This window comes from Serratia proteamaculans (assembly GCF_004684015.1).
GTDB lineage: Bacteria > Pseudomonadota > Gammaproteobacteria > Enterobacterales > Enterobacteriaceae > Serratia > Serratia proteamaculans_F.
On sequence record NZ_SRIA01000015.1, the window covers coordinates 56,915 to 112,646 of the forward strand.

The following is a 55,732-nucleotide window of genomic DNA, read 5'->3' on the forward strand; positions in this document are numbered from 1 at the left end:
TAATTCCGTCATGTTAGCCTGACATAATTGCGTACAGAAGGCTGGGCTTGCATACCTCGGGCTTCTGCTGAATCGCCAACCTTATTCGGTTGGCGATTCATTTTCCATCTTTCAGCATGTTGATCGCGGCACCAATCAGGATCCGTCGTTCAATATCGTGACAGTCGGCCAGTTGCCGCGCCAGGTGTTTCGCCAACGTTTCTACCGATAAGACCTCGCCGCGATGGCGTAACTGCATCACGCTGTCGCCGATCAAGCGAGCCACTTCATCCCACACCGGTTTTATCTCCTGCTCCGAGAACATCATCGCTTACCTCGGCTGGCTGATTTTTGGTCAATGTAGCAGTTGGGCCAGGGGTTCGCCACCGCACCGATCGCACAATATTAAAACAGGAAGCATAAAAAACAAGCCATCAGTATTTCTTCTGGTTTTTTCACTCAATACTGACAGTGTTGAATCTGTGGAGGGTGAATGATGAAACTGATCGAGCAACTGGCTGAGTACCATCGCCGGAGCCAGCCGGCAGAAGTGCCACAGTGGCTGTGTCGTCTGTGGTTGCCGCAAGGGGAAGCGAGGATTGCCTATTTGCGCGAGCTGCTGGAGCCGGAAACCAAACAACCCGCAGAGCGGGAGCGGGGATAAAGTGGTGTGAGCCAGTGTTCGGCCGAACTGGCATTACTCAAGAATATCTTCGATCTCTTCGAGTACCTGATGACCCAGCTCAGTGGTGATCATCAATATACCGCAGACCAAAATCACCAGCGCCAGTAGCAGTAAGGCGATCTGTACCCCGTTGCCGTTTCGTTTTGCCATCTTTTTTGCTCCCTGCCATTAGCCAAAGACTATCGCCGCCCAGCGCAATAACAGCAGGGCGAGACAGATCAGCAACAGTATCAAAAACATCTTCCAGTGTTTGGTTCTCATGCGTTTGGTTGCCAATGTGACCTCCTGTTTTACCGATCAGCTGAAATACCAGAAGGCGATAATAAAGATAACAATCACCACCACTGCCAGTACCTTTAACAAGGCGCTGAAAGTGTCATCGGAATTTTGGTCGTCATACTTCATTTTGCCGCCTGGCCGATAGCCATGGAGTGAATTGCGTTCACAGTATGCCTGTTGTCCAGGTGCAGGCACAGGGATTTACCGTAAATAGCCTGTAAAGCTGTGGGATTAGAGGATTGAGGATGAATTCGGCAGGTGCAGGCAGCGGGGAATACGTTGTACTATTCTGTCTGCACAATGATTCATTCAATAAGGTATGGCAATGGCGAACGAAATTCCGAAGAAATACGAAAACACCGAACGTTGGGCGTTTGGCAACACTGAGCAGCAGGCTGATGAGGTGGTCAAACTGATCCTCAACGGGACCAAGACGGCCACCTGCGCCAATCTTGACGGTGAAGGCATCCCGTTGGCTGGCGATGTGTTTGTGGTGGTTGATGGTAAAGGCAACCCGGTGTGTGCGGTAGAGCTGACGTCGGTCGAGATGAAAACCTACGATCAGGTTGATGAAGCCCATGCTTTTGCTGAAGGTGAGGGTGACCGTTCCCTGGCCTACTGGCGCAAAGAGCTGCAGAGCTTCTTCGAAGAATATGAGCTGTTCTCACCGGATATGACGCTGGTGCTGATGAATTTCAAAGTGGCAGAGACTTTCTGATTTGACCTCCTCTGTCCCTTACGTCTGTCAATGGGCGACGCCCGAGCTGGCGGCAGCATTGATTGCCGGTCGAGCGACGCTGGCGGATGACCCCAACTGGGCGCTCAGTGGCGCACGCGATCGGGCGGAATATATCGAGTGGGCCAATCACGTCTGTGGCATGGCCTGCCTGAAAATGGTGCTGACCCATCGCGACGGGGATGCGCCGTCACTGCTGGAACTGGCTCGCCGCAGCCTGCCGTACGGCGCTTACGTACGGGAAGGTGAGCGTATCAAGGGGCTGATTTACGCGCCATTTGTCGACTATGTGCGTGAGCAGTTTGCACTGGAGGCCGAGGTGCGGGTCGGTGTTGAGGCAGAAGCATTGCCACAGTTACTGGCGCAGCGGCGTTATTTTATCGCCTCGGTGCATCCCGGCATTCGCCGGCCCGAGCAGACGCCGCCGCAGCGGGGGGGCCATCTGGTGTTGGTTACCGCCGTTGAGGGCGATGGTGTGACCTTTCACAATCCTTCCGGTGACAGCCCGGCTACGCGCCAACAGGTGACCTTGCCGCTGGGCAGTTTTGGCCGTTTCTTCGCCGGCCGCGGTATTGCTATCGCATAAAAAAACGCGCCGTGCTCCTGAGGGGACACCGCGCGTTCTTCAGTTTTTCATCGTTCATTCTAAACGCATCACCCAGGCATCGCTTTGCCGATCGTAATGTTGCTTATACAACAGCGATTGCTTGCCATCGAGTATCGCCGGAATGCTGGTGTGCTCATCCCAACCGTCTAACTGCATGCACAGATCGGGATCCGACTTGCATGGGATCGCCAGCGTACTGGCCTGCTCGGGCGAGGAGGACAAATGCGCATCATCGACTTCGAAACTGCCTATTTTTACCACGGTTTTGCCCATTGGAACTCCTAGTTTGATGTTCTGGTATGAGGTGTGACCAGTTGAAGCCGTCATCATCAGCATAGTCAAATGAGCAAAAAATGCCACATAAAAAATACAAACTGGAAACATTGACGATCCGTGGCTAGCGGCCGGGCTTAATACTCAACCACAAAACTGATGTTGTCCTGATAGGTGCCGACCGGTACTTCGGTTTGCGCCGGGTTGATTTGCGCCAGGTAAGGGATGCTTTGTGCCAGTCCGGTACCCGCTCCGGCTTGCTTGTTGGTGCTGTTCCACACCGTGGTGCTGTTGGGCAGGTAAATTTGGTACTGCATATAGTTACTGGTGCCGTTTTTCATGCGCCGCCAGCCGGTCACCGGGTTATTGCCGTCGGTAAAGTAGGTGTTGTAGCCTTCGGTTTTGGTGCAGGTGAGGGTGATGCTCTGGTTCACCGGGTTAAACTGCCCGACCAGCGCCATGCTGCCAAAGTTGACGTTTTGCGCGGTGCCGAACAGGCAGTCTTTGGTGAGCGTCAGGCTAATCGTCACGGTACTGGGTTTATTGGTGCCATCCCACCAAATGCACAACCCAATCAAGCCCAGGCCGCAAATATGGTAGTTCCATACCAGATTGACCGTATCGGTATAGGTACCGGAGCGGACGTTGGCCCCGGCGGTGGTCTTGATATACAGCGGAAAGTTGACGTTGGGCGAGATAAGGATCAGCGTCAGCAGGTTCAACGAACTGTAGTCGATGGTTTGCCCGACGCTGTAGGGATATTGGTAATTGGCATCGGGGTAAATCAGATAAGGAATGGTATCGCCGGAACCGTCGGTGTTGGCCAGCGCCATATTGTGTGTGGTTGAGTTAATTTTTACCGTCACGGTATTTTGCGTCAGCAATGACAGACCAAGGCCGCTGCAGTTGAGTCCGGCAGTGCCCTGCGCGCTGAGTGAGCCATTATAAACCGCGAAAGTACTGCTGCCTGGCAAGGTGACGCTGCCGTTGGCGGTAACGCAGTCGGCCAACGCCTGTCGGCCGATGAGCAGCAGCAGCGCCAGTAATAACGCTTTGGATCCATGAATCATATTTTTCTCCATCATCAATTACTGGCAAACAATGGGCCCGATACTTTGGACACCCTGGGTTTTGGTCAGGCTAAATTGTGCCTGACAGGGGGCGCTGCCGTCGGCCGGAATGACGCTCAGCCGGTTTTGCCGTTGTACCGGATCTACATAGACCATGCCATCCCAGCCGACATAGCTTTGCTGGTCGCTACCGATAACCGCCACTTCGCTGCCGTTGGCCAGCGGTTTCCCCTGGGAGTCGACCAGTTTGACATCGGCAGCGGAGATTTGCTGAACAGGAAAATCGACCAGGAAGCCGCTGTGATCGCGGATCGCCACGGTTTTCTCCACGTTGGGAACTGCGACGTCCGCCGGCAGATTAAGCGGATCGATTTGGAATTTGGCGTGGTAATAGGAGGTGACGGTCGGCACCAGCAGATAGCCTTTGGCGTTGGTCACGCCGATTAACTGATTTTCATAGCGCACCGGAATGTCCGGGTAGCCGTCGGTAGAGATCAGCGCAAAAGCATCGTTGATGGTGTTGGTGGCGTACAGATCGCCTTGCATCGCCACCAGTGAACCGCTCACTTCGCCCCAGCGGGTGTAATCATTGCTGTTGCCGTACATCCCGCCGCGGGCTTCGAGCAGGCGGGTGCGCCAGGTGATATCGGCCTGGCTGTAGCTTTCACTGCTTTGCCCGTCGGCATAGGCCAGGTTCCAGCCTAAACCGCCGTCGGTCGGTGCGGCGCGGCTGTAGCTGACGCGTTGGTTCCAGCGGTTATTATTGTCACGTGAGGCGCTGACGCTGGCGGTACCCCAACTGTCGAACGGGATAGACAGTTGCAGTTGGGCGCTGTAGCCGCTGCTGCCAATTTCACGGTTCACTGACGCATACAGGCTGGTATTGCGCCACAGTGAAATGCTGTAAGAGAAGTTAACCAGGCGAGTGCGCAGGCCAATGGCATCACGTACATCGAAATACCCCGCGCCGATGCTCCCGAATCGGTTCAGACCAAGACTGCCGGTCAGTTGATCGGTACGGCGGCTCAGGCGATAGTCGCTTTTATACACCGAAATATCGCCAAAACCTGCACTGCGCAGGATACGCTGGGCATTCAGGCTGTAATAGCGATTGCTGTAGGTGTAGCCGATGCTGCTCTGATCGCCATGGTTGGTGCTGTACTGATAAACCGGCTGCGGATCGGGTTGCGCAATAGGTTGACCGGTCAGCGGATCGTAGTAGTTGCGTTGCTGCGAAGGCTGATAATCGTTAAAGGCATGGTCGCCGGCCTGACTGTAGCTGTAAGAGGCATTGAATACCCCCCACTGGCCAACACGAATATTGGCCCCTGCGCCGCCCACGGCCAACTCTGCGGCACCTTCGGCACGGCCTTCCAGGGTTAACCAATCCGTGACGCCGTAACGCCCGCTACCACTGGCCACCCATTGTCCATAATCGGCTGAATTAATACCATAATTGCGCCGTAGCGCTCCGCTGGACAGGCTGAAATCGCTCATACCGGCCTGCAACAGATTACTGGCCACATAAAACGGCACTACGGTGCTGACTTGCCGGCCCAGCGCGTCGGTAGTCACCACCGTGGCCTGCCCGGCGCCGTTAATGTAGGGCACGGTATTGAGGGTGAAGGGGCCGGGGTTAACGCTGGTGCTGCTGTTTTTATAGCTGTTGATATACAGATCGACGCTGCTGGGCAGTGCCGCCTGGCCGGAAAACTGTGGCAGCGGATAGGTAATCAGATCCGGGCGTGAGGCAAAATTTCGCGCCAACTGGACGCCGCCGATGCGCACCGAGCTGCTCCAGGTTAACGCGCCGGTGGCGAGATCGCCGGCGGTATAGCTGAGCAGGCGTTCGTCATCGTTATAGCGCCACTGGCTGTCGTAGCGGATATAGCGGTTGTCCTGGTCACTGTTGGCAGTGGTGTTAAAGCTGCCGCGAAAAATACCGGTATTGGACACTACGCCAAAGCCGTCGAACAGTCGCTGTTCACTCCAGGCGGAAAGATAGCCAGGCTGGCCGTCGGCGCTGCTTTGACTGGCGTAAAGATCGTAATTGAACAACAGACCGAGGCTGCTTTGTGCCGGTAGACGATCCAGCGGGTTTTGAGCGTTGAATTTCTGATTGGGTAGCCAGTCGTTGGGGACGTTGATCATCAGTTGCTGGGTGTCGCCACTGTAGGTGACGTCCACTTTCTCTAATTGGTCGACCGCAATTTCTTTCGCCTGTTTATCCGCTACCGGCAGGCCTGCATCGAGCAACTGCTGCGGCGTAAGGTAATAGTGGCCGCCTCGGTAGTTCACCGGCACCACTTTGCCGGTCTGACGACCATTGATCACCGGCTCCAGATACAAGGTGGTGTCCGGCATGCTGATGGCGCTGGGTGGGGGCGGTAAATCATCGGCGCAGGCGTACGGTGACCACGGCGTGGCCACTGCACAGAGTACGGCGAAGGCTAACGGTTTGAGCCCGAACCCGTTACGCCTGGGTGACGGTATCCTGGTTTGCACCTGACCCTCAGTAAGCAGGCAGGGTTATTGGCTGTTTATTGTCGTTGACCGTGGCTTGCAGTTGACCGCTGCTGAAGCTGCCAGAGGCCGGTACGGCAAAGCGCATCTGCGAGCCGGGCAACACGTAACCCATCAGGCCGGCATTGAGCGTCTTCCCCTGCATTGTCACTTTGGATATGCGTGCGTGTACCGTGCCCTGGTTGCGCACCTCCAGCCAGCGCTGGCTGCTTTGCTGCAACAGTCGGTAGCTGAGTTGCGGTTGGCTGGCGGTGGCATAATCGCGCGGCTTCTCTGAGTCCTGCTTGGTCCAGACGCCTTTGCCGCTGACAAACAGCGGTACCGAATAGCGCATCTGGAATTTCAACCCCATTTGTGCGCCGTTTGGTGTGGATTGGCTGCCTGAATCTTTCACCGGGACTTCATCAATCAGAATACGGTAGGCACGCTCCTGGCCGGCAGGCGGCGGGGTTTGCTTAACCAGGCGGATCAGTTGGCGTTTGCCTGGGGCAATAGAGGCTACCGGCGGGCTGGCGATCACTTCGCTCTGGTTGCTGTAATCGTCTTTGCCGGCGGTTTGTTTCCAGCCGAGTACGCGAACTTGCATATAGACAGGTTTAGTGTCGCGGTTTTCCAGCCACAGCGCCGTTGCAGGCTGTTGATCTTCAATGACCGGGTCAATGGGCCAAATCAGGATCGAGGCGGCGGCCAGCGCCTGTTGCTGGCCGACAATCAGCAGTGCTGCCGTCAATGGCAGTCGGAAGGGTATACGCATGGCTAAATCCTTATTTCAAAATACTAATAAGTGACCGTCAGTAAGACCGTATCGCTGTAAGTGCCACTGGTGGGCAGGGTACTGGTCGAGAACAAACGGGCATAAACTTTTATTTCCTGGGTGCTGCCGGTGGCAGCAACGATCTCAGTGCTGCCGCCGTTGGTGCCATCGCCCCAAATAGTAGAATAGTTACTGTCCTGATAGAGTTGATAAATCAGGGTTTCTGGGGTCAGAGTGTTTTTTAATTTGCGTCCGGCGGAGATGGAGCCGGTGACGTTGTTGCCGATGCCAAGCGCCAGCGTGACGCTCAGACCAGGATTACAGCGAAACAGCACGGAACCGGCCCCGGCGCTGGAAACAATGCTGATGTTGCTGGCTAATGAAGAGACCTGACCAAAGCTGAGGTTGCCGAAAGTGGTGACGTCGCTGCTGCCGCTACCCAGAATGCAGCCTTTAACCACCGTCGCGTTGACGGTCATTGCCTGGGTCTTTTGCTGATCGTTGACGCCGGTGTCGCCCAGTACTGGCGGCGTTATCATCCAGAGCAGTAAACCACCGCTTAAAATACGCATTGCCATTACCAATTGATGGTGACCTGCACGGTATCGGTGTAGCTGCCGATCGGCGGGGTGGATTGCACCGGGATCATGCCGTACACCGGCAACCAGTTATCCTGACCGTTGGCGGTTTGCGACACCCCGGTCAGGTTATCCCAGATGGTGCTGTGCGAACTGTTGGTATACAGGTTGTAGTTCACCTGCTGGCCGGCGGCACTTTTCAGATAGCGGGCAGCGGTGTTGCCGCTTTGTCCCCCGTTAAGCAGGACATTGTAGCTGGTACCATTGTTGCACTTGACGCGAATGGCCCCCGCGTTTTGCTGGCCGGCTACGCTGACACTGGTCGTGAGGAAATAGACCGTACCGAAGTCCAGTGAGCCAAAGCTGACATTACCCCCCGAGCTGCTGCCGGCTTCACATGCCTTCAACAAGGTGGCGCTGACGCCAATCGTGGCGGTTTTGCTATCGGCATTTACCGCCAGACTTAACGCCAGCAATCCACAGCCCAAAACAACACCCTGCCGCACTGTTACCAGGTTACCGTCATGGTCACCGTATCGTTGTAGGTATCAGGATCTGGCGTGGTAGCTGCCGCCGGGACACGTCCATAGACAATCAATGGAACCGCTGCGCCGGTACCGGTGCCGGTCAGGGCGTTGGCACCGGTGGACCAGGCGGTAGCGCGGGCCTGATCCTGGTAGAGGTTGTACTTGATCAAGGCACCCGCCGTACTGGCCATTTGGCGCTGGTTACCGGCACCTACGTGCAACCCGTTGTTTAACGCTACGGTGTAGGCAGTGCCCGTGGTACAGGTCAGTGACAGGGTACCTGCACCGCCGGAACCGGTTGCGCTGGCGTCGATAATGTTGGACAGGGAAGAGTAGGTGCCGAAGCTAATGGCGCCAAAGTCGTTGACGCTACCCGCGCTGTCACCGCCGCCGACTACGCAGCCTGCGCCAATGGTTAAGGTCACACCCAGGTTACCCTGAATAGTGCCCGCTGCGTTGGCTGCGCCACTAGCGCACAGCAAGGTGGCTGCCGAGGTCAATGCCATCAGAATTTTTTTCATGTCTTTTTCCTTGCCGTGTTAAAGGTGAGCCCCAAAAGACGTCATCCAGAAAAGGATAAACGCATTAATTTATTTACAGTTTAATTAATAGAGTAAGAAGTCGGAATTGTCTTGGTGAAAGGCTGAAAATTTTCTTTATTTTGAAAGGCGTCGTTATCTTCTCAAGGGAAGGGACGAGAATACCCAGCGGGTAAAATGATTAGAATAATAATATTCTCCTGTCGGAATATTATTAGCGGTATTAACTGGCCGGGATTTTCCGGCCAGTGACAGAGGATTACTGATGAAAATCCAATACGCCGTCACGAACCAGTTCGCGCGGCAGGTTGTTTTTGATCCGGCTGCCAATGCGTTTGGCGATGCCCAACGGTTGTTGCTGGTAGGTGACAATACACTCATCGGTCTGCGGCGGTGGCTCCGGGTACAGATCACGGCCGTGGAACCATTCTTGCGCCAGTGTGGCATCCAGTTCAAAACGTTGTTTGCCGTCGGCCACCGCCAGTGCGATAACTGCCTCGTGCTGCCAACGGTAACCTTTGGTGAAACGTTCGGCCAGTTTAAGCCCGATACGCGAGAAACGTATTTTATTAACCAGCGCTTCCAGTTCGGCAGGGAACAGCCAGATTTCTTTATCGCGTGCCCACAGGCGGCTGGTTTCATCCCAGACCAGGCCGGAAGCCGCTGCGGCCTGAGCTACCTCGGCCGAATCCTTGCCAGATAGTGGGGTGAACGGGAATTTGCCCAGCTTATAGCTCGGTTTCGCCAGTGGGGCGACGGAGTGGTGCTTGCGCAAGCGTGCCACGAAGAAGCCTTCGCTGTCATAGATTTGCGGGAACACATGCAGAAAGCCTTCGGCCGTTAACGCCTGTTTAGCGCCGGGGAACAAGTCACCCAGCGGTTCAATGCTGACCGCATCGCCGTAGGTTGCCAGCAGTCCGTTGACGATTTGCTGGTTTTCCTGCGCGTTGAGCGTGCAGGTGGAGTAGACCAGCACGCCACCCGGGGCCAAAGCATGGAAGGCGCTGTCGATCAGTTCGCGTTGGGTTTCGGCAATGGCGATGACGCTTTCCGGCGACCAGTTGCTCATGGCGTCCGGATCTTTTCGCACTACGCCTTCACCGGAACAGGGGGCATCGAGCAAAATGGCGTCGAAGCTTTCCGGCAACGCCGCACCGAATACCCGGCCGTCAAAATGGGCCAGGGCCACATTTTTCACGCCACAGCGGCTGATGTTGGCGTGCAACACCTTGACCCGACTGGCAGAGTATTCATTGGCGACAATGCCCCCCTGGTTGTTCATCAATGCTGCAATCTGGGTGGTTTTGGAACCCGGCGCCGCAGCGACGTCCAGCACCCGGCGCGGCATTTCCGTATCGGCGAACAAGGCACTCACCGGCAGCATCGAGCTGGCTTCCTGAATGTAGAACAGCCCGCTCAGGTGCTCCGCCGCACTGCCCAGCCGCAGTTCTTCGTCCTCACGTTCGATCCAAAAACCTTCCGCACACCAGGGGATAGGATCCAACTGCCAGCCATAGTCCTGTACCAGCGTTTGAAAATCGGCAACGCTGATCTTCAGGGTATTAACCCGCAGGCTGCGGCGCAGTGGGCGTTGGCAGGCGGCAATGAAATCGTCCATCGACAGGTCGGCGGGCATGATGGCGCGCGTCGCGTCAAGAAAGGCGGGCGGCAAAAAAACGCAGGCAGGTTTGGCCACGGGGTGAGCTCTCTGGCAGCAATCAAAATAAATAAGGGCAGGAGTTTACCATAAACCGAAAAAAGTAGGGGCCCGGCATTGCCGGGCCCCTCAGATTGCTGACATAGACCTTTATGGTTAAAAGTTTTGAACCGTGAGTTAATAAAACAAAGGATGATGTCTTCTGATTTACCCTAAACACCCGAAAACCACGTTTTTCGGGTGTTTGTCATCAACAGCAGGGGCCCGGCATTGCCGGGCCCCTGAGAGGGTAAGGAATTTACTCTTTAGGGATGGCGGTACCCCATTCACGCCAGTCTTTTGGCTCTTCCGCATTCAGCATAAAGTGTTTTTGCGGTGTCGCCTTCGGTGCCAGCGGGATGCTAGGCGGGGTGGCGAAGGCAATACCGCCGCGAATGAACTGCTGGAAGGTACCGGTCTTGATCACCCCACCGGTCAGGCCGAACTGCAGGTTGTAGCCGGAAGCCAGCCAGAACACGCTGTTGTTGCGTACCAGGTACTGGTACTTTTTGCTGATGCGCAGCGCAACATGGATTCGATCGGACATGGCACCCAGGTAGAAACCGGTGATGGTGCCCACTTCTACTCCGCGGAACAGCACCGGGGTACCAATCTGCAGCGAGCCGGTTTCGGCGGCGTCGAGGATCACGCTCAGCCCGTCCTGGTAGCGTGAGTCGGTGATGCTGGCTTCCTGCAGCTCAAAGCTGCGCAGCTCACGACCCCGGCCCGGTTCCACGTTAATGTAGGGTTGCAGCAGGGTGTCGAGGTTGCTGACCCCGGCGGCGGAAATCTCCGGCGATACTATGGAGAAACGGCTACCCAAACGTGCGAAAGTTTGCACATATTCAGGATATAACACCGCTTTGACCTGCACTTCGTTACGCTCTGGCGCCAATTTTAGCGAATCTACCTGGCCGATATCGATACCGAGATAACGCAGTGGCATACCTGGCGATAGCTTGCTGGCGTCGTAGGTCTTCAGGATTATCTGGCTGCCCACCGCGCGGGCGGCGGTTTCGGTGGCGTACAGCACGCGTTTGGCACCTTTGCTCAGCGTCACGCCCTGCAAGTTATCGAAACTGATGGCCCCCTTCAGCGCCCGATTGAGCGGGGAAGCCTGAACGGTCAGGCCGTTGCCGTTGAGTTGCACCTTGGCACCGCCCTCGGCCCAGAAGATGCTTTCATTGGTCAGCAGCTTGCGGTATTCCGGGCTGATATAAACATCAACTTCAAATTCGTTGGCCTTTGGACGAACGTTAACAATCTCGCCCACCTGGAATTTACGGTACAGCACCACCGAACCGGCCTGCACGTCCGGCAGGCTGGCGGCGGTCAGCGTCAGGGTTGGCGTTGGCGTGTTGCCGACAACGCCGGCCTCGGCCTTTTCACTATTGCCATACAACGGATACTGGCCGACAGGTTCGCCCTTGCTGCCGGGGATGATACGCACGCCACCGTCCAGCCACTCCTGCGCGCTGGCTCCCAGCACTTCCATACCGTCCAGGCCCAGTTTGACGTCGACGCGGCTGTTGACCACGAACTTGCTGTCTTTGTGCAGCAGGCGGCGATATTGAGCGTCGACGGCGGCGGTAAAGACCACGCCGTTGTCCGTCAGGGTGCGACTCATCACCTGACCGACCTTAACGCCGTGCACCACCAGCGGCTGACCAACGTCGATTCCGTAGCTTTGCGGTGCGTTCAGCGTCACGGTCAGCACGCCCGGCTGTTGCAGCAGGGTTTCGCTGCTGTCCAGCACGTTGAAATGCTGTTGCGGTTCACCTTCGCCCGGTACCAGTTCCAGCGTATTGCCGGTTAGCAATTGGCTGAGTTTGGCGTCGTTAAGGCTCAGGCGTGGGGTGCGCATCACAATCCGCGTGCCGCTGCGCATTAAATCTACCACCGACGGGTCGATGGTCAGTTCACCGGTGACCTTACTGTCCTGCTGCAGTGTCAGTTTGGTCAGTGTGCCCACCTGCAATCCCTGATAGATCAGTGGCGTGCGGTTTTCACTCAGGTTATTGCCACTCGGCAGATCCAGGGTTATGTTCACGCCGCGTTGGCTGTGTGCCAGATCCGGATACAGGGTATAGCTTTGATCGGCCTTGGCCTGCTGACCGTCAAGCGGTGAGTCAAAGGCAATGGCACCGTTGACCAGAGCGGCCAGGCTCTCCATCTGCACCGAGGCACCCGCCAGGCTGAAATCACCCTTGAAGCCCGAGACGTTCCAAAAACGGCTGCTGCCCTTCACCAGATTGGCAAAGCGGCGGTCAATCAGGACGTCGATGGTGACGCCTTTATTGCCTTCGGCGATGGTGTAGTCATACACCTTGCCGACAGGGATCTTGCGGTAATACACCAGTGAACCGGTGTTGAGCGAGCCGAGATCGTCAGCGTGCAGATGAATCATCAGCTCACCGGTATTGAGTCGGTATTTGGGTTGGGTATCAAGTGCGGTGAAATGGTTTTTTGGCTGCCCGCTGCCCGGCATCATACCGATATAGTTGCCGCCCACCAGCGCATCCAGGCCGGACACGCCCGCCAGCGAGGCTTTTGGCGTCACCAGCCAAAATTGGGTGCCGTCGCGCAGCGAGTCTTCCAGGTCGCTCTTGATGCTGACTTCGACCACAATGCTGCGCAGATCCTTGCTCAGGCTGATGCTCTGTACGGTGCCCACTTCCACCCCCTGATAGCGTACCGGAGTACGCCCGGCGACAATGCCCGCCGCGGACTGGAAATCAATGGTCACCGTGGTACCGCGTTCCTGGAAATTGTTATAGACCAGCCACCCGGCGATCAGCAGGGCAATAAACGGCAGTAACCAGAATGGCGAAATACGGCGCTTGTTTTTGACCCGCGCTTCAGTCGGTGTATTCGGCGTTTCCTGTTGCATGTGCATCCCAAATCAATCGGCTATCCAGCCACTCTACGGCAAGAATAGTTAAAATAACCGCAGACCCAAAATAAAAGGCTGCCGGCCCCATAGTAAAAGATAACAATTGGTCGCGATTCACCAGCGACATCATTAACGAAATAACAAACAGATCGAGCATCGACCAACGGCCGATCCAGGTGACCAGGCGCAGCAGGCGAATACGCGTTCTCAGGCTGTGCGAGGTCTTGAAATGGATGCTGAACAGTAAGGTAATCAGCACAATGACCTTGGTAAAGGGCACCAGTACGCTGGCAATGAACACGATGGCGGCGATCGGCACATTGCCGGAAGTTGCCAGCGAGACCACGCCAGAGAAGATGGTGTCTTCCATTCGCGCGCCATTGGCGTAAATGATGGAGATCGGCATCAGGTTGGCCGGGATCAGTAAAATCATCGCCGCAATCAGCGCCGCCCAGGTTTTTTGCAGGCTATAGGGCTGCCGGTGACACATGGGAATATGGCAGCGCGGACAGCGGCCACGTTGGTCAGGATAGCCGGTGAAATGGCAGGACAGGCAGATATGCAGTGCCGTTGGCAGGCCTTTCGGTTGTTCCTGCGGATAATAGCGTTCCCACAGCTGCTCCAGGTTGACGTGGATCAGAGTCAGGATACTGAGCAGGGTGAGCGCCAGGTAAGCGATCAGCGCGCTGCCGGCCTGGATATCGGCATATTCTTTCACTTTGATGGTCGCCACCGCCATGCCGATCAGGTAAATATCGAGCATCACCCACTCTTTCAACCGATCGAGCATCAGCAGTACCGGGCGCAGGTTCATGCCCAGTGCGTGGCCGAAACGCAGATACAGCAGCGACAACGCCAGCGTCAACGGGGCGCCAATAGTGCAAAACGCCACCATGCTGGCGGTGAGAGGATCCCCCTGGTGGCTCATCTGCCAGATGCCTTCCAGCAGGCTGGCGTCGATACGCACCCCCAGCAGGCGGATGCTGATCAGCGGCTGGCTGAAAGCAAAGGGCATCAACAGCAGCATGGTGACCGCTATGGCGGTCAGCCGGGTCATCGACCAGTCACGGCCACTGACCACCTTGGCATCGCAGCGCGGGCAGTAGGCCGCCTGTTTGTTGCTCAGTGGCGGCAACACAAACAGCAGGTCGCATTCGCAACAGCGCTGGTGGCGGGCTTTGGATAGCGGGCCGGTGATCGCGTGTATTTTCATCATGACAAAAAACTGCCCCAGAGCTCGCCGTATCAGTTAGCGTAGCTGAAAAATAAATCTGTCCGTGCCTTATAGGGCCAAGCACCGGGCGGCGAAACAGGGTTTCTGAGCGGCAAACATACCTTGCCCGGTAGGGTTTTGTGAAGCAACAGATGATTAACCTTGTGGCTATACGCATTTAATGCTTATTTTATAGGGCTTAAGACTTGGGCTAGTGGCCTTCTACACTGTATTAATGGTTAACACATGACAAAAGAACAATTCTACGCGGAATTAAAACGTGATTTGTGCGCGCTGCTCGACGGGGAAAACAACTTTATCGCCGCGCTGTCCAACGCCAGTGCGCTGATCAATGAGCGCCTTGATGACGTCAACTGGGTCGGTTTTTACCTGGTGGACGGCGCACAACTGGTGCTGGGTCCATTCCAGGGGAAAATCGCCTGTGTACGCATTCCGGTTGGCAAAGGAGTGTGTGGCAGCGCAGTGGCGGAAAACCGCGTGCAGCGCGTTGGCGATGTCCATGAGTTCCCTGGTCACATCGCCTGTGACGCAGCCAGTAATGCAGAAATTGTGCTGCCGCTCAAGGTTGGCGGTCAGATTATCGGCGTTCTCGATATCGACAGCACAGTTTATCAACGTTTCGACGAACAGGACGAAAGGGGCCTGGAAGCAGTGGTGGCGGGGCTTTGCGCGCAGCTGGAACAGTGTGATAGTGCGAAATATGTCACTGTAACGGCAAGTTGATCTACGGTTAACGTGGCATTTACCGATGGCGTCATTATAATGACGCCTGTTCATGCCTGCGCTGGTTGGCAAACCCGTTGTAATCAGGAAATTTCATGGAAAATCAACCTAAGTTGAACTCTAGTAAAGAAGTCATTGCTTTTCTTGCCGAGCGTTTTCCGCTCTGCTTTAGCGCCGAGGGCGAAGCTCGCCCGTTGAAAATCGGTATTTTTCAGGATCTGGTCGAGCGTGTTCAGGGGGAAGAAAACCTAAGCAAAACGCAATTGCGTTCTGCACTGCGCCTGTACACCTCAAGCTGGCGTTACCTGTACGGCGTCAAAGTTGGCGCTCAACGCGTTGATTTGGACGGCAACCCGTGCGGTGAGCTGGAACAGCAGCATGTCGATCATGCCCGTCAACAGCTTGAAGAAGCAAAAGCGCGAGTTCAGGCACAGCGTGCCGAGCAAAACGCCAAAAAACGTGAAGCTGCCGGTGAATCAGCCGCTGCGGAACCTCGTCGTCCACGTCCAGCCGGTAAAAAACCTGCTGCACGTCGTGAAGGCGGAGCCGCTCCGGAGAACCGCAAGCCGCGCCCACAAACTCGCCCACAGCCCGCTCGCCAACCTCGTGAAGTCAAAGAGGAAAGCCAGCAGCGTCGTGTGCCAGTCACGGATATCTCTAAACTGCAAATTGGCCAAGAAATCAAAGTCAGAGCAGGCCAGAGTGCGATGGATGCAACCGTACTTGAAATCGCCAAAGATGGCGTACGTGTGCAGCTCTCTTCCGGTCTGGCGATGATTGTGCGCGCAGAACACTTGCAGTTCTGATACGGAGGCCAACCAAGGCATGAACAAATTTGTCAGATTAACAGCAGTCGCGGGTCTGTTGTGGGCGGGTGTCAGTTACGGAGCGGAACCAGCCAACATCCGCATCGATCAACTGCCTCAGCTGCAGCAGGAACCGCAACATGCAACGGTGAGTGAGCGCGTCACTTCGCGCTTCACTCGCTCTCATTACCGTCAGTTTACCCTCGACGCGGACTTTTCAGGCAAGATCTTCGATCGTTACCTGAATATGCTGGACTACAGCCATAACGTGCTGCTGGCTTCCGACGTGGCGCAATTCGCCAACAAGCGTAATCAGCTGGGCGAAGAACTGAAAAGCGGTAAGCTGGAAACACCCTACGCGCTGTACAATCTGGCGCAGAAACGCCGTTTTGAGCGTTACACTTATGCATTGTCGCTGCTGGAAAAGCCAATGAGCTTCACCGGCAACGACACTATCGATCTCGACCGCAGCAAAGCGCCGTGGCCGAAAGACAAGGCCGAACTGGACAGCCTGTGGAATGCGAAAGTCAAATATGACGAGCTGAACCTCAAGCTGACCGGCAAGACCGACAAGGAAATCCGTGAAACGCTGACCAAGCGCTATCAGTTCGCCATCAAGCGCCTGACGCAAAGCAACAGCGAGGACGTTTTCCAACTGGCGATGAATGCCTTTGCGCATGAAATCGACCCGCATACCAACTATCTCTCCCCACGTAACACCGAACAGTTCAACACCGAGATGAGCCTGTCCCTGGAAGGTATCGGTGCGGTGCTGCAGATGGATGATGATTACACCCTGATCAACTCCATGGTGCCAGGTGGCCCGGCGGCGAAGAGCAAGGCGATCACCGTGGGTGACCGCATTGTCGGCGTTGGTCAGTCGGGCAAGCCGATGGTCGATGTCATTGGCTGGCGTTTGGACGACGTGGTTTCCCTGATTAAAGGGCCGAAGGGCAGCAAGGTACGCCTGGAGATCCTGCCGGCCGGCAAGGGCACCAAAACCCGAGTGGTCACCTTGACCCGTGAGCGTATCCGTCTGGAAGACCGCGCGGTGAAAATGACCATCAAGACCGTCGGTAAAGAGAAAGTCGCGGTGATGGACATTCCGGGCTTCTACGTGGGCCTGACCGATGATGTGAAAGTTCAGTTGCAGAAGATGGCCAAGCAGAACGTCAAGAGCCTGATCATCGACCTGCGCACTAACGGCGGCGGCGCACTGACTGAAGCGGTATCGCTGTCCGGTCTGTTCATTCCGAGCGGCCCGGTAGTGCAGGTGCGTGACAACAACGGTAAAGTGCGTGAAGACGCGGACACCGACGGCGTGACCTATTACAAGGGGCCGCTGGTGGTACTGGTTGACCGTTTCAGCGCCTCGGCTTCCGAGATCTTTGCCGCGGCAATGCAGGACTACGGTCGCGCGCTGATCGTCGGTGAACCGACCTTCGGTAAAGGTACCGTGCAACAGTACCGCTCGCTGAACCGCATTTACGATCAGATGCTGCGTCCGGAATGGCCGGCGTTGGGTTCGGTGCAATACACCATTCAGAAGTTCTACCGCGTTAACGGCGGCAGTACCCAACGCAAGGGGGTTACCCCGGATATCCTGATGCCGAGCGGTGTCGATCCGGCAGAAACCGGTGAAGCGTTTGAAGATAACGCCATGCCGTGGGACAGCATCAATGCAGCGACCTACACCAAAACCGGTGATATGAAGCCGTTTGAACCTGAACTGCTCAAGGATCATGAACAGCGTATCGCCAAGGATCCTGAGTTCCAGTACATCGCGCAGGATATCGCGCATTACAAGGCGCTGAAGGACAAGCGTAACATCGTCTCACTCAACCTGGTTCAGCGCGAGAAAGAGAACCACGATGATGACGCTACCCGTCTGCAACGTGTTAATGATCGTCTGCAGCGCGCCGGTAAAAAGCCGCTGAAGGCCCTGGAAGACTTGCCGAAGGATTACCAGGAACCTGACCCATATTTGGATGAAACCGTGCATATCGCACTGGATCTGGCGCACCTTGATCAGGCGCAGCCGGCGGCGGCGAAATAACGCAGCCGAGTACCAGCAAATGAAAAGCGCACCTTCGGGTGCGTTTTTTTATGGGCGCTCCTCAGGGCACTGAATAACCCACATCGTTAATTTTACGCAAAAAATACCCACCGTTTTGCGCAACAATCGTTTACAATTTGAAAAGTATTGCTCGCGCCCCGTTTTTGTAAAGTTTCGTATTTTTAGTAGGTTAATGGCGCGCAACTCTTGAAACTGTGACGAATGCCCATACCATCTAGGGTATCCGAGGCAGCGTTTTGTTAACATTTATGAGGAAGTAAACATTTTATGATGCGTATAGCTCTGTTCCTGCTCACCAACCTGGCGGTGATGTTGGTTTTCGGGCTGGTGCTCAGCCTGACAGGAATCCAATCCAGTAGCGTTCAGGGCCTGATGATCATGGCCGGTCTGTTTGGTTTCGGCGGTTCGTTTGTCTCACTGCTGATGTCCAAATGGATGGCGCTGCGCTCCGTCGGCGGGGAAGTGATTGAACAACCGCGTAACGAGACCGAAAACTGGCTGCTGGAAACGGTACGCCGTCAGTCGCAGCAGGCAGGCATTGCCATGCCGCAGGTGGCTATTTATCACGCACCGGACATTAACGCCTTCGCCACCGGTGCGCGCCGTAATGCGTCACTGGTTGCCGTCAGCACCGGCCTGCTGCAAAGCATGAGCCGTGATGAGGCGGAAGCGGTTATTGCTCACGAAATCAGCCACGTTGCCAATGGTGATATGGTCACCATGACGTTGATTCAGGGCATCGTGAACACCTTCGTGATTTTCATCTCACGTCTGATCGCACAGGCCGCCGCCGGCTTCCTGGGCAACCGTGACGGCGAAGGGGAAGGTAACGGCAACCCGATGATCTATTTCGGCGTGTCGATGGTGCTGGAGCTGGTATTCGGCATCCTGGCCAGCATTATCACCATGTGGTTCTCACGCCACCGTGAGTTCTATGCCGACGCAGGCTCCGCCAAACTGGTGGGCCGCGAGAAGATGATCGCCGCACTGCAACGGCTGAAAACCAGCTATGAGCCGCAGGAAGCGGGCAACATGATGGCGTTCTGCATCAACGGCAAGTCCAAGTCGTTCAGCGAACTGTTCATGTCGCACCCGCCGCTCGATAAACGTATCGAAGCGCTGCGTTCAGGTCAGTATCTGAAGTAACCTTCAGAAAATAAAAAGCCCCGGCTCGCCGGGGTTTTTTTATGTCCGTTATTTGGCTTGCTGACTGCTTGGCTCCGCTTGCGCGCGCGGTTGGGTAATGCGCAGGCTGCTGACCGCTGCCGCCAATGTGGCAAAGGTTCCGGCCAGGATCAACGAGGCATGGGTGCCGGAAGTGGGGAACAGGTTGAACATCAGCGCCACCAGCGCAGCTCCCGAGGTTTGCCCCAACAGCCGGGCGGTGCCGAGCATGCCGCTGGCACCCCCGCTGCGGTTGCGCGGGGCGGCGGAAATAATGGTGTGGTTATTCGGGGACTGAAATAGCCCAAAACCGGCACCGCACAGCACCATGCGCCAGATGATATCCAGGTCTGAAGGGTTTTGCGGCAACAGCGCCAACAGAAACAGGCCCAGTGCAAACACCGCCAGACCGATACAGCCTAACAACCCGGCATGAATGCGCTCGACCAGACGTCCTGCAAGCGGCGCCATGACGATAATCGCCAAAGGCCAGGGTGTCAGCAGTAACCCGGTGGCGACCTCGTCGCGGCCCAAGGTGCTTTGCAGGAAGAACGGCAACGAAACCATCGCCAGCATCTGCGCGGCGAATGAACAAATCGAAGTGCCCATCGACAGTGCAAAAATAGGGATGCGCAGCAAGTCTACCGGCAGTAGTGGGAACTCCTGACGCAGTTGGCGGCGAACAAAGAAGAAGCCAATCACCAGCAGCGCGGCGATTTCACTGAATATCAGCGTCAGGCTTTGGCCCTGGGCAAAGCCGCTGATGGCGGTGATCAGCAGTCCGAAGGTCAGGGCGTTCATCACCGCGCTGGTCGGATCAAAGCGTTGGTTAGTGCTTTTTTGGCTGTTGCCGGGCAGGTACTTCATGCCCAGTAACAGCGCGATAATACCAATCGGCAGGTTAATCGCGAACAGCCATTGCCAGGAGGCCACCGACAATATTGCCGCCGCTACCGTTGGCCCGGCCGCCGAGGAAAAGGCGACAATCAATGAGTTAATGCCCATGCCACGGCCGAGAAACCGCTGCGGATAGATAATGCGTATTAACGCCGTGTTGACGCTCATGATAGCGGCGGCGCCAAAGCCTTGCAGCACGCGGGCAATGGTCAGCGTCGTCAGCGAGTCGGACAGGGCGCAGAACAGCGAGGTAATGCTGAACACCAACAGACCGGCCTGATAGATGCGACGATAGCCAATCAGGTCACCGAGCGAGGCCAGCGACAGTAGCGAAATGGTGATCGCCAACTGGTAGGCGTTAACCACCCAGATAGAGCTGGCCGGGCTGGCATTCAGATCGCGGGCGATGGTTGGCAGGGCCACGTTGGCAATCGCGCCGTCGAGCACCGAAACGGTGATGCCCAGGGCAATGGCGAGGATTGCCCCATAGCGTTGCGGGACGGGGAGGCCGTCAGTACAAGAACGCATGTTGATCTCGAAGGTATTTATTCGGGGGAGTATTACCATGCTAATCATATTCGTCTGCGATTGCATCCACAGTTTCCCGCTCAATTGTAATAACCGATGAGAGCTGAGCGCTCAATTCGTTCCTTCTCAGGCATTTATCCCCAGGGCTAATTGCGTGCTCTCCGAAGTCCCGCGTATACTGAAACTCGTGTTCAAATTTCTTAAAACAGAAAATGCCGGATAGGATATTGACTATGGTTAACGCAGACTCAGATAAACAACCGGATGCGGTTTCATCCGTGCTGAAGGTATTCGGTATCTTGCAGGCGCTGGGCGAAGAACGCGAGATTGGCATCACTGAGCTTTCCCAACGGGTGATGATGTCCAAGAGCACCGTTTACCGTTTTCTGCAAACCATGAAGGCATTGGGCTATGTATCGCAGGAGGGCGAGTCGGAGAAATACGCGCTCACGCTCAAGCTGTTTGAACTGGGTGCCAAATCGCTGCAAAGCGTCGATCTGATCCGCAGTGCCGATATCCAAATGCGTGAACTGTCGAACCACACCCGTGAAGCTATTCACCTTGGGGCGCTGGATGAAGACAGTATTGTCTATATCCATAAAATCGACGCGATGTATAACCTGCGTATGTATTCGCGCATTGGTCGTCGCAACCCGCTGCACAGCACGGCGATTGGTAAAGTATTGCTGGCCTGGCGCGACCGGGAAGAAGTGGCGCAAATCCTGTCAAAGATTGAATTCACCCGCAGCACGCCAAATACCCTGACCGACGCCGCAGCATTGATGTCGCTGTTGGAGCAGGTGCGTGAGCAAGGCGTGGGGGAAGACATTGAAGAGCAGGAAGCAGGGCTGCGCTGCATCGCGGTGCCGGTGTTTGACCGCTTTGGCGTGGTAACCGCCGGTCTGAGCATTTCGTTCCCGTCCATTCGCTACTCGGAAGAGGCCAAAGCGGATTACGTTAAACGTCTGCACAGCGCTGCGCGCACTATTTCCGGGCAAATGGGTTACCACGACTATCCTTTCTGACCGCTCCGATGCAGATAAAAAGGCGCTGCCGTCCGTCGGTCGCGCCTGATAACGTCACTGGCCGTTGCGTACCGGCAGCAACCGCCGCGAAAGCCCTTCCAGCAATAGCATCAACACTAGCGTTACCGCCACCAGGATCATGGTCAATGTCGCACCACCGGCAATGTTGCCACGGTCGGTCAGGCTGAAAATTGTCACCGGCAGGGTTGCCCAACTTGGTGGGTAAATCATGACCGTCGCGCCAAGCTCACCCATTGATAACGACAAACTGAGTGCAAAGGCGGAGATCATGTAAGGGGCAATCATCGGCAGCGTCACATGGCGCAAGCGGAACAGCGGTGAAGCGCCCAGACTGGCAGCCACATTCTCATAATCGTTGGCCAGGCGCGCGAGCCCCGCAGTGACATTGCCGAAGGTAAAGGCCGAAACCAGCACAAAATGCGCGATGGGGACGATAAGAAATGTTCCGTTCAGTTGCAGTGGCTGCTGGCTGAAGGCCACCAAAATACCCAAACCAACCGATACCGAAGGCACTGCGCTGGGGATAAAAAACAACGTACCGAGCAAACGTTGCGTTTTCCCCTGATACTGGCGTAATGCCAGCGCTGCCCAAACCCCGCACAGCAGGGCAAATCCACTGGCGGCAACCCCGATCAGCAGGCTGGCTGTCAGTGCATCCCATGACGCACCGCGCAAGGCCTGGCGGTAATGTTCGAGGGTAAAGCCGCTCGGCAACACGCCGTTCCATTGCTCGCTCAGGCTCGACATCAGTATCACTGCCAATGGCAGGCAGAAAAACAACACGAACAGGGCAATTGCCAGGCTGTAAGCCGTATAACGACCGGAGCGCGACCAGATCAACATCATTCAGTTCCTTACCCCGGCACGCGCCGCAGCATAGCGATACAGAGAAAATAGCCCCAGAGACAATGCAATGTTCACCACGGCAATCATGCAGGCGGCGGTGTAATCGGCTTCTAAAATTGCTTTGGTGTAGACCATTAGCGGCAGTGTGGTGACGCCTTTGGCTCCGATAAACAGCACAATGCCGAACTCGTTGGTCGTCAACAGCAGGCACAGACTGCCGCCGGCCAGCAGTGCAGGCAGCGTGGCGGGCAGGACCACCTGACGGATCACCCGGCCCGGCCGTGCGCCGAGAATGCTGGCAGCCTCCAGCTGGCTGCGATCAATCGTCGACAGTGCCGCCATGAGTGGGCGCATCACCAGCGGGGTGAACACGGTGATCTCTGCCAGGATCACCCCCCAGATTGAGTAGAGAAAATCCACTGGCGGCAGGGTAAAGCCGAAAATAGCCATCAGGCTGCCATTTAGCAGGCCGGCAGAACCGTAGATAAAAGTGAAGGCCAGTGTTACCAGAAAGGTGGGCATGGCGATAAACGTGTCAATCAACCTGGCGATCGCGGTGCTGCCGGGAAAAGGTGTAAACACCAAAATCAGCGACAGTAAAGTACCGAGCACCAGGCAGCCCAGCGTAGCCAGCAGCGCGATTTGCAGCGTATTGAACAGAGCGCCGATAAAGCGCTTCGACTCAAACAGTTGTGTCAGCGCAGCGCTGCTGAAAGCGCCCTGATCGTGGGTAAATGCTTGTTTGACGATCAGCAGCAACGGGTAGAAGAACAGTGTCGCCAGCACCAACAGCGGCAACAGGATCCACAGGCGACGCGGCGGCCGCAGCCGACGGGCCGGTTGAGTGAGAGTGGAGTCGGTCATGTCATTCCTCGATCAATACAGCGTCATCAGGATCGAAATACAGTGGCAGATGTGTGCCTATCTGCGGCATTTGGCTGCGGTGGGTGGTGACTACGCGCAGCGCATGGCCATCGGCCTCAAACCGCAAATGGGTCAGCTCACCTTGCCAATGAACCTCACACAGCTTGCCGATAATGCAATTGCTGCGCTGTGGCGTTGGGTCGAGCGCGATATGCTGCGGACGAATGCACAGTAATTTGTTAAAGCCGCGCTGCGCCCCATAGGTAAAGCAGCCAATGACTTTGCCGGCGCAGCTCACTGTGGTCATGCCCGGTTGTGCGCAGTTTTCCAACGCGGTGGCGGGCAACAGATTGGCGCGGCCGAGGAATTCGGCGGCAAAACGGTTTGGCGGATGGTGGTACAGCGTGCGGGTTTCGCCGTGGGCAATCAAATGACCGTCACGCATGATGCCTATCTTGTCTGCCAACGTCAGAGCTTCACCCTGGTCGTGGGTGACATACAAAATGGTCAGTTCGGGCAACTCACGGTGCAGGCGGGCAAGTTCTTCCACCATGCTGTGACGGATTTGCGCATCCAGCGCCGAGAGTGGTTCATCCAACAGCAATACTTTGGGCTTGACCGCAATAGCGCGGGCGATGGCCACCCGCTGTTGCTGTCCACCGGAAAGCTGGCTGGGGAAGCGTCTTGCGTAAGCCGTCATGCCGACAATACTCAGCGCTTCTTCCACTCTTTCGGCTATCAGGCCGCGTGCCTTGCCCTGTGCGCGCAAGCCAAATGCCACGTTGTCTTCCACGCGCATATGGGGGAACAGGGCGTAATTTTGCACCACCATTCCCAGGCCGCGTTCATAGGGCGGCATTTCGGTCGCATCGACATCGCCAATAGTGATGCGTCCACCCGCGGGCTTCACAAAACCGGCAATCGCCCGCAGCACGGTGGTTTTACCTGAACCGGAAGGGCCAATCAGCGCCAGCACTTCACCGGGGGTGATTTGCAGCGTCAGCGGTTTCAGCACTTCGGTGCCACGGTAAGACACACTCAGACGGTCGAGCTGAATGCCGGTTGGCTTGTTGACGTCTGCGTCATTTTCCCGCACAGCCGTGCGGGGAATGTTGGAGGGCATTAACAGAGTCATTCGTTGTCGGTCACTTTATGCCAGCGGGTAATGTCGGCGGACAGGCTGCCAACCACCTGGTTCCAGTCGGGTGCCCAAATGTCGACACCCTGAAGTAGTTGCTGTGAAAGCTTAAAGTTGTCGTCTTTTGGCGTAACGTCTTTACGCACCGGCATGCCGTAGGATATGGCGCTAACCGTGCTTTGTGCCTCTTTGGTCAGCAAAAAGTTGATCAGCTTTTTGCCGTTATCACTCTGTGGCGCACCCTGAACCAAACCGATGTAATACGGCAACTTCAGCGTGCTGCGTTTGCCGTCCGGCCCGGCTGGCCAGAACACGTTGACGTTAGGATTACGCTGCATTTGTGCCAGGTTCATTTGCAGATCGCCGTTAGCGACCAACAGTTCTCCCTTATTAACCAGCGCGGTGAGTTTACCGGTGGAGGCGGAGGGGCCGACGTTATTGCTTTGCAATTTGCCGAGATAATCAAAACCGGCGTCTTTGCCGCCAAAACTGTGGAATGCCTGCAGCATCACCGCCGTGCCATCGCCGGCCTGGCCTGGCGTGGAGTACTGCAGTTTGTTGCGGAACTGCGCGTCCAGCAGTTGTTGATAGCTGGCAGGTGCCTGCGGCAGCAGTTTGGCATTGTAGATAAAGCTCAGGTAGTTATTCACCATAGGGACGAACTGCGGTTGTACGTCCGCAATTTGCGCAGCGGCGGCGGGGGTGAAGTCTTGCAGCAGTTTTTCCGTGGCGGCACGCTGGATAAACGGCGGAATGGTGACCAACACATCTGCCTGTGGGTTACTGCGCTCCTTGGACAAACGTTCAACAATCGCGCCGGAACCCCCTTCAACGTATTGCACTTTAATGCCGGTAGCCTGTGTAAATGCTTCGAACTGCATTTGGTACCAACTGTGGTCTCCATCATGCAGACCATCGGCGGAATAGAGGGTGACCACTGTCGAATCGGCCCAGACCGGTGCCGAGCCGAGTGCGATAGCCGACATGACAAACAAACCAGTGAGTTTCATAGCTTCAGCCTTGTTATTTCAGGTTGGGTTTTCTGGTCTATACCAGTGTTTTGACTCAAGCTAATAGCCGAATATGACAAAAAAATGAAAACGACAAAAAAATCCTGAGAACGGAGGGGGGCAAAAAAAGGGGGGTTGCAGAGGCTCAGTAAGCTGAGCCTGGGAGATTAGAGGGTGTCGACTTCAATGCGCAGGCTGTCGTGGCGCCAGTATTCGATGTCGAAATCGAGGATGCGCCCGTGCTGATCGTAATTCAGCCGGCGCAACAGCAGAGCGGGTAGTCCAACCATGGCACCCAGCGCGGTAGCCGCATTGTAGGGCAGAGCGGTGGGGTAAAACGACAGGTGCATATTGTGATAGATAAGGCCGTACTGCTGCTGATAAATCTCGGTCAGACTGCCGTTGAGATCCCGTTGGATCAGCTCAGGAACCAACTGGGGCAAGCAGTGATTTTCGCAGTAACAAATCGCCCGGCCGTCGGCATAGCGAACGCGGCGCAGCAGATAGATTTGGTCAAACGGCTCCAATGCCAGCGGTTGCATCACATCGAGCGGTACCGTGGTTTTTTCAGCGGATAACAGCTCGGTACGCGGCGTGCGTCCTTGTTCCTGACACAGACGATGAAAGTTGGTGTTCTGTGTCGGGTCCAGCCACAACCGTTCCGGCGTGACAAACCAGCCCCGGCGGTCGGCGCGGTAAATGGCACCGGTGGCCTCCAGCTGTGCCAGGCTTTCACGAATAGTGACGCGGGTGGTGGAGAAAATTGCGCACAATTCACGCTCAGAAGGCAGCTTGTCACCGGCCTGCAGTGCGCCACGGCTTATCCGCGACTGTAACTGCTCCTTGATCTGCAGATAGTGGGGCATCTCACCCTGATGTTGTTTCATTTCATCTCGTTATGGCATTGCGGCATCTGCCTATTATACATGCGCAGATGAATTTTTTGTTTCAGTGACGGTTTGCCCTTTGACCCGCGAGCAAATTTAGCCTCACAATGGTGCAATCTGGTATAGACCAAATGGTGAGTGAAATGTCTGAACATAATTATCTGCTGTTAACTCCCGGCCCGTTAACCACCTCAAAAACGGTGAAAGAGGCGATGCTGTTCGATAGCTGTACCTGGGATGAGGATTACAATCTGGGCGTGGTGCAGAGTATCCGCCAGAAGCTGGTGGCGCTGGCGACCTTATCGGCAGGCTACACCTCGGTACTGTTGCAGGGTAGCGGCAGCTTTGCGGTCGAGGCTCTACTGGGCACGGCCATAGGGCCGCAAGACAAGCTGCTGATCGTCAATAACGGCGCTTACGGCGCGCGAATGATTGAAATGGCCAGCCTGATGGGCATCAACCATCATGCATTCAACTGTGGCGAGGTTAATGAGCCGGATGTGGAGGCGATGGAAGCCGTATTGAAAGGCGATGCGCAGATTAGCCATATTGCCATGGTGCACTGTGAAACCACCACCGGGATGCTCAATCCGCTGGAGCGGGTTTCGGGGCTGGCCGCGCGTAATGGCAAAACCCTGATAGTGGATGCGATGAGCAGTTTCGGCGGTATTCCGCTGGATGTGGATGCCCTGGGCATTGACTATCTGATCAGCTCCGCCAACAAATGCATTCAGGGGGTGCCGGGTTTTGCCTTTGTGATTGCCCGCCGTAGCGAACTGGAAAAGTGTGCCGGTCGTTCGCGCTCGTTGTCGCTGGACCTGTATGCCCAGTGGCGCTGTATGGAAGATAACGCCGGCAAATGGCGCTTTACCTCACCCACCCATACCTTGCTGGCCTTTGCGCAAGCGTTGCGTGAGTTGGAACAGGAGGGGGGCGTTGATGCTCGTCACATCCGCTACCGCACTAACCAGTTGCGCCTGGTGGCAGGCATGCGTGAATTGGGATTCGAAACCTTGCTGGATGATGCGTTGCACTCGCCGATCATCACTGCTTTCTACTCTCCCAAGGCAGAAACCTATCGCTTTGCCGAGTTCTATCAACGCCTGAAACAGCAGGGGTTCGTTATTTACCCGGGCAAGGTATCGCAGAGCGACTGCTTCCGCATTGGCAATATCGGTGAGATTTACCCGCAGGATATCGAACGTTTGCTGGCCGCTATCGGGCAAGCCATGTACTGGAATCTATAAGGATTAGCATGAGTCAGATTAACGCAGTCATACTTGATTGGGCCGGTACCACCGTGGATTTCGGTTCTTTTGCGCCGACGCAGATCTTTGTCGAAGCTTTCAAACAGACTTTCGATATCGACATTAGCCTGGCGGAAGCGCGTATTCCGATGGGGCTGGGGAAGTGGCAACATATCGAAGCCCTGGGCAAGCTACCGGCAGTGGATGCACGCTGGCGGCAGCAGCTTGGCCGATCCATGAGTCGGCAGGATATCGATGCGCTGTATCAGGCTTTTATGCCGCTGCAAATTGCCAAGGTTGTCGATTTTGCCGATCCGATTGAAGGTGTGCCGCAGGTGATTGACGCCTTACGCGCCCAGGGCATCAAGATTGGTTCCTGCTCCGGTTATCCGCGTGCGGTGATGGAAGTACTGGCACCGGCCGCTGCTCAGCGAGGCTATGCGCCGGATTACTGGGTAGCCACCGACGACTTGGCTGCCGGCGGCCGTCCCGGTCCGTGGATGGCGCTCCAGAACGTGATTGCGTTGGGTATCGATGCGGTGGCGCACTGCGTCAAGGTGGACGATGCGGTACCGGGCATTAGTGAGGGGTTAAACGCGGGCATGTGGAGTATCGGTCTGGCGTTGTCCGGTAACGAATTCGGTGCCACCTGGCAAGAGTACCAGCAAATGAGTGCGGCGGAGACTGAACGGCGGCGCGCTCTGGCGACGGGCAAGCTGTATGCCGCTGGGGCACATTACGTGATTGATTCGCTGGCGCAGTTGCCGGGAGTGATTGCCGAAATCAATCAGCGACTGGCGGGAGGGGAGCGGCCATAACCGTTTTCCAGACGTAAAAAAACCGGGGCCAGAATCTGCCCCGGTTTTTTATTGCCGACGAAATTTACTGGTGAGCCAGTTCCACTTCGTCTTCGCTGTCCATGATGGACTTGTCAGTCTGTTTCATCAGTTGACTGGTGACGGTACCGGCGGTCATGGAACCGCTGACGTTCAGCGCGGTACGGCCCATGTCGATCAATGGTTCAACCGAAATCAGCAGGGCGACCAACGTGACCGGCAGGCCGAGTGCAGGCAGCACAATCAGCGCGGCGAAGGTCGCGCCGCCACCGACACCGGCAACACCGGCAGAACTGATGGTGACGATGCCCACCAGGGTAGCGATCCACACCGGATCCAGCGGGTTGATGCCGACGGTAGGGGCAACCATCACCGCCAACATGGCCGGGTAGAGACCGGCACAACCGTTCTGGCCGATAGTCGCACCGAACGACGCCGAGAAGCTGGCAATGGATTCCGGTATACCCAGACGACGGGTTTGTGCTTCCACATTCAGCGGAATGCTGGCGGCGCTGGAGCGGCTGGTGAAGGCAAAGGTGATCACCGGCCAAACTTTGCGGAAGAACTTCGCCGGGTTAACGCCGGTGAAGGCCAACAGCACTGCGTGCACGCCAAACATGATGGCCAGGCCGAGGTAAGAGGCCACCACGAAGCTACCGAGTTTGACGATGTCGTGGATGTTGGAACCGGCCACCACTTTGGTCATTAACGCCAGGACGCCGTACGGGGTCAGTTTCATGACCAGACGCACCAGCTTCATCACCCAGGCTTGCAGGGTATCGATAGCGACCAGTACGCGTTGACCTTTCTCTTTATCGTCTTTCAGCAACTGCAACGAAGCCACACCCAGGAAGGCGGCGAAGATCACCACACTGATGATAGACGTTGGGCTGGCACCGGTCAGATCGGCAAACGGGTTTTTCGGCACGAACGACAGCACCAGTTGCGGTACGGTCAGATCGGCGACCTTACCGACGTAGTTGCTCTGAATCGCCGCCATACGCGCGCTTTCCTGCGTGCCCTGCACCAGGCCTTCTGCGGTCAGACCGAACAGGTTGGTGACCAGCACGCCCACTAACGCGGCGATCAACGTAGTGAACAACAGGGTGCCAATCGTCAGGAAGCTGATTTTTCCCAATGAAGAGGCGTTGTGCAGCTTGGCGACCGCGCTCAGGATCGAGGCGAAGACCAGCGGCATAACAATCATTTGCAGCAGTTGCACATAGCCGTTGCCGACAATGTTAAACCAGCTGATGGATTCTTTCAGTACCGGGTTATCGGCGCCGTAAACCAGTTGCAGTGCCAGACCGAACACCACACCCATTGCCAGACCGACCAGTACCTTTTTCGCCAGGCTCCATTGCTTATGGCGGGTTTGCGCCAACAGCAAAAGGAGGGCGACAAAAATCACCACGTTAATAACCAGCGGAAGATTCATCCCCAATGTCTCCAATTATTTTTTCTTATATAAAAATGGCTATGCACCAAGGCGTAGCGATACTAAATATCGTAACAGTTTGCGTAACGGCTCACTTATATCCAAATGGAATTTGATATAACTTTGCTGGCGAATTTGTTTGATTAATAGCCGCTATGAATATTAAGTAGCCAATTTTTTGTGATCACAGTCTGATATTTTTTATTTGTTCAAAATAGGACTGCACAGGAATGGTGCAACCGCCTTGCCAGTAAATAGCGAAAGCCACCAGGCACAGGCACAGGGCGCGCTCAAGTTGGTTGCCTTTCTGAGAATTTAACAGCGGCAGGCGAAAACGCCAGCGACAGGGCCAAAGCAAGGGCACGCCGGCGGGGGTGAGCATATCTGCCAACAGGTGGCTGAAGTAACCGATAATCATCGCATGCAGGACATCCGGCGGGATCGGCCAACTGCGTGGGACGTCAAGCTGGAACAGTGCCATGCCGCCGGCGATCGCCAACAGGCTATGAGTAAAACCGCGATGGCCGAAGGCACGGGAGATTGGAATGGCGATCCAGCGCAGGCGCTGACCTAACACCGATTTGGGGTGATCGATATCGGGCAGCAACGAAGTCAGCAGCGCAGCGGGGATAATATGCCACCAGTCGCCGGTAGCCAGCTCTGGTGTCACCTCGGCCTTCTTGGCGAAAATCGCGCAAGCGACAGAGAAAATAAGATGTCCTTCCGCGGTCATACTGCAGTTCCAGCTGATAAACTGTTAATTTATCCAGTATATGGGAAAATTCCCAGTAGTGGAAGCAGTTACCCTGTAACCAATTGTTTATTTTATACGGTTTTACAACGGCTTGTTATGATCGATGATTAACGATTGTGCGTTTTTGATCGGGAGAAGGGAGAAAACGTCGGGCGGCAGAATCAGGCTGCGTGGCAGTGACAGCCTGTACCCATCGCCCGGCGTTTTCTTATTGCCCTAGCATAGAGAGAGCGGCAGGCTAACTCAATATAAATGAAATAACGTTTTATTTATTTTATGACGTAGTCCGGAGTTTTGAAATTAAAGGGTGATGGGAGATTAAAGGGCATCAATAACGGCACCGGCAGCAGACCGATGCCGCGACGATTATGCCAGGTGGTCCGTTGTCAGCTGTTCCAGCGTCTCGAGCTTATGGTCGGCCAATGCCCAACGCGCATCGTCACGATACTCATGCGCCGGGATAACGATAGAACGCATTCTGGCAGCCTTGGTGGCAATCATGCCGTTGAATGAGTCTTCCAGAGTGATACAACGCAGGGGATCGCTGCCCAGGCGTTCGGCGGCAATCAGATACACTTCGGGGTGCGGCTTGCTGTAGGGCAGATACTCGGCGGAAACCAATTGGTCAAAGTAGCCTTCAAGGTCAAACATTTGCAGCACCTGCTGCTGCATGTGCAGTGGCGAGGCAGAGGCCAGGCCGATATTCAGATCCAGACTGCGGCACAGCTCCAGCGCCTGATGCACGCCTGGCAACAGCGGCTGTTTTTCGCGTACCAGTTCAATGGCGCGTTCGATAATCCGCGCTGAGACTTCCTCTTGCGAAACCCCTTGCCACGGCATGGCCTGGTACCACATTTTCACCACCAGATCGATGCGCAGACCCAGGGTATCCGGTAGCTTGTGGCGGTCGGACAAATCCAGCCCCAGTGCGCCAAAGATATCCAGTTCCGCCTGTAACCACAGGGGTTCTGAATCGATCAATAAACCGTCCATATCAAAAATAGCGGTTTCAATGCGTTGCGAATAGGCCATTAGCGGTTAACTCCTGCCGGCGCTGGTGAATGTGCCTGACACTTTATCATCGCTGACGGCGAGACTAAAACTTTTGCCTACGAGGATCAGCCCGGCCAAAACGCAGGACTCGCCACATTTCGCGCAGCTTTAACCACCAGCGCTGATGCTGGCGCTCGGTGACCTGCTGTAGCATGCGCGCATAGTCCAGCACCAACCCCGGTGTCCAGGTCATGCTTTCGCCACGGCTGCGTAACACTGCCAGCATCCACAGGTTGGGATCGAGCACCAGCAACAGAAATCGGCGCCACAGGTGTTTATCGCCCAAAACGCCTTCCAGCGCGCTGTCGAGTGCCCGGATCACCGTGGTGGAACAGTTGCGACGGGTCAGGTTGTAGGTGGTGTCCTGCTGGTAGCGTTGCCAGAAAGCGCGTAGCGCCGTTGGGTTATAGCGGTGGAACTGGATTTTTCTGTCTGGTGGGCACCAGGCGGCCACTTCTTGTTGCAGGCCTGGTAGAAAACGCCCATCGACGTTGTTCTGCTCGCCGGAATGCAGCAACTGGCGGAAATCCTGTGCGGAGTGGCTGATATCGTTAAGTGGATAGTGGCTAATATATACATCCGGCTCCAGCGCCAGTGCGGCATGACCGGTAGAGATATTACCGCCGCCATCTACTGCAGCGATGTAACGATCGACGATGTAACGCCGGCGTGCGTCTTTTGCCGAACCTATTGGCGTCCAGACGTAGACACTGAGCGGGGTGGAATCATGTGTCCATTGGGGGACGGACGGATCCTGGTTCTGATTCAGTGAAAAACTTTCCAGCCGTCGTGCAATGCGCAGCAGTGCCCAACCGGAAAGCAGGATCATCACGCCGAGGCAAAAAGGCACCGTCATGCGGTGTGGTGCCGGCCAGCCAATAAATATCATCAGCGAAAGCAGGATTTCGCCGCTGCCCGCCAGCGCTACCGGTTTCCAGCGACTGTGCTGGATCACCGTGGAGGAGGCTATACGTACCGCGCCGTCAAGCAACAGCGCGCTGCCAAATACCAACGTGGCGACGATGTTATTGTCTGCGGGCACGTCGAGAGTCAAAAAAGCCATAAAGATAAAGCCCAGGCCCTTGAGCAGCACCGGTCGGCTGGCGGAGGAGCCGATTACCAGCGCGGCGGAAATCGCCACCAGCCCCTCCAGTGCCAATATGACGGCCAAGGCATCTAACGCCAGCACCGAACGACCATCCTGCAGGATGTCGAACAGCATCAGTGCACCCACACAGATCCATAGCCAGCCGAACAGCATCAGCAGGCGACGCTGACCGTGCAGCGCCTGTGCGCCCAGCAATAAGATAATCAGCCGAATCATGGTGGCCCCTGTCTAAACGGATTGATTTAACTATATAACTATTTAATGGTAACGCGCGGTCGGCGTTAAGCTGTTGATTTCGGATAATCCCGGCTACGCTTGTAGCACAGTAACGATGAAGAAAACGGTGGGCGAGTTTCAGTAACTACAGGTAGACTTAGCCAATTACGGTTACGTCGCTTACAAGGGGAACACATGACGTATCAACAGGCTGGGCGCATCGCCATTATTAAACGTATTCTGGGCTGGGTGGTTTTTATCCCTGCGTTGCTTTCAACCTTGATCTCAATGTTGATGTTTGTTTATCAGCACAGCGAAAAGACCAAAGGCATCAATGCGGTAATGCTGGATTTTGTCCACGTGATGGTCGATATGGTGCGCTTCAATACGCCGTTCCTGAATATCTTCTGGTATAACTCGCCGGTCCCGGACGTCGAAAAAAGCCTGTTCAGCGGCGCTAATTTCATGTTTATCGTTATTTATATCCTGATTTTTGTCGGACTGGCGCTGCAGGCTTCAGGTGCGCGCATGTCACGCCAGGTGAAATTTATTCGCGAAGGCCTGGAAGATCAGATGATCCTCGAACAGGCCAAGGGCAGCGAAGGGCACACCCGCGCGCAGTTGGAAGAACGTATTACGTTGCCGCACCACACCATTTTTCTGCAATACTTCCCGCTGTACATTTTGCCGGTGGTGATCGCGGTGATTGCCTGGTTTGTGATCAAGCTGCTCGGCCAACTGGCTGGCGCGGCTTAAGGTGAGATAAGGTTGAGGCGCTGGGTTCAGCGCCTCGATGTTATTGCGGCTAGGAATGCAGCAGTGCTTCCACCGCGCGCTGGGCCTTGACCAGATGCTGGCCACCAAACAGATTGCTGCGGTTGAGCAGGTAATACAGCTGATACAGCGGCTGACGTTCGATAAATCCATTCTCCAAAGGCCAGACGCTCTGGTAACCATCGTAAATCTGTGGCGGCAGCTCCGGATGCAGCGGCAGCATCGCCAGATCGCACTCTCTGTCTCCCCAATAACAGGCCGGGTCAAACAGCAAGGGGCCGTTGGCAGTTAAAGCGCAGTTGGCTGGCCATAAATCGCCATGCAACAGAGAAGGCTGTGGCTGATGGTGTTGCAGGCGGAGATACACTGCGTCAACAATCTCATCAATATCCCCGAAGGTCATACCTTTCTCCGCCGCCATCTGCAACTGCCAGCCAATACGCTGCTCGGCAAAAAACTCTGACCAGCGGCGTTGCCAGGCATTGGGTTGCGGAGTGGTGGACAAATCGTTGTCGAAGTCGAGGCCGAACTGCGGCTGTTCGCTCCACTTGTGCAGATGGGCCAGTTGTTGGCCAAGACAGTAGGCGCCATGAGCGTCAAAGGGCTTCAGGGGGTGGTATTCCAACAGCAGGAAACTGTAGTCGCGATCGCTGCCGACGCCGTACACCTGCGGTACCCGTACAGTTTTACTGCGAGCAAGTAACTCTAACTGGTCGGCCTCGGCGGTAAAGATGGGCAACAGTTCCCGGGCATCGCATTTGACAAACACCTGGTGGTCACCGTAACTCACACGCCAGGCCGGGTGAATATCGCCCCCGGGCAGTTCGGTTCTTTCGCGGATTTCTGCGCTGCCAAGATGTTCACTTAACAGACGGCTAACGGCTTGCCACATGGTACACCCCCTCTGTGTTGCCTGCGAATTCATTAGGTTAGCGTCTTTAGCCTGAAGAAAACACGACCTGGCGCACAGCTGGCACCAACAACTGGCGATTTTCTCGCCACTCGCGTTTGCTCAAAGTATATACGCTATTGATTAATTTAAGTACGGCGCATGTTGCAACTTGCTGGGGGGAGAGCGATGTTTATCAGGCTGATTGCACATGTCGCGACAGTAGAATCTTGAGATGGCCTTTACTATCAATGAGATGAGAAAATAATGGAGCAAAACCAGCAGTGGCAGCGCGGTGAATACCGGATCAACAGCGATAAAAGTGAATTAAATGTCGCCTTTACTCACGCGTTTTTGACCACCTCGACCTGGGCGAGTGGCATTTCGCTGGCGACGGTGCAGTTGTCCATCGACAACAGCCTGTGTTTTGGTTTGTATCATCAGCAACAACAGATTGGCTTTGCCCGTCTGGTGACGGATTACACCACCTTCGGCTACCTGTGCGATGTATTTGTCTCTCCGGATTATCAGGGGCAGGGGTTAGCGCGTTGGCTGATGGATTGCACGTTGGAACACCCTGTGCTGCAACGGCTGCGACGAATTATGCTGGTGACCGGTACCGCGCCGTGGCTGTATCAGAAAGTGGGTTATGAAGCGGTGAATCGTGAGGATTTTGTCTGGCATATTGTCCGGCCGGATATCTACCAGCAGCAGTAACATCAGGCGGCGGTGCTATTGGGCACCGCCGCCGGTCTCAAGGTTTGACGTTGATTAAGCTTTCGTCGTGACGTTGTAATGGCCTGAACTTGCTGTAGAGCAGGGCGACCACAAACAGTATCGCCTGGACGATCACAATGCAGGGGCCGGTGGCTCCGTCGATGTGAAAACTGATCAAGGTACCGAGCACGCAGGAGAATACCGACACCACCGTGGCGACCATCAGCATGCGATCGAAGCTGCGGCACAGCATAAAGGCAATAATCCCAGGAGCGATTAACATCGCAATCACCAGAATCACCCCGACCGCCTGCAGCGAAGCGACAATGGTCAGCGCCAACAGGCACAGTAACCCGTAGTGCAACAGCTTGACCGGCAGGCCGATCACTCTGGCATGGTTGGGATCGAAACAGTAGAGCATCAGATCCTTGCGTTTGAGCAGCACCACCAACAGGGTAATACCGGCCATCAGCAGCGTCTGTTTCAGTTCGGCATCGGTAATGCCCAACATATTGCCGAACAGAATGTGGCTCAGATGCTGGTCGGTATCGACGCGTGAAAACAACACCAGCCCAAAGGCGAACATGCCAGAGAATACGATGCCCATCACCGTATCTTCTTTCACCCGACTGTTTTCTTTCAGGTAACCGGTGGCGACCGCGCAGAAAATACCGGAGAAAAACGCGCCGATCACCACCGGGATACCGAGCACGAACGCCAGCACGATGCCGGGCAGCACCGCATGCGAAATGGCATCGCCCATCAGTGACCAGCCCTTGAGTACCAGATAACAGGACAGCACCGCACAGACCACGCCGGTGACGATGGCGGCCAGGATCGCCCGCTGCATAAACGGATAAGCAAAGGGTTCGCTGAGCAGTTGATACAGGGTTTCCATCAGTGGCCTCCGGTCTGTTCACGTGCTACGCGGCGTTTGGATGCCAGCAGGCCGTGTTTGGGGGCGAAGAAAAAGGCGGCCAGGAACACCAGCGTCTGCAGGGTCACGATCACCCCACCGGTCGCGCCGTCGAGGAAGAAGCTCAGGTAGGCACCCAGGCCGCTGGTCAATGCGCCGATCACGATGGCGATAATCACCAAGCGACTGAAGCGGTCGGTCAGCAGATAGGCGGTTGCCCCCGGCGTGATGACCATGGCGATCACCAGAATCGCGCCGACGGTTTGTAATGCCGCCACGGTGCAGGCGCTGAGCAGGGTGAAAAACAGGATCTTCAAGCGCAGCGGTGACAGGCCGATCGACACCGCGTGGTTTTCGTCAAAGAACACCGCCAGCAGATCTTTCCACACCAGACACAGGATCAGCAGTGATACGCCGATGATAATCTCGACCTGCAACACGTCTTCATCGGCAATACCGAGAATATTGCCGAAGATAATCGACTGCACGTTAACCGAGGTGGGATTGAGCGAAACGATCAGCAGGCCGACGGCGAAGAAGGTGGAAAAGATAAAGCCGATAATCGCGTCTTCACGCAGGCGAGTGACGTGGCGTACCAGCGTCATGGCCAGTGCGGCCAGCATGCCGGTAAAGAAGGCCCCGGCGGCGTAGGGCAGGCCCAGCGCATAGGCACCCGCGACACCAGGCACCACCGAGTGCGACAGCGCGTCGCCCATCAGCGACCAGCCTTTCAGCATCAGGTAGGCCGACAAGAACGCGCAGGCGGCGCCGACGATGGCGCTGACCCAGATGGCTTTGACCATATAGTTGTAACTGAAGGGTTGCAGCAGAAGTTCCAGCATCAGGGTTGTTTCTCCTTTGGCTGGCTTTGCGCCGGCGGGTCACTCTTGGTGTGGCCGTAGAACACCGCCGGACGCTCGTCATCGGTCAACACCGTCAGGGTGCGCGGGTCGTTGTCGTCGTGCAGGTCCGGGCCGGACAGGTTGATATGGCGCAGTACGCCGCCGAATGCCTGTTCCAGGTTGCTTTGGGTAAAGGTAGTTTCCGTCGGCCCTGCGGCCAGCACCGTACGGTTAATCAGGATCACCCGATCGCAAAACTCCGGCACGCTGCCCAGATTATGGGTGGAAACCAGGATCAGGTGGCCTTCATCGCGCAACGCGCGCAGCAGATCAATAATGGCATTCTCGGTTTTGACGTCGACGCCGGTAAAGGGCTCGTCCAGCAGCAGAACCGTCCCTTGTTGAGCCAGCGCCCGCGCCAGAAAGACGCGTTTTTTCTGCCCGCCGGAAAGCTCGCCGATCTGGCGGGTGCGCAGTTCGCTCAGGCCAACGCGCTCCAGCGCCTTATCGACCCGCAACCGGTCTTCCTTTGAAGGAATACGCAGGAAGTTCATCTTGCCGTAGCGGCCCATCATCACCACGTCTTCCACCAGTACCGGGAAATTCCAGTCAACCTCTTCGGTTTGCGGGACATAGGCAATCACGTTTTTCTTCAGCGCCTGCGCGACCGGCTGCTCGTTGAGCTGTACACGGCCGCTAGTGGGCTTGACCAGCCCCATAATGCTTTTGAACAGGGTCGACTTACCGCTGCCGTTGACGCCAACCAGTGCGCAGATGGCACCGCCGCTCAGGGTGAAACTGGCGTTGTGGATCGCGGTATGGCCGTTGTTGTAGGTGACGGTAACGTCGTCCACGCTCAATTCAGGGCGGACAAAAACCTCGGTGGTCATTGATCAAATCCTTTGGCAATGGTTTGTACGGTGACATTGAGCAGGTCGATATAAGTTGGCACCGGGCCACCCTGAGCAGACAGTGAATCGACATACAGCACACCGCCGTATTTTGCGCCGGTCTCTTTAGCAACCTGTTTGGCCGGCTTGTCGGAAATGGTACTTTCGCTGAAGACCACCGGGATGTGGTTGGCACGCACGGCGTCGATCACCCGGCGAACCTGCTGCGGTGAGCCTTGCTCATCGGCGTTGATTGGCCACAGATAGACTTCTTTCAACTGATAGTCTTTTGCCAGATAGCTGAAGGCACCTTCACTGGTTACCAACCAACGCTGGGCTGCTGGGATGCGTGCCAGGCGTTCGCGCAGCGGTGCGTCCAACGCGGCAATTTTGGCGGCATAGGCTTTGGCATTGCGGTTATAGGTTTCAGCATTGGCCGGGTCGTGTTGCACCAGTGCCTTGCGGATGTTTTCGATATATACCAGCGCGTTGCTGGCAGACATCCAGGCGTGCGGATTCGGGTTGCCGTTATAAGGGCCTTCTCGGATCGGCAGTGGGGTGATGCCTTCGGTGACTACCGCGGCAGGTACCTGTTTGATGTTCTCAAAAAAACGCTGGAACCAGCGTTCCAGATTCATGCCGTTCCACAGGATCAGGTCGGCGTGCTGTGCCTTGACGATATCGCGCGGCGTTGGCTGATAATCATGGATTTCCGCGCCCGGCTTGGTGATTGACTCCACCACGGCGGCGTCACCGGCCACGTTCTGGGCGATATCCTGAATGATGGTAAAGGTGGTCACCACGCGCAGCTTTTTTTCCGCCAATGCGGCATGGCTGGCGAGGCCGGCGGTCAATAACAGGCACAGCAGGGCGACAGGGCGGAAAATACCCCTGGACTGACTAATGGCTAGACGGGGAAAAGCGCGTTGTTTCATAAACATGGTGACGTCTCCAGGCTCAAATGAAAATGATTATCAATATCAAATAGAGCAAAGTCAAGCGTCACCTGCCGGCGAACTGCCGGTTATTTACTCAATGGAAAAAATAATACCGCCCGGTGAGTTATAGCATTTTATGTATCAGTATGTAACCGCTTAACATAGTCGTCGTAGGTGACAATTTCGACCTCAGGAATTTTACCCAGCGCCACCTGCCCAAGCTTCTGTGCCAGTAGCTGCACATCCTGTTGATCCAGTGGGGTTATCAGCGCAAAGCTGTTGCTGCCCAGCTCATGTGGAACGCCATTTTCGTCTGCCACCGACGTGACAAATCCCTGAAGGGTTAATTGTCCTGTCAGCTTGGCCAAATCAGCTAATCCTTCTTCTTGATAGCGAAAAGTCACCACAAAACACGTTGTTGCAGATTGACTCATAAATCACCTCTTGGTATACGAGTAGCTTGAGATTAGACCAAAAAAAGCGTACAGGCGTCCTTACAAGTTGTATATGCTACGCAACTCATTGAAAGGAGTGAGGGATTCTGTGAAAACAAAAATAGGTTGCCTGACGGCAATTTTGCTTTTGTCGGGTTGTGCCAAAGACCCCCAAACAGCAAACAATATTTCAGGCAGTGGCACATCGCGTGGTGGTTGGTTAAAGACTCCCCCGCAGGCTCCAGTTAACCGTACGGGGACACCGGTAGCCTATAACGATTACATTCGTCAGGCCGCTAACAGCTATGGCGTTGACGAAACGCTGATTAAAGCGATTATTCAGGTAGAGTCCGGGTTTAACCCGAATGCAGTCAGTACCTCGAACGCAGTGGGATTAATGCAGCTGAAACCTTCAACCGCCGGGCGTGACGCCTATCGTCTTAAAGGAAGAAGCGGGCAGCCAAGCTCGCGTGAGTTGAAGGATCCGGCGGTTAATATTGATCTGGGAACGGCCTATATCAATATTCTTCAAAGCCAGCAGCTAGCCGGGATTAACGATCCACAAACATTACGTTACGCCACCATCGTTTCTTATGTGAATGGGGCAGGCGCCATGCTGCGTACCTTCTCATCGGACAAGCGTGTGGCGGTTAATCGCATTAACCAGATGAGTCCGGATGAGTTCTACCAACACATCCAGAAAAAGCATCCGGCCCCACAGGCGCCACGCTATTTATGGAAGGTCACCACGGCCTACCAGGCAATGTCGCCCTAGTTCAGATTTCTTTGCTAAATCGGCCCCTTAATGGGGCCGGTTTTTTATTGGCGCAGGGTAAAAGCGCGATGCATCTCCCATTTTTCGTTATTTCCCATCCTGTTACCTGAAAAACCGCACGAATAGTTAATTTTACATTAACCTGCAAATCTTTACGTTCATTCAATAAGTTACCGGTAACATTGTGGCGTCCGCTCACATTCTGAGCTTCAATAAATATACAAATAAGTAACAATTTATGTTTAAAACCCGCATCGACCGCAAGGTTGAGGTTAAATAGTTGTGATTATCTTTGGATGGAATGTGATATGTCGGACGATAAAACTAACAATTCACGGCGCGATTTCCTGCTGAAATCGATGACTTTAATCCCCGCAGCGGTGATTGGCGGCAGCGGCGTTAGCGCGCTGACAGCCTCAGTCCCGGCAGTCGCGGCAACAGACACCCCGAAAGCAAGCGACTACCAGCCTACGTTCTTCACCCCGGAAGAATGGGCCTTCGTCAAGGCGGCTGTGGCACGCCTGATCCCGGCCGACGATCGTGGCCCTGGCGCGCTGGAAGCCGGCGTGCCGGAGTTTATCGATCGTCAGATGAATACCCCGTACGCCACCGGATCCATCTGGTATATGCAGGGGCCGTTTAACCCGGATGTCCCGAAGGAAATGGGTTATCAACTGCCGCTGGTGCCGAAACAGATCTACAACCTGGGCATTGCAGATGCGGATGCCTACTGCAAGAAAACTACCGGTAAACCTTTTGCCGAGCTGGACGCCGCACAGCAGGACGCGCTGTTGCAGAAGTTTGAGTCCGGCGAAGCCGAGTTTTCGCAGTTGCCTGCCAAGCTGTTCTTCTCCTATTTGTTGCAAAACACCCGCGAAGGTTTCTTCAGCGACCCGATCCATGGCGGCAATAAAGACATGGTTGGTTGGAAGCTGATTAATTTTCCGGGCGCGCGCGCCGACTTTATGGACTGGGTTGAACGAGGGGAACGTTATCCCTTACCCCCGGTATCAATTCGTGGGGAGAGGGGGTAACAATGGCAACGGTAATGAAAAAAGTAGACGCGGTGATCGTCGGCTTCGGCTGGGTGGGCGCCATTATGGCCAAAGAACTGACCGAGGCCGGCCTCAACGTGGTGGCGCTGGAGCGCGGCCCGATGCGCGATACCTATCCGGATGGCTCCTACCCGCAGGTGATCGACGAACTGACCTATAACATTCGTCGCAAACTGTTCCAGGATTTGTCAAAAAGCACCGTGACCATTCGTCACAATACCAGCCAGACGGCGGTGCCTTACCGCCAGTTGGCGGCGTTCCTGCCGGGCACCGGCGTCGGTGGCGCAGGCCTGCACTGGTCTGGCGTGCATTTCCGTATCGATCCTATCGAGCTGCGTATGCGTAGCCACTACGAAGAACGTTATGGCAAAAGCTTCATTCCGAAGGACATGACCATCCAGGACTTCGGTGTCACCTATGACGAGCTGGAGCCCTTCTTCGACAAGGCGGAGAAAGTGTTCGGTACCTCCGGCACCGCCTGGACCGTCAAGGGTCAGAAAATGGCACCGAAGGGCGGTAACCCCTTTGCGGCTGATCGTTCCGACAACTTCCCGTTGCCGGCGCAGAAGAATACTTTCTCTGCGCAAATGTTTGAGAAAGCGGCGCGGGACGTGGGCTATCATCCTTATAACCTGCCTTCTGCCAACACCTCGGATTCTTACACCAACCCTTATGGCGCGCAGATGGGGCCGTGCAACTTCTGTGGTTTCTGCAGTGGTTACGCCTGCTATATGTATTCCAAGGCCTCGCCGAACGTCAATATTCTTCCGGCATTGCGCATGGAGAAACGCTTCGAGCTGCGTACCAATGCCAACGTGCTGAAGGTGAACCTGACCGACGATAAATCTCGCGCAACCGGCGTCAATTATATCGACGCGCAGGGCCGTGAAGTCGAACAGCCGGCCGAACTGGTGATCCTGGGCGCGTTCCAGTTCCATAACGTTCACCTGATGCTGCTGTCCGGCATCGGTAAACCTTACGATCCGGTGACCGGAGAAGGTGTGGTTGGGCGTAACTTCGCTTACCAAAACCTGACCACCATCAAGGCGTTTTTCGACAAGGACGTGTTTACCAACCCGTTCATTGGTGCTGGTGGTAACGGCGTGGGCGTGGATGATTTCAACGCCGACAACTTTGATCATGCCGAAGCCGGCTTCGTTGGCGGTTCGCCATTCTGGGTCAACCAGGCGGGCACCAAACCGATCTCCGGCTTGCCAACCCCTCCGGGCACCCCGGCCTGGGGCAGTAAGTGGAAAGCGGCGGTGGCCGATGCCTATACCCATCATGTGTCGATGGATGCCCACGGTGCACACCAGTCGTATCGCAGCAACTATCTGGATCTCGATCCTACCTACAAGAATGTGTTCGGCCAGCCGCTGCTGCGCATGACGTTCGACTGGCAGGAAAACGACATCAAGATGGCGCAATTTATGTACGACAAAATGGCGCCGATCGCCAAGGCCATGAACCCGAAACTGATTTCTGGCAGCCCGAAAAATGCCAACAGCCATTTCGATACCACCAGCTACCAAACTACCCATATGAACGGCGGTGCGGTGATGGGCGAGGATCCGAAGACCAGTGCGGTGAACCGCTATTTGCAAAGCTGGGACGTGCATAACGTGTTCTCGATCGGCGCGTCAGCCTTCCCGCAGGGGCTGGGTTACAACCCGACCGGCACCGTGGCCGCGTTGGCTTACTGGTCTGCCCGCGCTATTCGCGAGCAGTATCTGAAAAACCCAGGCCCTTTGGTGCAGGCATAAGGACGGCGACTGATGAAAGCATTTGTTCCCGCACTGGTTCTCAGTGCACTGAGTTTTTCCGTTTGGGCGCAGGACGCCACGGTCAGCAGCGAGTTGATCAAACGCGGCGAGTATCTGGCGCGTGCCGGTGACTGCGTGGCCTGCCACACCAACGGCAAAAGCGGTAAAGAGTTTGCCGGTGGCCTGGCGATGGAAACGCCGATCGGCACCATTTACTCCACCAATATCTCACCGGACAAGAAGACCGGCATCGGTGATTACAGCTTCGAAGACTTCGACAACGCGGTACGTAAGGGCGTCGCCAAAAACGGCAGCACCCTGTACCCGGCGATGCCTTATCCGTCGTTCGCGCTGGTGAAAGAAGACGACATGCGCGCCATGTATGCCTACTTCATGCACGGCGTGCCGGCGGTGGAGCAGGCCAACAAGGATTCCGACATCCCCTGGCCGCTGTCAATGCGCTGGCCGCTGAGTATCTGGCGCGGCATGTTTGCGCCATCACCGGCGGACTTTGTGGCTGACACCAAGGCCGATCCGGTGATTGAGCGGGGTCGCTATCTGGTGGAAGGGTTGGGCCACTGCGGCGCCTGCCATACGCCACGCAGCATTACCATGCAGGAAAAAGCGCTGAGCAATAACGACGGTGACAACTATCTGTCCGGCAGCAATGCGCCGATCGACGGGTGGGTGGCATCCAGCCTGCGCGGTGACAACAAGGATGGGCTGGGAACCTGGAGCGAAGCCGAACTGACCGAGTTCCTGAAAACCGGCCGTAACGATAAGTCCATCGTGTTTGGCGGTATGAGCGACGTGGTTGAGCATAGCCTGCAGTATCTCAGCGATGAGGATCTGACGGCGATTTCGCGTTACCTGAAAACGCTGCCGCCGAAAGACGGCAAGCAGCAGGCCGCACCGGTAGAAGACAGCGTAGCCAAGGATCTGTGGCGCGGTGACGACAGCAAGCCCGGAGCGGCGTTGTACGTCGATAACTGTGCTGCCTGCCACCGCACCGACGGCGTGGGTTACAAGCGTGCCTTCCCGGCGCTGAAGGGCAACCCGGTGGTGCAGACCGAAGATGCGACCTCGTTGATCCACATCGTGCTGACCGGTAACACCACGCCGGCGGTGAAGGGGGCAGTATCCAATATCACCATGCCACCGTTTGGCTGGCGCCTGAACGACCAGCAGGTAGCAGAAGTGGTTAACTTCATTCGTTCCAGCTGGGGTAACAGCGCCAAGCCGGTCAGCGCCTCAGACGTGGCCAGCGTGCGTAAAGACCAGAAGGATATGGGTAGCGCCGCCGTACCGGAACATCCGGACGCCAACAAGTAAGTATCCTCCCAGGGCCTCGTTAGAGGCCCTGGATATTGCTGACAAAGCAGGAAAAAGCGTGGTTTTTCCTACTTTGTGGTTATCAGCCGAAAATCAAAAATTGATTTTCCTGGTTTTTTATTTGCCGACCTATGCCCACTCTGTTCCGGATTACGGTTTGTCATTAGTCTGCAGGGCCTCGTTAGAGGCCCTAGTTTTTTGTGCTGCGCAGTAGATTTTTACAGCGATTATTGTTCGACAAATAGCCACTCAACCAGTGAAAGATAGACCTGGGCAGCGTTTTTAATTATCCTTTGCCGTCCTTTTACCAGGCATAAGAGTGAAATTCTGATTTAACACACTGATTATTATTAAAATTCGCGGAGAAGGATATCCCGTTAGGCGAACTCGTTGTCGCTGCAGATTAAGGTAAGCTTTCCTATGAGTACGATTTCTCCCGATACCGGCACGCTGGTTTCCGCTCAGCCGGGCAAATGGAACAAGACGGATACCGTTTGGATGTTTGGCCTCTACGCCACTGCGGTGGGGGCTGGCACGTTGTTTCTGCCGATCAATGCCGGCCTGAACGGCCCGCTGGTGCTGCTGTTGATGGCACTGTTCGCTTTCCCACTGACCTATTTACCGCACCGCGCACTGAGCCGCTTTGTGCTTTCCGGCTCCAGCCGTGACGGCAATATCCATGATGTGGTGGTCGAGCACTTTGGCGTGCTGGCCGGTAAAATCATCATGGTGTTGTACCTGATGGCGTTCTTCCCGATCGTGCTGGTGTACAGCATTTCTATCACCAACGCGCTGGACAGCTTCCTGACCCATCAGTTTCACCTGACGTCGCCACCCCGTATCTGGCTGAGCCTGGCGGTGGTGGTGGTGCTGAACCTGGTGCTGCTGCGCGGTAAAGACGGCATCGTATCGGCAATGGGCGTATTAGTGTTCCCACTGTTGGTATTTTTGATGGGCATTTCGCTGTACCTGATGCCGACCTGGCAAACCGCCAATTTTGTCAGTGGTCTGGCTAACACTCAGTTCAGTAGCCCGGACCTGTGGCATTCGTTGTGGTTGGCGGTGCCGGTCATGGTATTTTCCTTTAGCCATGCGCCGATTATTTCGTCCTTCGCTTCGACCCAAAAGGGCCTGTATGGCGAACTGGCTGAACGCCGCTGCGCGCGTATCATGCGCTACAGCTACGTGCTGATCTGCGTCACCGTGTTGTTCTTTGTCTTCAGTTGCGTACTGAGCCTGTCCCACGAGGATATGCAGCAGGCGAAAGATCAAAACATTACCGTGCTGACCACGCTGGCGAATAAATTTTCCAACCCTTTGATCGCTTATTTGGGGCCGATGATGGCGATGCTGGCGATGGCCAAGTCCTACCTGGGCACCTCACTGGGGGTGACCGAAGGGGCGACCAGCCTGATTGACGGCCTGACGCGCGCAGTCGGCAAACCGCTAAGCTCGCGCATTACGCACCGTATTTCTGCCGTGTTGTTGTTCCTGCTGACCTGGGCGGCGACGGTCTGGAACCCGAGTGCGTTGCATATCATTGAAACCATCAGCGGCCCTCTGATCGCGGCGATCCTGTTTATTTTGCCGATGTATGCGGTGCGTGCGGTACCCGCCATGCGTCGTTATCGCGCGCTGAGCAATGTCTTCGTACTGGTGATGGGGCTGATTGCACTGTCGGCGCTGATTTACGGCCTGATTTAACCTGACTGGTGCGCCGGTTCCGGCGCACCACCTTGTTGCTGTTCACATCTCTTTTCAATTAAACGAAGACTCGTCTGGCGCCAGCTTTGATAATGGGAGCAATTCTCATTATTATTTCTGAATTGATTTCCCACGCTAAGGAGTTTTACGTGCACCGTCGAATAACCCTGCTGGCTTTCGCCTGCGCCTGTGGTCTGTCTACTCAGGTGATGGCGACCACTTATCCGCTTACCCTGACCGATACCGCCGGTCAAACCCTGACGATTAAACAAGAGCCGAAACGCATTGTGGTGCAGGATGGGCGCGATATTCTGACGCTGGCTTTGCTGGACCGTGCCGACCCCTTTAGCCGGCTGGTGGCGTGGAACAATCTGCTGAAGAAGAGCGATGGCGAGACCTGGAAAATTCTGCAAAGCAAGTGGCCAGAAGCCAACAACATTATCGATATGGGGTTTAGCGACAAGGGCGAGATTAACCTGGAAAGCGTGATCGCCAAACATCCCGATTTGATGGTGGCACAGCTGCGCTCCAAGCCTTCATTGAGCCAAACCGGTGTACTCGACCAGCTGCAAGCGCTGAATATCCCGGTGTTGTTTATCGATACCATGCTGAAACCGGTGGAGAACACCCCGAAAAGCATTACGTTGCTGGGTGAAACCCTGAACCGTGAAAGTGAAGCGAAACAGTACACCGACTTTTATCAGCAGCACTATCAGAGCATCCTCGATAAAACCAAAACGGTAGAGCCAAAGCCGCTGGTGTTTATTGAAGCCAAAGCTGGCCTGAACGGGCTGGAGTCTTGCTGTTTCACCCATGCACATGTCGGTTGGGGTGGGATGATTGAGGCGGTAGGCGCACGCAACGTGGGTTCGGAACTGTTACCGGGCGCGACGGGCGACGTCTCGCTTGAGAAAGTGATCAGCATGAAGCCGGATGCCTATATTGTCTCCGGTTCCCAGTGGGCCAGCAAAACCAACGCCGCAGTGCCTTTTGGCTATGGAGTGACGCAACAGCAGGTGGATGCTGCGTTCAACGCAATGAAACAGCGTCCTGGTTTTGCCCAGCTTTCGGCGGTAAAAGACGGTCGCTTCTATGGCATCTATCACAATTTCTACAATCACCCGTACAATATCGTTGGGCTGGAGTATTTGGCGAAGTTCATCTATCCGAAGCAGTTCAAGGATTTGGATCCGGCGAAAACCTACAGTGAGATCCTCAGCCGTTTTACCGAAGTGCCGGAAGGCAAGGGCATTTTAGGCGCGCAGGCGCCGGCAGGTAAGTAAGTGAAGCGGGCGCGGGTAGCGCCCGTATTCATAGGTCAGACAACGGCAGGGGTATAGGTGGAGATGATCTCCAATATGCCGTTGATAATAAATTGCACACCCATACATACCAGCAGGAAACCCATCAGGCGTGAGATCGCCTCAATGCCACTTTGCCCCACCAGCCTCATGATGGCGCCAGAGCTGCGCAGGCAACCCCATAAAATCAGGGCTACCGTCAGGAAGATGGCCACTGGCGCAACCAGCAGCACCCAGTGCGCAAACCCCAGGCTGTTCTCTTTGACGCTCGATGCGGAGCTGATGATCATCGCAATGGTTCCCGGACCGGCAGTACTGGGCATCGCCAGCGGCACAAAGGCGATATTGGCCGAGGTTTTTTTGCGCAGCTCATTGCTTTTGCTTTCAACCTCTGGAGCCTCATCCGCACTTTGCTGCGGGAACAACATGCGAAAGCCAATAAACGCCACAATCAGCCCACCGGCGATCCGTAAGCCGGGAATAGAGATACCGAAGGTGTTCATGACCAACTGGCCGGCATAGAACGCCACCGTCATGATAAAGAACACATAGACCGAGGCCATCAGCGATTGCTGGTTGCGCTCTTCGCGGGTCATATTGCCCGAAAGACCGAGCAATAGCGCGACCGTGGTCAGCGGGTTGGCCAGCGGCAGCAGTAGTACCAAACCCAGTCCAATGGCCTGGAATAACTGCAGAATACTCGTCATGGGTCAGACTTCCTGTTTTCAGTGAATGTTGTGACGCAGCATAAAGTCCTACCCTAACTTGCCGTGCGTTCCGCGGCAACGGTAGGGAAGCGGCCTGTAAATATAGATGAAGGGGATTTGCAGCTCATTATCCCTGAGTGCTGGAGGGGGCCAGCTCGGGAAGCACGTCAGTGTTGGCATCATCGTCATTCACACAATCGCTGGTTATCTCCTGCGCATCCTCACACTCGATAGGCGGTTCGTTTACCGCAATGGCTCTCGGGTGGCGGTCTGCCCCCAGGTGTAATAATGCAAAAATAGCCACCAGCACGATGCAAACGCCAACGAGTAACTTCAATAACCGATTCATGATGCGGGATGCTGTCTCAACTCTGCCGTTAGTGGCATCAGAATAGCGGGAGTGGGGGATGTTCGCCATAGCTGATTTGTCAGTGGGAAATACATCGATGCCCTTTTTATCGTGTTCCGGCGCGGTGATTTCCGGCACTGTCATAGGGTGTTGTGTTGTTTTTTTTTGTTTTTTATGGCCCTTTCACCGGAAGTTTTCCCTGAGTTGCTTCTATTTCGCATTAATTGCCACGATCCCCAGGTACAGACAAATACCATAGGCGCGCTTTAAATAATAACGAGAGTGACTATGAAACATAATCTGCAAATTTTACTGGGAAAAGTACGCCACTTTCTGCTTTGCAGCCTGCTACTGGCTGGCTTGGTGGGCCTGATTTTTATCGACGTGCACTGGTTGCATAATTTTGTTTATGAAACCTCGTTAACTGAAATAGCTCAGGAGTTGATTCTTGCCGCCATAGCATCCTGTTTTTTCATGGTGGCATACAGGGATGCTGTTTATCGGCCAGCGTGGATGTTGATCGGCGGTTTCTTTCTGTGCATGCTGATTCGAGAGATGGATTTTGCCTTTGACAGGCTTTGGCATGGCTCCTGGATCTGGTTTGCTGTGGCGGTTGCAGTGATTTGTTTGTGGTATGCATCACGTCATATCGCGACTACATTGCAGGGGTTGGTGCATTTTGTGACGCACCCGAGCTACGGCATGATGTGTGCTGGCCTGCTGTGCATCTTGGTGTTTTCACGGCTGTTCGGCATAAATTTACTGTGGCAGACATTGATGCTCGATGGTTACAACCGGGTGGTGAAGAATATGGTAGAAGAGGGCTGTGAAGTCCTGGGGTATTCCCTGTGCCTGATTGCCACTCTGAGTTACCTGAAAGACTATTTATCGTCGCGAACTGCAGCTATTCGCTGACTGGATCTGAATTGCAGTTTATTTATCCGAAACAATTTTAGTGATAGTATCCACTTAGCCAAATATGGCTGTGAAGGTATGCTTTCCATTCTGCGTACCCGGTTAGGTATCAATCTGGCAATTGTGGGCGAGATCTGAAACCTAACTGACTAAATCCCAACCCAATTTTCGTACTGCATGTGATCTGTCGTGAGGGTCACCACTGTAGATAAGGAATTATTAATGCCTGTTATTACTCTTCCTGACGGCAGTCAGCGTCATTTCGCAAACCCTGTTTCCCCCCTCGATGTTGCCCTTGATATCGGCCCAGGCCTGGCGAAAGCTTGTATTGCCGGCCGTGTAAACGGTGAATTGGTTGATGCCGGCGATCTGATCGAATCAGATGCGCAACTGGCGATCATCACCATCAAGGACGCCGAAGGCCTGGAAATCATGCGCCACTCCTGTGCGCACCTGCTGGGCCATGCGATCAAACAACTGTGGCCAGACACCAAAATGGCGATCGGTCCAGTGATCGACAATGGTTTCTATTATGACGTTGATATTGACCGTACCCTGACACAGGAAGACCTGGATCTGCTGGAAAAGCGGATGCATGAGTTGGCCGACAAAGATTATGACGTCATCAAGAAAAAGGTTAGCTGGCAAGAAGCTCGCGATACCTTCGCTGCGCGTGGTGAAGACTACAAAGTGGCCATTCTGGATGAGAACATCAGCCATGACGACCGTCCTGGCCTGTATCACCATGAAGAATATGTCGACATGTGCCGCGGTCCGCACGTGCCGAACATGCGTTTCTGCCATCACTTCAAACTGCAGAAAACTTCAGGCGCTTACTGGCGTGGCGACAGCAAAAATAAAATGCTGCAGCGCATCTACGGTACGGCCTGGGCAGACAAGAAACAGCTGAATGCCTACCTGCAGCGTCTGGAAGAAGCCGCCAAGCGCGATCACCGCAAGATCGGCAAGCAGCTCGACCTGTACCATATGCAGGAAGAAGCGCCGGGCATGGTGTTCTGGCACAACGATGGCTGGACTATTTTCCGCGAGCTGGAAGCCTTTGTACGCATGAAGCTCAAAGAGTACCAGTATCAGGAAGTGAAAGGGCCATTTATGATGGACCGTGTGCTGTGGGAAAAAACCGGCCACTGGGAAAACTATAAAGACGCCATGTTCACCACCTCGTCGGAAAACCGCGAGTATTGCATCAAGCCGATGAACTGCCCGGGGCACGTGCAGATCTTCAACCAGGGCCTGAAGTCTTACCGCGATTTGCCGCTGCGTATGGGCGAGTTCGGCAGCTGCCACCGTAACGAACCTTCGGGTTCTCTGCATGGCCTGATGCGCGTGCGTGGTTTCACCCAGGATGACGCCCATATCTTCTGTACTGAAGAGCAGGTGCGTGCCGAAGTGAACGAATGCATCAGAATGGTCTATGATGTCTACGGCACCTTTGGCTTCGACAAGATTGCGGTAAAACTTTCAACCCGTCCTGAGAAGCGCATTGGTACTGACGATATGTGGACTCGTGCGGAAGAGGATCTGGCTGCGGCGCTGACTGAAAACGGGATTCCGTTTGAATATCAGCCGGGTGAGGGTGCCTTCTACGGACCGAAAATTGAATTTACTCTGCATGATTGTTTGGATCGTGCATGGCAATGTGGTACCGTGCAGCTCGATTTCTTCTTACCGGGCCGTTTAGGCGCATCGTATGTTGGCGAAAACAACGATCGCGTGGTCCCGGTAATGATTCACCGTGCTATTTTGGGCTCCATGGAGCGTTTCATCGGTATCCTTACCGAAGAATACGCAGGGTTCTACCCAACCTGGATTGCTCCGGTACAGGTGGTGGTGATGAATATCACCGACAGCCAGTCTGATTATGTCCAGCAATTGACCAAAAAATTGCAGGAAGCAGGTATTCGCGTTAAAGCGGACTTGAGAAATGAGAAGATTGGCTTTAAAATTCGCGAACATACTTTACGACGGGTTCCTTACATGTTGGTGTGCGGTGATAAAGAGGTCGAATCAGGCAAAGTTGCCGTTCGTACCCGCCGTGGCAAAGACCTGGGAAGCCTGGACGTAAATGAAGTCGTAGACAAGCTGCTAAAAGAGATTCGCAGCCGTAGTCTTCATCAACTGGAGGAATAAAGTATTAAAGGCGGAAAACGAGTTCAACCGGCGCGTCCTAATCGCATTAACAGAGAAATTCGCGCGCAAGAAGTTCGCCTAACCGGCGTCGATGGCGAGCAGATTGGTATTGTCAGTCTGAATGAAGCTCTTGAAAAAGCTGAGGAAGCGGGCGTTGATTTAGTAGAAATCAGCCCAAATGCCGAACCGCCAGTTTGTCGAATCATGGATTACGGCAAATTCCTCTACGAGAAGAGCAAGTCGACAAAAGAACAGAAGAAGAAGCAAAAAGTTATTCAGGTCAAGGAAATCAAATTCCGTCCTGGTACCGATGATGGCGACTATCAGGTAAAACTACGCAACCTGATTCGCTTTCTGGAAGATGGCGATAAAGCCAAAATCACCCTGCGTTTCCGTGGGCGTGAAATGGCGCACCAACAGATCGGTATGGAAGTGCTTAACCGCGTCCGTAAAGATCTGTGTGAAGATTCTGATTTGGCCATTGTCGAATCCTTCCCTACGAGGATCGAAGGCCGTCAGATGATCATGGTGCTCGCACCGAAGAAGAGGCAGTAAGGCCTCCAAGTAATAAAACCCACGCAGCGCTTGCGTTGTGTGGGTTTTATTCGCCTAACTGATTCGTTGTTTAACAATGCGAAGTGGATTTAATTAAAATGCCAAAGATTAAAACTGTACGTGGTGCAGCCAAGCGCTTCAAAAAAACCGGCAGCGGTGGTTTTAAGCGCAAGCATGCTAACCTGCGTCATATTCTGACCAAAAAAGCAACCAAGCGTAAACGTCACCTGCGTCCGAAAGGCATGGTGTCACAAAACGATCTTGGCCTGGTTACTGCGTGCCTTCCGTACGCATAAGCCATTTTTTTTGAATCTAGAATAAGACTTTAGGAGAGAGCATATGGCTCGCGTAAAACGTGGTGTAATTGCACGCGCACGTCACAAGAAAATTTTAAAACAAGCGAAAGGCTACTACGGTGCCCGTTCGCGCGTTTATCGTGTTGCCTTCCAGGCAGTAATCAAAGCAGGCCAGTATGCTTACCGTGACCGTCGTCAACGTAAGCGTCAGTTCCGTCAGCTGTGGATTGCACGTATCAACGCAGCTGCTCGTGTGAACGGCCTGTCTTACAGCAAATTCATTAACGGCTTGAAAAAAGCTTCTATTGAAATTGACCGTAAGATCCTGGCTGACATCGCAGTCTTCGACAAAGTGGCCTTTGGCGCACTGGTCGAGAAAGCGAAAGCAGCACTGGCGTAAGTCAGTTATTAAAGAGGGAGCTTGCTCCCTCTTTAATCTTTGTTTTTCAGCGACAAATACTGACTTTTATTGACCGCCAGCGTATCTCTGGTGGACAATCATCGACAAGGTAACGCAATCATGAACTCTGTTATTTTTCGTTTCTTTTTTTACTTTAGCGCCTGATTTCTGGAGGCTTCGGCGTAAGAGAAGAAACGAAAAGTAGCGCCTAAGCCTCCCCTGTGGAGGCTTTTTTGTTTTTGGCCATCTCCAGTCATTGCCGGGCTATAACTTAAAATGCTTTGGAGTTGAGCCAAAGGCGTGTTCGAATAATAGATAACAATTACTTAGAGCCATATCGGCCAGAGGAAGAGGAAAGCAATGCCACATCTCGCAGAGCTGGTTGCCAATGCCAAGGCAGCCGTAGAAGATGCCCAGGATGTTGCCGCGTTAGATTTGGTACGCGTCGAATATTTAGGCAAGAAAGGCCATTTTACTTTACAGATGCAATCGCTGCGTGACGTGCCGGCAGAAGACCGCCCGGCGGCTGGAGCGGTGATCAACCAGGCGAAACAGGCGGTGCAGGAAGCGCTGAACGCGCGTAAAGACACGCTGGAATCTGCTGCGTTGAATGAGCGTCTGGCGGCAGAAACCATCGATGTTTCCCTGCCGGGCCGTCGTATGGAAAACGGTGGACTGCATCCGGTGACCCGCACCATCGACCGAATTGAAGCTTTCTTCGGCGAACTGGGCTTCTCCGTAGAGACCGGGCCTGAGATTGAAGACGACTATCATAACTTCGACGCGCTGAATATTCCGGGCCACCACCCGGCGCGCGCCGATCACGATACCTTCTGGTTCGATGCTACGCGTTTACTGCGCACCCAAACTTCTGGCGTGCAGATCCGCACCATGAAGGAGCAGCAGCCGCCAATCCGCATTATTGCGCCGGGTCGTGTTTACCGTAATGACTACGATCAGACGCACACCCCGATGTTCCATCAGATGGAAGGCCTGATTGTCGACAAGGACATCAGCTTCACCAACCTGAAGGGCACGCTGCATGATTTCCTGAATAACTTCTTTGAAGAAGATTTGCAGGTTCGTTTCCGTCCTTCTTACTTCCCGTTTACCGAACCTTCCGCTGAAGTAGATGTGATGGGCAAAAACGGCAAGTGGCTGGAAGTTCTGGGCTGCGGCATGGTTCACCCGAACGTGCTGCGCAACGTGGGTATCGATCCGGAAGTTTATTCCGGCTTCGCTTTCGGTATGGGTATGGAGCGTCTGACGATGCTGCGTTACGGCGTTACCGACCTGCGTGCGTTCTTCGAAAACGATCTGCGCTTCCTCAAACAGTTTAAGTAAGGCGGGAATATTACATGAAATTCAGTGAACTCTGGTTGCGCGAGTGGGTAAACCCGGCCATCAGCAGCGAAGCATTATCCGATCAAATTACCATGGCCGGCCTGGAAGTGGACGGCGTGGAGCCGGTAGCCGGTGCCTTTAATGGCGTAGTTGTGGGCCATGTCGTTGAGTGTGGTCAGCATCCGAACGCCGACAAACTGCGCGTGACGAAGATCAACGTGGGCGGCGATCGCTTACTGGATATCGTCTGTGGGGCGCCAAACTGCCGCACAGGTCTGAAGGTAGCGGTTGCTACCGTGGGCGCGGTGCTGCCAGGCGATTTCAAAATCAAAGCCGCCAAACTGCGAGGTGAGCCTTCGGAAGGGATGCTGTGCTCGTTCTCTGAGCTGGGTATTACCGACGATCACGACGGTATCATTGAGTTGCCGGAAGACGCGCCGATTGGCACCGATATCCGTGAATACCTGAAGCTGGATGACAACGCGATCGAAATCAGCGTAACGCCGAACCGCGCCGACTGCCTGGGCATTATTGGCGTGGCGCGCGATGTGGGCGTATTGAACCAGGTTGCCCTGACCGAACCGGACATGAGCCCGGTTGCAGCCACCATTAGTGATACGCTGCCGATCCGCGTAGATGCGCCACAGGCATGCCCGCGTTACCTTGGCCGCGTAGTGAAAGGCATTGACGTCAAGGCCGCCAGCCCATTGTGGATGCGCGAGAAACTGCGTCGCTGCGGCATTCGTTCTATTGATGCGGTGGTGGATGTCACCAACTACGTGCTGTTGGAACTGGGGCAGCCAATGCATGCCTTCGACCTGAACCGCATCGAAGGCGGTATCGTGGTACGTATGGCCAACGTTGGGGAACCTCTGACGTTGCTGGACGGTACCGAAGCCAAACTGAATGCCGATACCTTAGTGATTGCCGATCACCAGAAAGCCCTGGCGATGGGCGGTATCTTCGGTGGTGAACACTCAGGGGTGAATGAATCCACCCAGGACGTGCTGCTGGAATGTGCGTTCTTCAATCCGCTGGCCATTACCGGCCGTGCACGCCGTCAGGGGCTGCACACTGATGCTTCTCATCGTTACGAGCGCGGTGTTGATCCGGCGCTGCAGTACAAGGCGATGGAGCGTGCGACTCGTTTGCTGATTGATATCTGTGGCGGCCAGGCCGGTCCGGTTATCGATGTAACCACCGAAAGTGAATTGCCGAAGCGCGCTACCATTACTTTGCGCCGTGAAAAGCTGGATCGCCTGATTGGCCATGTGGTGCCAAGCGAGCAGGTCAGTGACATCTTGCGTCGTCTGGGTTGCCAGGTGACCGAGCAGGGCGATAACTGGCTGGCGGTTGCACCGAGCTGGCGTTTCGATATGGAAATCGAAGAAGACCTGGTAGAGGAAGTGGCGCGTGTTTACGGCTACAACAACATTCCTGACGTACCGGTCCGCGCTGACCTGATCATGACCAAGCACCGCGAAGCCGATCTGACGCTCAAACGCGTGAAGACCATGCTGGTCGATCACGGTTACCAGGAAGCGATCACCTACAGCTTTGTTGATCCTAAAGTACAGGCCTTGCTGCACCCGGGCGAGGAAGTGCTGATCCTGCCAAGCCCAATCTCGGTAGAGATGTCCGCCATGCGTCTGTCGCTGTGGACTGGCCTGCTGT

Annotated in this window: 58 protein-coding genes and 1 other annotated feature (1 of these 59 only partly in view); of the genes, 27 read left to right on the top strand and 31 right to left on the bottom strand. The window is 55.0% G+C overall.

The window, feature by feature from the left end:
- Window positions 1-97: 97 nt before the first annotated feature.
- Window positions 98-307: a hypothetical protein gene (locus tag E5C26_RS10585; RefSeq protein WP_135316259.1), complete on the bottom strand. Its 210-nt coding sequence runs from the start codon at window positions 305-307 to the stop codon at window positions 98-100.
- A 165-nt stretch (window positions 308-472) separates the two neighbouring features.
- Between E5C26_RS10585 and E5C26_RS24610 the strand changes: the two genes are divergently transcribed.
- Complete coding sequence (locus tag E5C26_RS24610) at window positions 473-643, top strand: hypothetical protein (RefSeq protein WP_167796637.1); 171 nt, start codon at window positions 473-475, stop codon at window positions 641-643.
- Between the two features lie 33 nt (window positions 644-676).
- Here E5C26_RS24610 and E5C26_RS24615 read toward each other — a convergent pair whose 3' ends face one another.
- Both E5C26_RS24615 and yniD read right to left on the bottom strand, forming a co-directional pair.
- Window positions 677-814: a hypothetical protein gene (locus E5C26_RS24615; protein ID WP_017892602.1), complete on the bottom strand. Its 138-nt coding sequence runs from the start codon at window positions 812-814 to the stop codon at window positions 677-679.
- An 18-nt stretch (window positions 815-832) separates the two neighbouring features.
- Window positions 833-925: a small membrane protein YniD gene (gene yniD, locus E5C26_RS24785; RefSeq protein ID WP_409513905.1), complete on the bottom strand. Its 93-nt coding sequence runs from the start codon at window positions 923-925 to the stop codon at window positions 833-835.
- A gap of 343 nt (window positions 926-1,268) precedes the next feature.
- Here yniD and E5C26_RS10590 point away from each other — a divergent pair, with 343 nt between their 5' ends.
- Together E5C26_RS10590 and E5C26_RS10595 are read left to right on the top strand one after the other, a co-directional pair.
- Window positions 1,269-1,661: an ASCH domain-containing protein gene (locus tag E5C26_RS10590; protein ID WP_012144842.1), complete on the top strand. Its 393-nt coding sequence runs from the start codon at window positions 1,269-1,271 to the stop codon at window positions 1,659-1,661.
- Window position 1,662: 1 nt separating this feature from the next.
- Entirely contained in the window at window positions 1,663-2,265 is a 603-nt protein-coding gene (locus E5C26_RS10595) for a C39 family peptidase (RefSeq protein WP_135316260.1), read from the top strand.
- A gap of 54 nt (window positions 2,266-2,319) precedes the next feature.
- On the opposite strand, the gene E5C26_RS10600 is transcribed toward E5C26_RS10595, so the two are convergent.
- The 3 genes from E5C26_RS10600 to E5C26_RS10610 form a co-directional block, all read right to left on the bottom strand.
- A complete protein-coding gene (locus tag E5C26_RS10600) occupies window positions 2,320-2,559 on the bottom strand; it encodes a YebV family protein (RefSeq protein WP_012144844.1) in 240 nt (79 codons plus the stop codon).
- 137 nt (window positions 2,560-2,696) lie between these two features.
- Complete coding sequence (locus tag E5C26_RS10605; protein ID WP_135316261.1) at window positions 2,697-3,629, bottom strand: Csu type fimbrial protein; 933 nt, start codon at window positions 3,627-3,629, stop codon at window positions 2,697-2,699.
- Between the two features lie 18 nt (window positions 3,630-3,647).
- The gene (locus E5C26_RS10610) at window positions 3,648-5,993 is read right to left on the bottom strand and encodes a fimbria/pilus outer membrane usher protein (protein ID WP_135316262.1); all 2,346 of its coding nucleotides are present in this window, start codon (window positions 5,991-5,993) and stop codon (window positions 3,648-3,650) included.
- On the opposite strand from E5C26_RS10610, the gene E5C26_RS24620 reads away from it, so the two are divergent.
- The gene (locus E5C26_RS24620) at window positions 5,992-6,138 is read left to right on the top strand and encodes a hypothetical protein (RefSeq protein ID WP_167796638.1); all 147 of its coding nucleotides are present in this window, start codon (window positions 5,992-5,994) and stop codon (window positions 6,136-6,138) included. The two genes, E5C26_RS10610 and E5C26_RS24620, sit on opposite strands and share 2 nt — an antisense overlap.
- A 3-nt stretch (window positions 6,139-6,141) precedes the next feature.
- On the opposite strand, the gene E5C26_RS10615 is transcribed toward E5C26_RS24620, so the two are convergent.
- The 7 genes from E5C26_RS10615 to yebS form a co-directional block, all read right to left on the bottom strand.
- Window positions 6,142-6,906: a fimbrial biogenesis chaperone gene (locus E5C26_RS10615; RefSeq protein WP_135316263.1), complete on the bottom strand. Its 765-nt coding sequence runs from the start codon at window positions 6,904-6,906 to the stop codon at window positions 6,142-6,144.
- 23 nt (window positions 6,907-6,929) lie between these two features.
- Window positions 6,930-7,478, bottom strand: coding sequence for a Csu type fimbrial protein (locus E5C26_RS10620; RefSeq protein WP_167796639.1), 549 nt, complete (start codon window positions 7,476-7,478; stop codon window positions 6,930-6,932).
- A gap of 5 nt (window positions 7,479-7,483) precedes the next feature.
- Window positions 7,484-7,972, bottom strand: a complete 489-nt coding sequence (locus tag E5C26_RS10625; RefSeq protein WP_240775966.1) for a Csu type fimbrial protein — start codon at window positions 7,970-7,972, stop codon at window positions 7,484-7,486.
- 20 nt (window positions 7,973-7,992) lie between these two features.
- Window positions 7,993-8,532, bottom strand: a complete 540-nt coding sequence (locus tag E5C26_RS10630; RefSeq protein ID WP_135316266.1) for a Csu type fimbrial protein — start codon at window positions 8,530-8,532, stop codon at window positions 7,993-7,995.
- Between the two features lie 277 nt (window positions 8,533-8,809).
- Window positions 8,810-10,246 carry a 16S rRNA (cytosine(1407)-C(5))-methyltransferase RsmF gene (gene rsmF / locus E5C26_RS10635; RefSeq protein WP_135316267.1) on the bottom strand — a complete coding sequence of 479 codons (1,437 nt, stop codon included), beginning with the start codon at window positions 10,244-10,246 and terminating at the stop codon, window positions 8,810-8,812.
- A 259-nt stretch (window positions 10,247-10,505) separates the two neighbouring features.
- Window positions 10,506-13,136: a PqiB family protein gene (locus E5C26_RS10640; RefSeq protein WP_135316268.1), complete on the bottom strand. Its 2,631-nt coding sequence runs from the start codon at window positions 13,134-13,136 to the stop codon at window positions 10,506-10,508.
- Window positions 13,105-14,352, bottom strand: a complete 1,248-nt coding sequence (yebS, locus tag E5C26_RS10645; RefSeq protein ID WP_135316330.1) for a membrane integrity lipid transport subunit YebS — start codon at window positions 14,350-14,352, stop codon at window positions 13,105-13,107. Before yebS ends, E5C26_RS10640 begins: the two co-directional genes overlap by 32 nt.
- Before the next feature lie 246 nt (window positions 14,353-14,598).
- Between yebS and E5C26_RS10650 the strand changes: the two genes are divergently transcribed.
- From E5C26_RS10650 to htpX, 4 genes are all read left to right on the top strand, one after another.
- Window positions 14,599-15,096 carry a GAF domain-containing protein gene (locus E5C26_RS10650; RefSeq protein WP_135316269.1) on the top strand — a complete coding sequence of 166 codons (498 nt, stop codon included), beginning with the start codon at window positions 14,599-14,601 and terminating at the stop codon, window positions 15,094-15,096.
- A 95-nt stretch (window positions 15,097-15,191) separates the two neighbouring features.
- Window positions 15,192-15,902, top strand: coding sequence for an RNA chaperone ProQ (proQ, locus tag E5C26_RS10655; protein ID WP_012144854.1), 711 nt, complete (start codon window positions 15,192-15,194; stop codon window positions 15,900-15,902).
- 19 nt (window positions 15,903-15,921) lie between these two features.
- Complete coding sequence (gene prc, locus E5C26_RS10660; RefSeq protein WP_135316270.1) at window positions 15,922-17,958, top strand: carboxy terminal-processing peptidase; 2,037 nt, start codon at window positions 15,922-15,924, stop codon at window positions 17,956-17,958.
- A 288-nt stretch (window positions 17,959-18,246) separates the two neighbouring features.
- The gene (gene htpX, locus E5C26_RS10665) at window positions 18,247-19,125 is read left to right on the top strand and encodes a protease HtpX (protein ID WP_012144856.1); all 879 of its coding nucleotides are present in this window, start codon (window positions 18,247-18,249) and stop codon (window positions 19,123-19,125) included.
- Window positions 19,126-19,173: 48 nt separating this feature from the next.
- Here htpX and E5C26_RS10670 read toward each other — a convergent pair whose 3' ends face one another.
- Window positions 19,174-20,568: an MFS transporter gene (locus tag E5C26_RS10670; protein WP_135316271.1), complete on the bottom strand. Its 1,395-nt coding sequence runs from the start codon at window positions 20,566-20,568 to the stop codon at window positions 19,174-19,176.
- Window positions 20,569-20,801: 233 nt separating this feature from the next.
- Here E5C26_RS10670 and kdgR point away from each other — a divergent pair, with 233 nt between their 5' ends.
- Window positions 20,802-21,593, top strand: coding sequence for a DNA-binding transcriptional regulator KdgR (gene kdgR / locus E5C26_RS10675; RefSeq protein ID WP_135316272.1), 792 nt, complete (start codon window positions 20,802-20,804; stop codon window positions 21,591-21,593).
- A 54-nt stretch (window positions 21,594-21,647) separates the two neighbouring features.
- Here the strand turns inward: kdgR and E5C26_RS10680 are convergent, their stop codons facing one another.
- The 5 genes from E5C26_RS10680 to phnR form a co-directional block, all read right to left on the bottom strand.
- Window positions 21,648-22,457, bottom strand: coding sequence for an ABC transporter permease (locus tag E5C26_RS10680; protein ID WP_135316331.1), 810 nt, complete (start codon window positions 22,455-22,457; stop codon window positions 21,648-21,650).
- Window positions 22,458-22,460: 3 nt separating this feature from the next.
- Complete coding sequence (phnU, locus tag E5C26_RS10685; RefSeq protein WP_135316273.1) at window positions 22,461-23,324, bottom strand: 2-aminoethylphosphonate ABC transporter permease subunit; 864 nt, start codon at window positions 23,322-23,324, stop codon at window positions 22,461-22,463.
- Between the two features lies 1 nt (window position 23,325).
- Window positions 23,326-24,447 (bottom strand): 2-aminoethylphosphonate ABC transport system ATP-binding subunit PhnT, encoded by a 1,122-nt coding sequence (gene phnT / locus E5C26_RS10690; protein WP_240775969.1) that lies wholly within the window; start codon window positions 24,445-24,447, stop codon window positions 23,326-23,328.
- 8 nt (window positions 24,448-24,455) lie between these two features.
- Window positions 24,456-25,472, bottom strand: a complete 1,017-nt coding sequence (locus E5C26_RS10695) for a 2-aminoethylphosphonate ABC transporter substrate-binding protein (protein ID WP_135316275.1) — start codon at window positions 25,470-25,472, stop codon at window positions 24,456-24,458.
- Window positions 25,473-25,639: 167 nt separating this feature from the next.
- Window positions 25,640-26,359 carry a phosphonate utilization transcriptional regulator PhnR gene (gene phnR / locus E5C26_RS10700; RefSeq protein WP_135316276.1) on the bottom strand — a complete coding sequence of 240 codons (720 nt, stop codon included), beginning with the start codon at window positions 26,357-26,359 and terminating at the stop codon, window positions 25,640-25,642.
- Between the two features lie 143 nt (window positions 26,360-26,502).
- Here phnR and phnW point away from each other — a divergent pair, with 143 nt between their 5' ends.
- Both phnW and phnX read left to right on the top strand, forming a co-directional pair.
- Window positions 26,503-27,606: a 2-aminoethylphosphonate--pyruvate transaminase gene (gene phnW / locus E5C26_RS10705; RefSeq protein WP_135316277.1), complete on the top strand. Its 1,104-nt coding sequence runs from the start codon at window positions 26,503-26,505 to the stop codon at window positions 27,604-27,606.
- A gap of 8 nt (window positions 27,607-27,614) precedes the next feature.
- Window positions 27,615-28,424 (top strand): phosphonoacetaldehyde hydrolase, encoded by an 810-nt coding sequence (gene phnX, locus E5C26_RS10710; RefSeq protein WP_135316278.1) that lies wholly within the window; start codon window positions 27,615-27,617, stop codon window positions 28,422-28,424.
- 64 nt (window positions 28,425-28,488) lie between these two features.
- Here phnX and E5C26_RS10715 read toward each other — a convergent pair whose 3' ends face one another.
- The 4 genes from E5C26_RS10715 to E5C26_RS10730 form a co-directional block, all read right to left on the bottom strand.
- On the bottom strand, window positions 28,489-29,880 hold the full coding sequence (locus E5C26_RS10715; RefSeq protein WP_167796640.1) for an L-cystine transporter: 1,392 nt from the start codon (window positions 29,878-29,880) through the stop codon (window positions 28,489-28,491).
- A gap of 184 nt (window positions 29,881-30,064) precedes the next feature.
- Window positions 30,065-30,613, bottom strand: coding sequence for a metal-dependent hydrolase (locus E5C26_RS10720; RefSeq protein ID WP_037422530.1), 549 nt, complete (start codon window positions 30,611-30,613; stop codon window positions 30,065-30,067).
- Window positions 30,614-31,000: 387 nt separating this feature from the next.
- The gene (gene hxpB, locus E5C26_RS10725; protein WP_135316279.1) at window positions 31,001-31,666 is read right to left on the bottom strand and encodes a hexitol phosphatase HxpB; all 666 of its coding nucleotides are present in this window, start codon (window positions 31,664-31,666) and stop codon (window positions 31,001-31,003) included.
- Between the two features lie 64 nt (window positions 31,667-31,730).
- Window positions 31,731-33,011 (bottom strand): HdeD family acid-resistance protein, encoded by a 1,281-nt coding sequence (locus E5C26_RS10730; RefSeq protein WP_135316280.1) that lies wholly within the window; start codon window positions 33,009-33,011, stop codon window positions 31,731-31,733.
- Window positions 33,012-33,206: 195 nt separating this feature from the next.
- Between E5C26_RS10730 and E5C26_RS10735 the strand changes: the two genes are divergently transcribed.
- Complete coding sequence (locus E5C26_RS10735; RefSeq protein WP_135316281.1) at window positions 33,207-33,767, top strand: YniB family protein; 561 nt, start codon at window positions 33,207-33,209, stop codon at window positions 33,765-33,767.
- Between the two features lie 49 nt (window positions 33,768-33,816).
- Here E5C26_RS10735 and E5C26_RS10740 read toward each other — a convergent pair whose 3' ends face one another.
- Window positions 33,817-34,677: a fructosamine kinase family protein gene (locus tag E5C26_RS10740; RefSeq protein WP_135316282.1), complete on the bottom strand. Its 861-nt coding sequence runs from the start codon at window positions 34,675-34,677 to the stop codon at window positions 33,817-33,819.
- Window positions 34,678-34,941: 264 nt separating this feature from the next.
- On the opposite strand from E5C26_RS10740, the gene E5C26_RS10745 reads away from it, so the two are divergent.
- A complete protein-coding gene (locus tag E5C26_RS10745; RefSeq protein ID WP_135316283.1) occupies window positions 34,942-35,391 on the top strand; it encodes a GNAT family N-acetyltransferase in 450 nt (149 codons plus the stop codon).
- Window positions 35,392-35,428: 37 nt separating this feature from the next.
- On the opposite strand, the gene E5C26_RS10750 is transcribed toward E5C26_RS10745, so the two are convergent.
- The 5 genes from E5C26_RS10750 to ghoS all read right to left on the bottom strand — a co-directional run bounded on the left by E5C26_RS10750 (window position 35,429) and on the right by ghoS (window position 39,411).
- Window positions 35,429-36,289, bottom strand: a complete 861-nt coding sequence (locus tag E5C26_RS10750; protein ID WP_135316284.1) for a metal ABC transporter permease — start codon at window positions 36,287-36,289, stop codon at window positions 35,429-35,431.
- Entirely contained in the window at window positions 36,289-37,149 is an 861-nt protein-coding gene (gene yfeC / locus E5C26_RS10755; RefSeq protein WP_046373759.1) for an iron/manganese ABC transporter permease subunit YfeC, read from the bottom strand. The genes E5C26_RS10750 and yfeC overlap by 1 nt, the downstream gene beginning before the upstream one ends.
- Window positions 37,149-38,039: a manganese/iron ABC transporter ATP-binding protein gene (locus E5C26_RS10760; protein WP_135316285.1), complete on the bottom strand. Its 891-nt coding sequence runs from the start codon at window positions 38,037-38,039 to the stop codon at window positions 37,149-37,151. The genes yfeC and E5C26_RS10760 overlap by 1 nt, the downstream gene beginning before the upstream one ends.
- Window positions 38,036-38,980, bottom strand: a complete 945-nt coding sequence (locus tag E5C26_RS10765) for a metal ABC transporter substrate-binding protein (protein WP_135316286.1) — start codon at window positions 38,978-38,980, stop codon at window positions 38,036-38,038. Before E5C26_RS10765 ends, E5C26_RS10760 begins: the two co-directional genes overlap by 4 nt.
- A 131-nt stretch (window positions 38,981-39,111) precedes the next feature.
- Window positions 39,112-39,411: a type V toxin-antitoxin system endoribonuclease antitoxin GhoS gene (gene ghoS, locus E5C26_RS10770; protein ID WP_135316287.1), complete on the bottom strand. Its 300-nt coding sequence runs from the start codon at window positions 39,409-39,411 to the stop codon at window positions 39,112-39,114.
- A gap of 109 nt (window positions 39,412-39,520) precedes the next feature.
- On the opposite strand from ghoS, the gene E5C26_RS10775 reads away from it, so the two are divergent.
- From E5C26_RS10775 to E5C26_RS10800, 6 genes are all read left to right on the top strand, one after another.
- The gene (locus tag E5C26_RS10775; RefSeq protein ID WP_099065527.1) at window positions 39,521-40,186 is read left to right on the top strand and encodes a transglycosylase SLT domain-containing protein; all 666 of its coding nucleotides are present in this window, start codon (window positions 39,521-39,523) and stop codon (window positions 40,184-40,186) included.
- A 308-nt stretch (window positions 40,187-40,494) separates the two neighbouring features.
- Window positions 40,495-41,220: a gluconate 2-dehydrogenase subunit 3 family protein gene (locus tag E5C26_RS10780; protein ID WP_135316288.1), complete on the top strand. Its 726-nt coding sequence runs from the start codon at window positions 40,495-40,497 to the stop codon at window positions 41,218-41,220.
- Between the two features lie 2 nt (window positions 41,221-41,222).
- Entirely contained in the window at window positions 41,223-43,004 is a 1,782-nt protein-coding gene (locus E5C26_RS10785) for a GMC family oxidoreductase (RefSeq protein WP_135316289.1), read from the top strand.
- A gap of 12 nt (window positions 43,005-43,016) precedes the next feature.
- Window positions 43,017-44,336, top strand: coding sequence for a c-type cytochrome (locus E5C26_RS10790; protein WP_167796641.1), 1,320 nt, complete (start codon window positions 43,017-43,019; stop codon window positions 44,334-44,336).
- 420 nt (window positions 44,337-44,756) lie between these two features.
- Window positions 44,757-46,040, top strand: coding sequence for an HAAAP family serine/threonine permease (locus tag E5C26_RS10795; RefSeq protein ID WP_135316291.1), 1,284 nt, complete (start codon window positions 44,757-44,759; stop codon window positions 46,038-46,040).
- 149 nt (window positions 46,041-46,189) lie between these two features.
- Window positions 46,190-47,323 carry an ABC transporter substrate-binding protein gene (locus tag E5C26_RS10800; protein WP_135316292.1) on the top strand — a complete coding sequence of 378 codons (1,134 nt, stop codon included), beginning with the start codon at window positions 46,190-46,192 and terminating at the stop codon, window positions 47,321-47,323.
- 35 nt (window positions 47,324-47,358) lie between these two features.
- On the opposite strand, the gene E5C26_RS10805 is transcribed toward E5C26_RS10800, so the two are convergent.
- Together E5C26_RS10805 and E5C26_RS24790 are read right to left on the bottom strand one after the other, a co-directional pair.
- Window positions 47,359-48,048 (bottom strand): MarC family NAAT transporter, encoded by a 690-nt coding sequence (locus E5C26_RS10805; protein WP_135316293.1) that lies wholly within the window; start codon window positions 48,046-48,048, stop codon window positions 47,359-47,361.
- 127 nt (window positions 48,049-48,175) lie between these two features.
- Window positions 48,176-48,541, bottom strand: coding sequence for a hypothetical protein (locus tag E5C26_RS24790; RefSeq protein WP_240775968.1), 366 nt, complete (start codon window positions 48,539-48,541; stop codon window positions 48,176-48,178).
- A 144-nt stretch (window positions 48,542-48,685) separates the two neighbouring features.
- Between E5C26_RS24790 and E5C26_RS10815 the strand changes: the two genes are divergently transcribed.
- From E5C26_RS10815 to pheT, 8 genes are all read left to right on the top strand, one after another.
- Complete coding sequence (locus E5C26_RS10815) at window positions 48,686-49,312, top strand: hypothetical protein (protein ID WP_135316294.1); 627 nt, start codon at window positions 48,686-48,688, stop codon at window positions 49,310-49,312.
- Window positions 49,313-49,534: 222 nt separating this feature from the next.
- Complete coding sequence (thrS, locus tag E5C26_RS10820; RefSeq protein WP_135316295.1) at window positions 49,535-51,463, top strand: threonine--tRNA ligase; 1,929 nt, start codon at window positions 49,535-49,537, stop codon at window positions 51,461-51,463.
- Window positions 51,464-51,466: 3 nt separating this feature from the next.
- Window positions 51,467-52,018 carry a translation initiation factor IF-3 gene (gene infC, locus E5C26_RS10825; protein WP_013812633.1) on the top strand — a complete coding sequence of 184 codons (552 nt, stop codon included), beginning with the start codon at window positions 51,467-51,469 and terminating at the stop codon, window positions 52,016-52,018.
- Window positions 52,019-52,116: 98 nt separating this feature from the next.
- The gene (gene rpmI, locus E5C26_RS10830; protein ID WP_135316296.1) at window positions 52,117-52,314 is read left to right on the top strand and encodes a 50S ribosomal protein L35; all 198 of its coding nucleotides are present in this window, start codon (window positions 52,117-52,119) and stop codon (window positions 52,312-52,314) included.
- 43 nt (window positions 52,315-52,357) lie between these two features.
- Complete coding sequence (gene rplT / locus E5C26_RS10835; RefSeq protein ID WP_004943595.1) at window positions 52,358-52,714, top strand: 50S ribosomal protein L20; 357 nt, start codon at window positions 52,358-52,360, stop codon at window positions 52,712-52,714.
- 114 nt (window positions 52,715-52,828) lie between these two features.
- Window positions 52,829-52,952, top strand: a sequence feature (Phe leader region).
- The gene (pheM, locus tag E5C26_RS24705) at window positions 52,835-52,879 is read left to right on the top strand and encodes a pheST operon leader peptide PheM (RefSeq protein WP_197724622.1); all 45 of its coding nucleotides are present in this window, start codon (window positions 52,835-52,837) and stop codon (window positions 52,877-52,879) included. Its footprint overlaps the feature before it by 45 nt.
- A 122-nt stretch (window positions 52,953-53,074) precedes the next feature.
- Window positions 53,075-54,058, top strand: a complete 984-nt coding sequence (pheS, locus tag E5C26_RS10850) for a phenylalanine--tRNA ligase subunit alpha (RefSeq protein ID WP_135316298.1) — start codon at window positions 53,075-53,077, stop codon at window positions 54,056-54,058.
- 14 nt (window positions 54,059-54,072) lie between these two features.
- On the top strand, window positions 54,073-55,732 hold the 5' portion of the coding sequence (gene pheT / locus E5C26_RS10855; protein ID WP_135316299.1) for a phenylalanine--tRNA ligase subunit beta. The gene runs 728 nt beyond the window's last position; the window shows 1,660 of its 2,388 coding nt (coding positions 1-1,660); the start codon lies at window positions 54,073-54,075; its stop codon lies beyond the right edge, outside the window.

Bases quoted from the DNA above. Each gene is read 5' to 3' on its own strand.
- E5C26_RS10585 (WP_135316259.1), bottom strand. From the start codon at position 307: ATGATGTTCTCGGAGCAGGAGATAAAACCGGTGTGGGATGAAGTGGCT.
- E5C26_RS24610 (WP_167796637.1), top strand. From the start codon at position 473: ATGATGAAACTGATCGAGCAACTGGCTGAGTACCATCGCCGGAGCCAG.
- E5C26_RS24615 (WP_017892602.1), bottom strand. From the start codon at position 814: ATGGCAAAACGAAACGGCAACGGGGTACAGATCGCCTTACTGCTACTG.
- yniD (WP_409513905.1), bottom strand. From the start codon at position 925: ATGAGAACCAAACACTGGAAGATGTTTTTGATACTGTTGCTGATCTGT.
- E5C26_RS10590 (WP_012144842.1), top strand. From the start codon at position 1,269: ATGGCGAACGAAATTCCGAAGAAATACGAAAACACCGAACGTTGGGCG.
- E5C26_RS10600 (WP_012144844.1), bottom strand. From the start codon at position 2,559: ATGGGCAAAACCGTGGTAAAAATAGGCAGTTTCGAAGTCGATGATGCG.
- E5C26_RS10605 (WP_135316261.1), bottom strand. From the start codon at position 3,629: ATGATTCATGGATCCAAAGCGTTATTACTGGCGCTGCTGCTGCTCATC.
- E5C26_RS24620 (WP_167796638.1), top strand. From the start codon at position 5,992: ATGCTGATGGCGCTGGGTGGGGGCGGTAAATCATCGGCGCAGGCGTAC.
- E5C26_RS10610 (WP_135316262.1), bottom strand. From the start codon at position 5,993: ATGCCGGACACCACCTTGTATCTGGAGCCGGTGATCAATGGTCGTCAG.
- E5C26_RS10615 (WP_135316263.1), bottom strand. From the start codon at position 6,906: ATGCGTATACCCTTCCGACTGCCATTGACGGCAGCACTGCTGATTGTC.
- E5C26_RS10620 (WP_167796639.1), bottom strand. From the start codon at position 7,478: ATGCGTATTTTAAGCGGTGGTTTACTGCTCTGGATGATAACGCCGCCA.
- E5C26_RS10630 (WP_135316266.1), bottom strand. From the start codon at position 8,532: ATGAAAAAAATTCTGATGGCATTGACCTCGGCAGCCACCTTGCTGTGC.
- E5C26_RS10640 (WP_135316268.1), bottom strand. From the start codon at position 13,136: ATGCAACAGGAAACGCCGAATACACCGACTGAAGCGCGGGTCAAAAAC.
- yebS (WP_135316330.1), bottom strand. From the start codon at position 14,352: ATGAAAATACACGCGATCACCGGCCCGCTATCCAAAGCCCGCCACCAG.
- E5C26_RS10650 (WP_135316269.1), top strand. From the start codon at position 14,599: ATGACAAAAGAACAATTCTACGCGGAATTAAAACGTGATTTGTGCGCG.
- proQ (WP_012144854.1), top strand. From the start codon at position 15,192: ATGGAAAATCAACCTAAGTTGAACTCTAGTAAAGAAGTCATTGCTTTT.
- prc (WP_135316270.1), top strand. From the start codon at position 15,922: ATGAACAAATTTGTCAGATTAACAGCAGTCGCGGGTCTGTTGTGGGCG.
- htpX (WP_012144856.1), top strand. From the start codon at position 18,247: ATGATGCGTATAGCTCTGTTCCTGCTCACCAACCTGGCGGTGATGTTG.
- E5C26_RS10670 (WP_135316271.1), bottom strand. From the start codon at position 20,568: ATGCGTTCTTGTACTGACGGCCTCCCCGTCCCGCAACGCTATGGGGCA.
- kdgR (WP_135316272.1), top strand. From the start codon at position 20,802: ATGGTTAACGCAGACTCAGATAAACAACCGGATGCGGTTTCATCCGTG.
- E5C26_RS10680 (WP_135316331.1), bottom strand. From the start codon at position 22,457: ATGTTGATCTGGTCGCGCTCCGGTCGTTATACGGCTTACAGCCTGGCA.
- phnU (WP_135316273.1), bottom strand. From the start codon at position 23,324: ATGACCGACTCCACTCTCACTCAACCGGCCCGTCGGCTGCGGCCGCCG.
- phnT (WP_240775969.1), bottom strand. From the start codon at position 24,447: ATGCCCTCCAACATTCCCCGCACGGCTGTGCGGGAAAATGACGCAGAC.
- E5C26_RS10695 (WP_135316275.1), bottom strand. From the start codon at position 25,472: ATGAAACTCACTGGTTTGTTTGTCATGTCGGCTATCGCACTCGGCTCG.
- phnR (WP_135316276.1), bottom strand. From the start codon at position 26,359: ATGAAACAACATCAGGGTGAGATGCCCCACTATCTGCAGATCAAGGAG.
- phnW (WP_135316277.1), top strand. From the start codon at position 26,503: ATGTCTGAACATAATTATCTGCTGTTAACTCCCGGCCCGTTAACCACC.
- phnX (WP_135316278.1), top strand. From the start codon at position 27,615: ATGAGTCAGATTAACGCAGTCATACTTGATTGGGCCGGTACCACCGTG.
- E5C26_RS10715 (WP_167796640.1), bottom strand. From the start codon at position 29,880: ATGAATCTTCCGCTGGTTATTAACGTGGTGATTTTTGTCGCCCTCCTT.
- E5C26_RS10720 (WP_037422530.1), bottom strand. From the start codon at position 30,613: ATGACCGCGGAAGGACATCTTATTTTCTCTGTCGCTTGCGCGATTTTC.
- hxpB (WP_135316279.1), bottom strand. From the start codon at position 31,666: ATGGCCTATTCGCAACGCATTGAAACCGCTATTTTTGATATGGACGGT.
- E5C26_RS10730 (WP_135316280.1), bottom strand. From the start codon at position 33,011: ATGATTCGGCTGATTATCTTATTGCTGGGCGCACAGGCGCTGCACGGT.
- E5C26_RS10735 (WP_135316281.1), top strand. From the start codon at position 33,207: ATGACGTATCAACAGGCTGGGCGCATCGCCATTATTAAACGTATTCTG.
- E5C26_RS10740 (WP_135316282.1), bottom strand. From the start codon at position 34,677: ATGTGGCAAGCCGTTAGCCGTCTGTTAAGTGAACATCTTGGCAGCGCA.
- E5C26_RS10745 (WP_135316283.1), top strand. From the start codon at position 34,942: ATGGAGCAAAACCAGCAGTGGCAGCGCGGTGAATACCGGATCAACAGC.
- E5C26_RS10750 (WP_135316284.1), bottom strand. From the start codon at position 36,289: ATGGAAACCCTGTATCAACTGCTCAGCGAACCCTTTGCTTATCCGTTT.
- yfeC (WP_046373759.1), bottom strand. From the start codon at position 37,149: ATGCTGGAACTTCTGCTGCAACCCTTCAGTTACAACTATATGGTCAAA.
- E5C26_RS10760 (WP_135316285.1), bottom strand. From the start codon at position 38,039: ATGACCACCGAGGTTTTTGTCCGCCCTGAATTGAGCGTGGACGACGTT.
- E5C26_RS10765 (WP_135316286.1), bottom strand. From the start codon at position 38,980: ATGTTTATGAAACAACGCGCTTTTCCCCGTCTAGCCATTAGTCAGTCC.
- ghoS (WP_135316287.1), bottom strand. From the start codon at position 39,411: ATGAGTCAATCTGCAACAACGTGTTTTGTGGTGACTTTTCGCTATCAA.
- E5C26_RS10780 (WP_135316288.1), top strand. From the start codon at position 40,495: ATGTCGGACGATAAAACTAACAATTCACGGCGCGATTTCCTGCTGAAA.
- E5C26_RS10785 (WP_135316289.1), top strand. From the start codon at position 41,223: ATGGCAACGGTAATGAAAAAAGTAGACGCGGTGATCGTCGGCTTCGGC.
- E5C26_RS10790 (WP_167796641.1), top strand. From the start codon at position 43,017: ATGAAAGCATTTGTTCCCGCACTGGTTCTCAGTGCACTGAGTTTTTCC.
- E5C26_RS10795 (WP_135316291.1), top strand. From the start codon at position 44,757: ATGAGTACGATTTCTCCCGATACCGGCACGCTGGTTTCCGCTCAGCCG.
- E5C26_RS10805 (WP_135316293.1), bottom strand. From the start codon at position 48,048: ATGACGAGTATTCTGCAGTTATTCCAGGCCATTGGACTGGGTTTGGTA.
- E5C26_RS24790 (WP_240775968.1), bottom strand. From the start codon at position 48,541: ATGACAGTGCCGGAAATCACCGCGCCGGAACACGATAAAAAGGGCATC.
- E5C26_RS10815 (WP_135316294.1), top strand. From the start codon at position 48,686: ATGAAACATAATCTGCAAATTTTACTGGGAAAAGTACGCCACTTTCTG.
- thrS (WP_135316295.1), top strand. From the start codon at position 49,535: ATGCCTGTTATTACTCTTCCTGACGGCAGTCAGCGTCATTTCGCAAAC.
- rpmI (WP_135316296.1), top strand. From the start codon at position 52,117: ATGCCAAAGATTAAAACTGTACGTGGTGCAGCCAAGCGCTTCAAAAAA.
- rplT (WP_004943595.1), top strand. From the start codon at position 52,358: ATGGCTCGCGTAAAACGTGGTGTAATTGCACGCGCACGTCACAAGAAA.
- pheS (WP_135316298.1), top strand. From the start codon at position 53,075: ATGCCACATCTCGCAGAGCTGGTTGCCAATGCCAAGGCAGCCGTAGAA.